This is a genomic window from Streptomyces sp. CT34, assembly GCF_000805335.1.
In the GTDB taxonomy this organism is placed as follows: Bacteria; Actinomycetota; Actinomycetes; order Streptomycetales; family Streptomycetaceae; genus Streptomyces.
Window position 1 is genome coordinate 7064739 of record NZ_KN708638.1, and the last position, 55252, is coordinate 7119990.

Annotated in this window: 39 protein-coding genes and 6 pseudogenes; 22 read left to right on the forward strand and 23 right to left on the reverse strand. The window is 70.5% G+C overall.

Going from position 1 to position 55252, the window contains the following annotated elements; all coding sequences use genetic code 11:
* Nucleotides 1-428 precede the first annotated feature (428 nt).
* Nucleotides 429-1367 carry a helix-turn-helix domain-containing protein gene (locus tag RZ84_RS30875; protein ID WP_078894383.1) on the reverse strand — a complete coding sequence of 313 codons (939 nt, stop codon included), beginning with the start codon at nucleotides 1365-1367 and terminating at the stop codon, nucleotides 429-431.
* 252 nt (nucleotides 1368-1619) lie between these two features.
* Here RZ84_RS30875 and RZ84_RS30880 point away from each other — a divergent pair, with 252 nt between their 5' ends.
* From RZ84_RS30880 to RZ84_RS41975, 13 genes and pseudogenes are all read left to right on the forward strand, one after another.
* Nucleotides 1620-3110: an MFS transporter gene (locus RZ84_RS30880; RefSeq protein ID WP_078894385.1), complete on the forward strand. Its 1491-nt coding sequence runs from the start codon at nucleotides 1620-1622 to the stop codon at nucleotides 3108-3110.
* A 900-nt stretch (nucleotides 3111-4010) separates the two neighbouring features.
* The gene (locus tag RZ84_RS30885) at nucleotides 4011-4460 is read left to right on the forward strand and encodes a TRADD-N-associated membrane domain-containing protein (RefSeq protein ID WP_157878963.1); all 450 of its coding nucleotides are present in this window, start codon (nucleotides 4011-4013) and stop codon (nucleotides 4458-4460) included.
* A 363-nt stretch (nucleotides 4461-4823) separates the two neighbouring features.
* Nucleotides 4824-11996: a non-ribosomal peptide synthetase gene (locus tag RZ84_RS30890; protein WP_043267629.1), complete on the forward strand. Its 7173-nt coding sequence runs from the start codon at nucleotides 4824-4826 to the stop codon at nucleotides 11994-11996.
* Nucleotides 11993-17506, forward strand: a complete 5514-nt coding sequence (locus RZ84_RS30895; protein WP_052230269.1) for a non-ribosomal peptide synthetase — start codon at nucleotides 11993-11995, stop codon at nucleotides 17504-17506. Before RZ84_RS30890 ends, RZ84_RS30895 begins: the two co-directional genes overlap by 4 nt.
* The gene (locus tag RZ84_RS35325; RefSeq protein ID WP_052230270.1) at nucleotides 17503-18600 is read left to right on the forward strand and encodes a saccharopine dehydrogenase NADP-binding domain-containing protein; all 1098 of its coding nucleotides are present in this window, start codon (nucleotides 17503-17505) and stop codon (nucleotides 18598-18600) included. The genes RZ84_RS30895 and RZ84_RS35325 overlap by 4 nt, the downstream gene beginning before the upstream one ends.
* Nucleotides 18597-19637, forward strand: coding sequence for a Gfo/Idh/MocA family oxidoreductase (locus RZ84_RS39325; protein ID WP_052230271.1), 1041 nt, complete (start codon nucleotides 18597-18599; stop codon nucleotides 19635-19637). The genes RZ84_RS35325 and RZ84_RS39325 overlap by 4 nt, the downstream gene beginning before the upstream one ends.
* Complete coding sequence (locus RZ84_RS37380; protein ID WP_052230272.1) at nucleotides 19634-20443, forward strand: thioesterase II family protein; 810 nt, start codon at nucleotides 19634-19636, stop codon at nucleotides 20441-20443. The genes RZ84_RS39325 and RZ84_RS37380 overlap by 4 nt, the downstream gene beginning before the upstream one ends.
* Nucleotides 20440-22227 carry an ABC transporter ATP-binding protein gene (locus tag RZ84_RS30915; protein ID WP_052230273.1) on the forward strand — a complete coding sequence of 596 codons (1788 nt, stop codon included), beginning with the start codon at nucleotides 20440-20442 and terminating at the stop codon, nucleotides 22225-22227. Before RZ84_RS37380 ends, RZ84_RS30915 begins: the two co-directional genes overlap by 4 nt.
* The gene (locus RZ84_RS30920; RefSeq protein WP_052230274.1) at nucleotides 22224-23999 is read left to right on the forward strand and encodes an ABC transporter ATP-binding protein; all 1776 of its coding nucleotides are present in this window, start codon (nucleotides 22224-22226) and stop codon (nucleotides 23997-23999) included. The genes RZ84_RS30915 and RZ84_RS30920 overlap by 4 nt, the downstream gene beginning before the upstream one ends.
* Complete coding sequence (locus RZ84_RS30925; RefSeq protein ID WP_043267631.1) at nucleotides 23996-24574, forward strand: MptD family putative ECF transporter S component; 579 nt, start codon at nucleotides 23996-23998, stop codon at nucleotides 24572-24574. Before RZ84_RS30920 ends, RZ84_RS30925 begins: the two co-directional genes overlap by 4 nt.
* On the forward strand, nucleotides 24567-25262 hold the full coding sequence (locus tag RZ84_RS30930; protein WP_043267633.1) for an energy-coupling factor transporter transmembrane component T: 696 nt from the start codon (nucleotides 24567-24569) through the stop codon (nucleotides 25260-25262). Before RZ84_RS30925 ends, RZ84_RS30930 begins: the two co-directional genes overlap by 8 nt.
* Before the next feature lie 24 nt (nucleotides 25263-25286).
* Nucleotides 25287-26717: an ABC transporter ATP-binding protein gene (locus RZ84_RS30935; protein ID WP_107068195.1), complete on the forward strand. Its 1431-nt coding sequence runs from the start codon at nucleotides 25287-25289 to the stop codon at nucleotides 26715-26717.
* Between the two features lie 218 nt (nucleotides 26718-26935).
* Nucleotides 26936-27033, forward strand: a pseudogene (locus RZ84_RS41975) (hypothetical protein); the annotation flags it as partial.
* Between the two features lie 54 nt (nucleotides 27034-27087).
* On the opposite strand, the gene RZ84_RS41980 reads toward RZ84_RS41975, so the two are convergent.
* Nucleotides 27088-27246 (reverse strand): hypothetical protein, encoded by a 159-nt coding sequence (locus RZ84_RS41980; protein ID WP_157878964.1) that lies wholly within the window; start codon nucleotides 27244-27246, stop codon nucleotides 27088-27090.
* Nucleotides 27247-27405: 159 nt separating this feature from the next.
* On the opposite strand from RZ84_RS41980, the gene RZ84_RS30940 reads away from it, so the two are divergent.
* From RZ84_RS30940 to RZ84_RS30960, 5 genes are all read left to right on the forward strand, one after another.
* Entirely contained in the window at nucleotides 27406-29304 is a 1899-nt protein-coding gene (locus RZ84_RS30940; RefSeq protein WP_157878965.1) for a hypothetical protein, read from the forward strand.
* The gene (locus RZ84_RS30945; RefSeq protein ID WP_052230275.1) at nucleotides 29297-31288 is read left to right on the forward strand and encodes a TOMM precursor leader peptide-binding protein; all 1992 of its coding nucleotides are present in this window, start codon (nucleotides 29297-29299) and stop codon (nucleotides 31286-31288) included. The genes RZ84_RS30940 and RZ84_RS30945 overlap by 8 nt, the downstream gene beginning before the upstream one ends.
* A gap of 13 nt (nucleotides 31289-31301) precedes the next feature.
* Entirely contained in the window at nucleotides 31302-32813 is a 1512-nt protein-coding gene (locus RZ84_RS30950) for a SagB family peptide dehydrogenase (RefSeq protein ID WP_043267637.1), read from the forward strand.
* A 161-nt stretch (nucleotides 32814-32974) separates the two neighbouring features.
* Nucleotides 32975-33202 (forward strand): hypothetical protein, encoded by a 228-nt coding sequence (locus tag RZ84_RS39335; protein ID WP_157878966.1) that lies wholly within the window; start codon nucleotides 32975-32977, stop codon nucleotides 33200-33202.
* A 290-nt stretch (nucleotides 33203-33492) separates the two neighbouring features.
* The gene (locus RZ84_RS30960) at nucleotides 33493-33702 is read left to right on the forward strand and encodes a hypothetical protein (RefSeq protein ID WP_043267641.1); all 210 of its coding nucleotides are present in this window, start codon (nucleotides 33493-33495) and stop codon (nucleotides 33700-33702) included.
* A 331-nt stretch (nucleotides 33703-34033) separates the two neighbouring features.
* Here the strand turns inward: RZ84_RS30960 and RZ84_RS30965 are convergent, their stop codons facing one another.
* The 4 genes from RZ84_RS30965 to RZ84_RS30980 form a co-directional block, all read right to left on the reverse strand.
* On the reverse strand, nucleotides 34034-35731 hold the full coding sequence (locus RZ84_RS30965; RefSeq protein WP_043267643.1) for an FG-GAP-like repeat-containing protein: 1698 nt from the start codon (nucleotides 35729-35731) through the stop codon (nucleotides 34034-34036).
* 66 nt (nucleotides 35732-35797) lie between these two features.
* Nucleotides 35798-36520, reverse strand: a complete 723-nt coding sequence (locus tag RZ84_RS30970) for a hypothetical protein (RefSeq protein WP_043267645.1) — start codon at nucleotides 36518-36520, stop codon at nucleotides 35798-35800.
* A 338-nt stretch (nucleotides 36521-36858) separates the two neighbouring features.
* On the reverse strand, nucleotides 36859-37368 hold the full coding sequence (locus RZ84_RS30975) for a hypothetical protein (RefSeq protein ID WP_043267647.1): 510 nt from the start codon (nucleotides 37366-37368) through the stop codon (nucleotides 36859-36861).
* Between the two features lie 41 nt (nucleotides 37369-37409).
* Nucleotides 37410-38507 carry a hypothetical protein gene (locus tag RZ84_RS30980; protein WP_043267648.1) on the reverse strand — a complete coding sequence of 366 codons (1098 nt, stop codon included), beginning with the start codon at nucleotides 38505-38507 and terminating at the stop codon, nucleotides 37410-37412.
* An 857-nt stretch (nucleotides 38508-39364) separates the two neighbouring features.
* On the opposite strand from RZ84_RS30980, the gene RZ84_RS30985 reads away from it, so the two are divergent.
* The gene (locus tag RZ84_RS30985; protein WP_043267650.1) at nucleotides 39365-39658 is read left to right on the forward strand and encodes a hypothetical protein; all 294 of its coding nucleotides are present in this window, start codon (nucleotides 39365-39367) and stop codon (nucleotides 39656-39658) included.
* 104 nt (nucleotides 39659-39762) lie between these two features.
* Here the strand turns inward: RZ84_RS30985 and RZ84_RS30990 are convergent, their stop codons facing one another.
* The 4 genes and pseudogenes from RZ84_RS30990 to RZ84_RS39340 form a co-directional block, all read right to left on the reverse strand.
* Complete coding sequence (locus RZ84_RS30990) at nucleotides 39763-40680, reverse strand: methionyl-tRNA formyltransferase (RefSeq protein ID WP_052230276.1); 918 nt, start codon at nucleotides 40678-40680, stop codon at nucleotides 39763-39765.
* On the reverse strand, nucleotides 40677-41378 hold the full coding sequence (locus RZ84_RS30995) for a HalD/BesD family halogenase (RefSeq protein WP_052230593.1): 702 nt from the start codon (nucleotides 41376-41378) through the stop codon (nucleotides 40677-40679). Before RZ84_RS30995 ends, RZ84_RS30990 begins: the two co-directional genes overlap by 4 nt.
* A 156-nt stretch (nucleotides 41379-41534) precedes the next feature.
* A pseudogene (locus RZ84_RS31000) lies at nucleotides 41535-41771 on the reverse strand (aspartate 1-decarboxylase); the annotation flags it as partial.
* A gap of 303 nt (nucleotides 41772-42074) precedes the next feature.
* Nucleotides 42075-42518 carry a hypothetical protein gene (locus RZ84_RS39340; RefSeq protein WP_043267652.1) on the reverse strand — a complete coding sequence of 148 codons (444 nt, stop codon included), beginning with the start codon at nucleotides 42516-42518 and terminating at the stop codon, nucleotides 42075-42077.
* Nucleotides 42519-42819: 301 nt separating this feature from the next.
* Here RZ84_RS39340 and RZ84_RS31010 point away from each other — a divergent pair, with 301 nt between their 5' ends.
* Nucleotides 42820-43074: a hypothetical protein gene (locus RZ84_RS31010; protein ID WP_107068197.1), complete on the forward strand. Its 255-nt coding sequence runs from the start codon at nucleotides 42820-42822 to the stop codon at nucleotides 43072-43074.
* A 639-nt stretch (nucleotides 43075-43713) separates the two neighbouring features.
* Here RZ84_RS31010 and RZ84_RS31015 read toward each other — a convergent pair.
* From RZ84_RS31015 to RZ84_RS42415, 5 genes and pseudogenes are all read right to left on the reverse strand, one after another.
* Nucleotides 43714-44166, reverse strand: a complete 453-nt coding sequence (locus RZ84_RS31015) for a hypothetical protein (RefSeq protein WP_043267654.1) — start codon at nucleotides 44164-44166, stop codon at nucleotides 43714-43716.
* Between the two features lie 952 nt (nucleotides 44167-45118).
* Nucleotides 45119-45915, reverse strand: a protein-coding gene (locus RZ84_RS31025) for an IS5 family transposase (protein ID WP_198540173.1) whose coding sequence is annotated in 2 segments (ribosomal slippage) — nucleotides 45119-45582 and nucleotides 45582-45915 — 798 coding nt in all. Because the reading frame shifts where the segments join, the coding sequence is not laid out codon by codon here.
* Between the two features lie 139 nt (nucleotides 45916-46054).
* Complete coding sequence (locus RZ84_RS31035) at nucleotides 46055-47080, reverse strand: cytochrome P450 (protein ID WP_241777946.1); 1026 nt, start codon at nucleotides 47078-47080, stop codon at nucleotides 46055-46057.
* A gap of 749 nt (nucleotides 47081-47829) precedes the next feature.
* Nucleotides 47830-48522, reverse strand: a pseudogene (locus RZ84_RS37400) (transposase family protein); the annotation flags it as partial.
* Nucleotides 48414-48830, reverse strand: a pseudogene (locus RZ84_RS42415) (transposase family protein); the annotation flags it as partial. The pseudogenes RZ84_RS37400 and RZ84_RS42415, both read right to left, overlap by 109 nt.
* 167 nt (nucleotides 48831-48997) lie before the next feature.
* Here RZ84_RS42415 and RZ84_RS31040 point away from each other — a divergent pair.
* Entirely contained in the window at nucleotides 48998-49459 is a 462-nt protein-coding gene (locus RZ84_RS31040) for a hypothetical protein (RefSeq protein ID WP_052230277.1), read from the forward strand.
* Here the strand turns inward: RZ84_RS31040 and RZ84_RS31045 are convergent.
* From RZ84_RS31045 to RZ84_RS42420, 4 genes are all read right to left on the reverse strand, one after another.
* Complete coding sequence (locus tag RZ84_RS31045) at nucleotides 49449-49856, reverse strand: VOC family protein (protein ID WP_043267660.1); 408 nt, start codon at nucleotides 49854-49856, stop codon at nucleotides 49449-49451. The genes RZ84_RS31040 and RZ84_RS31045 overlap by 11 nt on opposite strands.
* A gap of 98 nt (nucleotides 49857-49954) precedes the next feature.
* A complete protein-coding gene (locus RZ84_RS35330) occupies nucleotides 49955-50917 on the reverse strand; it encodes a helix-turn-helix domain-containing protein (RefSeq protein WP_052230278.1) in 963 nt (320 codons plus the stop codon).
* The gene (locus RZ84_RS39995; RefSeq protein WP_052230279.1) at nucleotides 50901-52166 is read right to left on the reverse strand and encodes a cation:proton antiporter domain-containing protein; all 1266 of its coding nucleotides are present in this window, start codon (nucleotides 52164-52166) and stop codon (nucleotides 50901-50903) included. The genes RZ84_RS35330 and RZ84_RS39995 overlap by 17 nt, the downstream gene beginning before the upstream one ends.
* Nucleotides 52167-52372: 206 nt before the next feature.
* On the reverse strand, nucleotides 52373-52501 hold the full coding sequence (locus tag RZ84_RS42420) for a hypothetical protein (RefSeq protein WP_277816892.1): 129 nt from the start codon (nucleotides 52499-52501) through the stop codon (nucleotides 52373-52375).
* Between the two features lie 33 nt (nucleotides 52502-52534).
* Between RZ84_RS42420 and RZ84_RS37410 the strand changes: the two are divergent.
* Nucleotides 52535-52741, forward strand: a pseudogene (locus RZ84_RS37410) (ABC transporter ATP-binding protein); the annotation flags it as partial.
* 157 nt (nucleotides 52742-52898) lie between these two features.
* Here the strand turns inward: RZ84_RS37410 and RZ84_RS41995 are convergent.
* The 4 genes and pseudogenes from RZ84_RS41995 to RZ84_RS42000 all read right to left on the reverse strand — a co-directional run.
* Complete coding sequence (locus RZ84_RS41995; RefSeq protein WP_241777947.1) at nucleotides 52899-53114, reverse strand: ABC-ATPase domain-containing protein; 216 nt, start codon at nucleotides 53112-53114, stop codon at nucleotides 52899-52901.
* Nucleotides 53115-53528: 414 nt separating this feature from the next.
* On the reverse strand, nucleotides 53529-53912 hold the full coding sequence (locus RZ84_RS31075; protein WP_241777948.1) for a hypothetical protein: 384 nt from the start codon (nucleotides 53910-53912) through the stop codon (nucleotides 53529-53531).
* A gap of 25 nt (nucleotides 53913-53937) precedes the next feature.
* Entirely contained in the window at nucleotides 53938-54714 is a 777-nt protein-coding gene (locus RZ84_RS31080) for a GNAT family N-acetyltransferase (protein ID WP_043267668.1), read from the reverse strand.
* 204 nt (nucleotides 54715-54918) lie between these two features.
* Nucleotides 54919-55252, reverse strand: a pseudogene (locus tag RZ84_RS42000) (short-chain dehydrogenase); the annotation flags it as partial.

Consider the following 55252-nt stretch of genomic DNA (forward strand, 5'->3'; position numbering starts at 1 on the left):
CTCCCGCGCCCGCACGGCAGCCGGATCCTTCACCGCGGCCGTACTCCTCGCCTGCCCGTCCTGACGCTCGGCGGACCCGCGGCGATCGCCGCGCAGCTGAACCACTGCCCCGATGGCACCCCGGCCGCACAGGTCACCACCATGCTGATGGGGATCTCTGAAATCCCCAGGGCTGCTCGCGTTCCTTACTTGGTTGCCCGCTCAACAAAGGAGGGCGGATTCGCCTTTCAACTGGGAGTCCGGGCTCTGCCTTGTGCCCCGGGATCCTATTTCGTTCGGCAACCGCGAATTGGCTACGTCTGATGTGGCCGGACGAGGTGAAGCAGAGCGTGCCCGCCACGATCGCCCCGCTCATGCAGGAGTCACTGTCACTGCGTGGTCGCTGGGGCTGAGGCGGCCAAGGTGCGAGGACGGCGGCAGCGCGGGTATCAGCTTGCGGGGGCTGGGGACGGCGGCCGGGTGGGGCGGGGCTCGGGGGCCGGATCCGGGTGGCTCACGGGCGTCGGCTCCAGTCGGGTATCGGCGGACTCCAGCCGGAGCATGGCTTGCTCGTCCAGGGTGCCGGGGGCTGCCTGGTAGACGACCATCCGCTGGTCGCCTGTCCGGGCCAGTCGCATGACCTCGTAGGTCAGGGTCATCGGTCCGACCTTCGGATGCCGGAAGAACTTCTGTCCGCCGCCTCGCTCGCAGACGTCGTACCGCTCCCAGAGTCGTGCGAACTGCGGTGACTTCAGCACCAGTTCGCCGACGAGCGTGGTCAACTCAGGGTCGTCCGGGTCGGCGCCGGCGACCGCCCGCAGATGCGCAACCGAGAGCGCGACCGTGTCCTCCCACGGCTCGTAGAGCGTCCGTCCGACCGGGTGGAGAAAGAGATAGCGGGTCACGTTGCGCTGGTGCTCCGGCCAGTCCCACAGTCCGGGCAGCAGCCGTCGGCCTGGTGGGTTCGCGGCAAGTACGCGGTTGTATCGGCTCACCACATAAGCGGGCAGCGGGCGTACCGACTCCAACATCCGTAGTATCGAGTCGCGGACGGTGTGGTCCGAGCAGGCCGGCAGCTCGGAGACCCGGCCGGAGGCCAACTCCGCGAGTTCGTGAAGGCGTTCGTAAGCGTCGCCGCGTAGTCGCAGGGCTCGGCCGAGGGCGTCCACAACAGCGGGCGAGGGGTTGGTCTCCCGGCCGCGCTCCAGGCGGATGTAGTAGTCCACACTCACCCCGGCCAGCGCGGCCAGCTCCTCCCGGCGCAGTCCGGGAGTGCGGCGCAGGCCCGCGCCGGCCGGGAGGCCGACGTCCTCCGGGCGCACCTGTGCCCTGCGGGCTTTCAAATACCTGCCGAGTTCGGTGCCCCGCACGTCCGTTGCTGCTGCCATTCGGCCCATTGTGGCAGGCAGGCGGGGGCCGTGGGGGGCCGTGTCAGGGCCTGGAACGCCGCACCCCGGGTACAGCGCGGTCTGCCGGGCGATCACGGGCGGGTGGAGAGTTGATCCCGGAGCGGGCGGCCCGGCCGCCGGGGCCCAGGGGGTGCAAGACACCGGACCGCGGCCCCGACGGCCTGCGGCCGCCCGTCCGACCGCCCCCCTGATGGACACCGTCAACCAGTCTGCCTCGTCCAGGAGATCACTATGCCGGGCACCCCTTCCCCCTCACCACCCACCGCCCCCGCCCACGCCCACGAGCACGGGCACGGCCCCGAGTTGTCGGCTCCCCGGCTGCGGCGACGCCAACCGGACCGAGCCCGATCAACCGCGCCGCCCGCCAGCGCCGCTGCTCCGCCGCGGCGGGCAGGCGTCGCGCTGGTCGCTTCGCTCCTCGGGTTCACAGTGATCACCATCGACGTGTCGGCCGTGAACATCGCACTGCCCGCGATCCGGGACTCCCTCAACGGCGGGATGGCCGGGCAGCAGTGGGTGGTGGACGCGTACACCCTCATGTTCGCGGCCTTGATGCTCTCCGCCGGCGCCATCGCCGACCGCGCAGGCGCCCGCCGCGCCTACGCCTGGGGCGTGGCCCTGTTCACCCTCACCTCCCTCGGCTGCGCACTCGCGCCCGGTATCGGTGTGCTGGTCGCCGCGCGCCTGGCGCAGGGCGGCGCAGCCGCGGTCGTGATGCCGGCCTCGCTGGCTCTGATCCGGCACGCATATGAGGACACCCAGGAGCGCGCCCGCGCCATCGCGCTGTGGACGGTCGGCGGCTCGGTGGCGATGGCCGCGGGACCGGTGCTGGGCGGGCTCCTGACCGAGTCGGCCGGCTGGCGGGCGGTCTTCCTGCTCAACCTCCCGGTCGGCGCGGTGATTCTCGGCCTGCTGGTGCGCGTGCCGCGATCCCCGAGCCGCCCCGCCGCGCTGGACAGCGGCGGCCAGCTCACCGCCGTACTGGCCCTGGCCGGGCTGACTTTCGCGGTGATCGAAAGCGGCCACCTGGGCTGGACCAGTCTCCCCGTGCTGATCGCCGCGGTGCTCGCCGTCGCCTCCGGGCTCGCCTTCCGCGTGGTGGAGTCCCGACATCGCCAACCCATTGTCCCCCTGGCCATGCTGAGGGAACGCCAGGTGTCCGTCCCACTTGCGGTCGGCTTCGCCGTCAACGCCGCCTTCTACGGCGGGATCTTCCTCCTCGGGCTGTACTACCAGCAGCTGCGCGGGATGTCGGGGATAGCGGCCGGGCTGATGTTCGTCCCGATGTCGGCGGTAGTGACGGCGACCAACCTTCTCTCGCCGCGCCTGTCGGAGCGGATCGGGCGACGGCCAGTGATCGTCGCAGGTCAACTGGTCTTCACGGCGGCCATGCTGGCCATGCTGCCGCTGACCGCACGCACCCCGGTGTGGCTGGTGCTGCTCCTGCTGCTGCCACTGAGCATCGGCGGGGCACTCGCGGTACCCGCGCTGACCGCGCTGCTGATCGACGCCGTTCCGGGGGAGCGCGCGGGGACCGCGTCAGGGCTGCTCAACTCCCTGCGCCAGACCGGCGGTGCGCTCGCCGTCGCCCTCTTCGGCAGCCTGCTCTCCGGCCCCGGCGGCGGCTTCTCCCTCCCAGGAATGCGCCTCTGCCTCCTCGCCGTCGCAACCCTCCTCCTCGCCACCGCCACCCTCTCCCGCCTTCTCCTGCCCCACGACTGAACCCCGTCAGCCCGCCTCACCCGCCCGCGTACAGCCGCTCCAGGTCCACGCGTGACGATCTCTTCGCGCCGCCCCGCCTCACGCGGCAGGCGGGGGCGGGCGCAAGCTCAACACCACCTCGGGCAAGAACAAGACAAGCGCCCCGGGTGCCACCGTCAGCCACACAGTTGCCAAGGACAGCGCCGCCGACGGCACGCGTGAACGTCACGCACAGCTACCTTCGACTGGTGTCCCAAGATACGAGTCCAGCCCGCACAACGGGTGGGGAGTCAGGGTGAGCAGGTCTGGTGACCCCCTGAGCACCGGGTGGGGAAAATCAAAATCAAAGAGCGCCAACAGCTGCGCTGACCCCGCCACAACTGGGTCGCTCCCCGCTATGACCTGCCTGGTGACGGGGGCGTCTGAGGCGGTGCCGTGGTCCGTCCACCAGCCGAAGTGGAGACCGCACACGTGCCGGATCTGTGGGGGCAGGCTGTTCACCCGGGAGCGAAGCGGCGGTCCTATGACAGCCGCAGTCTGGGCCAGGATCGTGGGTAAGTCGTGGGGCTCGGTCACGCGCTCCTCTTCCAGGGGAAATTGGCGCCTCCTCTTGAGAGTGAGGTGTCTCCGCCATCACTGGCAGGGCGCGCAGCCCGGAGCGCGAAGCGCCTACGCTTCCCGTCAGCGCCCGCACCGCACCGTGATGCGCTTTGCCCGTGCCGACCGGACCCGCTGCATAGATCAAGACCGGGATCAGCACTACGACGAGTGAACGATCAGGCGGGAGTTCGTCTCATCACGCCGTCCCTTGGGCCGGACAAAGGCCACGGTCAATAGGAATGGGACAGGCGAAATGCGCGCCTACAGCTTCATACGCAGCAGCTGAGTCAGCTGAAGACCGTGACGCCTCCGGCTACGCTCTTGGAGCTGAACCAGGCGCAGATCGACGAGTATCACGGCATTGCCACCGATCAGGCGGATCGTTCGTTCCGGTCCTCTCAGCGGGCCATGGCGCTGGGGCTCCTGATCATCGTTGGTTGCTTCGCGGCCGGCTTGTACTTCACCGGAGGGGCGACGAAGGTGTTCGTGGCGGCGATCGCGGGGGTCGCTGCGGCGTTGGCCGCCTTCTTGAACCGTACGTATCTGCATGTGTACGGGCAGACCCTCAGCCAGCTCAACCGGTACTTCGAGCGGCCGGTCCTGACCGGCTGCTACCTGACTGCCGAGCGGCTTTCTCAAGGGCTGAAGGATGATCCGGAGAGCGACATGCGCCGTCGCATCATCGATCAGGTTCTGGAGGCCGGTGCTCGGATGAACAGCGGGCACGGGCCCGCCGAACCCGTGGCGCGTCCGCAGGATCCGGAGACGTAGAAGGAGTTCATGGTGAACAGGCGAGTCGGTCTCGCCTGTGCGCCGGTGGCAGTAGAGGGCAGGCGGCATCTCCCGCAGCGCCGGCAACCGGGCTGCGTGGTCGGCGGGCAGCAGGCGGCTCGTCGAGGAACGCGGCACCGCCGGAGCTTGAGCCGGCGGTAGGTGAACGTCTTCATCCCCAACGGATGGGGCCCGCAGGTGAATCCCCGGCTCCGGTGTCGGTGCGGGCCCATGTCCGCCCACTGCTCACCACATCGGTGAAGGCCAGTTCGTTGTGAGGCTGCCCGACCGAGTTGCGGTTGCTAGATGAATATGATTATCGTTTGCATCACGGTGGGCTGCGGCGAGGATTGGGTGACGGTCATGAGGCAACAACTACCGGCGACGGCGATCCAGGCCGCGTACTTCGCCGGGCGTGATCCAAAACTGCCGCTGGGTGGGGTCGACTGTGTCGCGTACCTGGAATTCAGCGGCAGGGGCATCGACATCGACCGCCTCGGCGACGCCGTCGCCGCGCTCGCGGCCAACCCGTATCTGCGGTTGCGCTTCGTCGACGCGCACACCCTGGAGGAGGCAGAGCTGCTGCCGCCGCGGCTGGGTCGGCACGATCTGCGAGGGCTGGCCCCGGAACGGGCGGCTTCGGCGTTGGCTCGGACCCGGCGCCGGATGCTGTCGGCTCCGCTGGACCTGACCGGCGGCCGGACCTGGTCGGTCGAGGCCAGTGTGCTGCCCGACGGGACGGTCACGGTGCATATGGCGATCTCCCTGGCGATCGCCGATGTCGCCGCGATCGGCGCGCTGGCATCGCAGTTGGCCGCGGCGCTCGATGAGGGAGTCCTCCCGGCGCGCCGGGAGCTGGGTGCCGTACAGGAGCGGTTGCGGCGCGCTGAGCGGGCGCGGCCGGCGGTGGCTCAGGAGGTCGTCGATGCCAGGGTGGCCGAACTGCTCGCGCCGCCTCAGCTGCCGCGACGCGCCAACGGGGCCGGTTCCCGCGACGGCGGGGAGACGGACCTGGCCGCGCAGCCGGCGCACCCGCTCGTGGAGCGGTTCACCACCGGGTTCGGCAATGCCGAGTGGAACCGGTTGGAGGAGCGGGCGCGGGAACTGGGGTGCACGACGGCGGCGTTGGTGCTCGCACTGTACGAACGGGCGCTGCGCCGGTTCTCCTCCAGCGCGGAATTTCTCGTCACGGTGACCGGTGTCGACACCACCGACACCGAGGACGAGATCGTGGACCGCACGGTCACTTACGCGCATCGTGCCTGCCCCGACGCCATGGACACGTTCGCCGAGACCGTCCGCGAGGTCGGCGACGAACTCAGGTACCGGATCTCGCGCGGCGTCGAGGCGACGACCGAACTGCGTGACGCACTCAAGAACGGGAGCGGGCACCCCGGCCTGTCGCCGTACGTGTTCACCTTCGCGGCCAAGCGGCCGGTGTTCGGTGACGATGCCGTGGCGGCACTGGGTGAGCCCGAGTTCTACTCGACGACTCCACAGGTGATCATCGACTGCCGGGTCTTCCGGCTGACGAGCGCGGGCGTGGAGATCGCGTTCGATGTGCGTCGCGATGCGCTGCCCGAGGGGATGGCGCGCGAGATGTACGACCTGTTCGTGCAGTCGCTCCGCGAGGTCATCGAACACGGCGCGCCACAGCTGGAGTTGTGTCGCTCCGTGAGGGGCGAGCGCCTGGCGGCCAACTCGACCGCGCCCGCGCGCGAGAGAGGTCTGCTGTACGAGGACTTCCGCCGGCAGGCCAGGGAACGCCCGCAGGCGGAGGCGGTGCGCTGGGATCCGCGCCAGTACGGCGCGAGTGGCGACCCCGTCGGTGTCGAGGAGTCCGGCCGGCTGTCGTATGCGGAACTGGAGGACCGGGCGCTGCGACTGGCCGCTGCGGTCAGCGCGCGGGCCGCGCCCGGCAGCGTCGTCGCGATCCGGCTGCCGAAGGGGCCGTCGCAGATCGTCGCGGTGCTCGGGGTGCTGTTCGCGGGCTGTACCTACCTGCCCATCGGGGTCGATGTGCCCGATGCGCGCGCGGAGGCGATAGCCGAGGCGGCAGGAGCGGAATGGGTGCTCACCGCGGACGATCTCGCCGCCGCACCTCAGCCCCTTCCCGAGCCACGGGCGGCCGGGGCCGACGGGCTCGCGTACATCATCTACACCTCCGGCTCGACCGGAGCGCCCAAGGGCGTTGCGGTCACCCACGGTTCGGCGCTCAACACGGTGACCGACGTCAACACCAGGAACGCGGTCGGCCGCCACGACCGGGTGCTGGCGGTGTCCGCCCTGGACTTCGATCTGAGCGTGTACGACATCTTCGGGCCGCTGTCCTGCGGCGCGTCCATCGTCACCATCCCCGAGGACGCCCGCCGGGACGCCTTCGTGTGGGGCGAGTTGGTCCGCCGCTTCGATGTGACGGTGTGGAACACCGTTCCCGCCCTGGTCGAGATGCTGCTCGCGGCCAATGACGACGTGGCCACCCTGCGCACGGTGATGTGCTCGGGGGACTGGATCGACCCGAGCCTGTTCCGCGGGCTGCGCAGCGCCGCGCCGCAGGCGGTGCTGGTGGCGATGGGCGGGGCCACCGAGGCGTCCATCTGGTCCAACGAGTACGTGATCCGCTCGGAGGACGACATCGACCCGGCGTGGCAGTCGATCCCCTACGGCGTGCCGCTGTCCGGGCAGAAATACCGGGTCGTCGACGAAGCGGGCCGAGACCGTCCCAACGGCATCGCCGGTGAGCTGTGGATCGGCGGGGCAGGGGTGGCCGCCGGGTACCACCGCGCGCCGGCCCTCACCGCCGAGCGGTTCGTCACCGATGGACGAGGAGAGCGGTGGTATCGCACGGGTGACCTCGGGGTGTGGCGGGAAGGGCCGCTGCTGTTCCTGCTCGGCCGACTCGACACGCAGGTCAAGATCCAGGGCCACCGCGTCGAATGCGGCGAGATCGAGCATGCGGTCCGGGGAGTCGAGGGCATTGCGGCGGCCGTGGTGACGCCGATCCGCGGCCGCACGGCGCTCGGCGCGCTGATCGTCCCGGACGAATCCACTGAATCCGGTGGATCGGCCGGATCCGCGTCTGGCTCAGCCGATGCGGAGATGTTGCGAGAACGGCTCACCCGTCTCCTGCCGCACTACATGGTGCCGTCGGTGGTCGTGCGGGCGGCGGAGCTGCGGTTCACCTCGAACGGGAAGGTGGACCGGAAGTGGGCCGCCGCGCAGCTGGAGGCGGACGGGGCAGGGCCGTCCCCGTGCCACGGCGTTGCGGGCCGGGACGGCAGGGGGGACGGAGAGAAGCACAGCCAGGTCGCCGCGGAGTGGCGGCGCGTGCTCGGCGTGCAGCACCTGGCCCGCGAGGACAACTTCTTCGTCCTGGGCGGCGACAGTCTCGCCGCGACCAGGGTCTGCGCCGGGCTGCGGGAGAGGGGCATCGAGGCCGGCGTGGACCAGCTGTTCGCCAACCCGACGCTGGCGGCGTTCGCATCGGTCTGTGTCCAGGCGCCGACGCTGCCGGAAAAGCCGGGCCCGCGCCTGCGGGACGCGGCCGGCGACGATGCCGCGCGGGAGTTTCCCCTGACTCCGTTGCAGCGTGCGTATGCACTCGGCGCGGACGGGATCTCCGGGGTCGTCCGTACGGCGCCGCGGTACTCGGTCGTGATCTGCTCCGCCGAGCCGATCGACTTCGATGTCTGGGCGAAGGCGATGAGCAGCGTGTGCGCGCGCCTCGAAGGGCTGCGGTGCGTACGTCACGGGATCGCGGCGCAGCGCGTACTGCCCGGTGGCGAACCCCCCGGCCTCATCTGGCTCGACGATCCCGGCAGCGGTGATGCCGCCCGGGCGTCGCAACGCCTGCGCTCGGGGCTGGCCGAACTGGACGAGGACACCGATCCGTCGACTTCGTCGACCGTGTTGACCGCGGTGGCGGTACGGGGCCACGAGCGGGAGATCGGCCTGAGCCTGAACTACCTCGGACTGGACGCGCGCAGCCTGATGTCCGTGCTGAACACGCTCCTCGCCGAGGCATGCGGGAGCGAGCCGCCCGAACCGGTCGACCCTTCCCTGGCGGTGTTCGCCCGGTACGCGGCGGATACCGCTGCCGAGGAAGCACGCTCGGCGCCCGGGGACGCGGTGCCCGGTCTACGGCCACCGGAGCTGCCGGTACGGCACATTCCGCGTGCGCGGGCCGCCATCCACTCTCGCGGCCTGCACCTCGACGCCGACGGCTCCGGCACGTTGCGCCGCATTGCCAGGGACCGGCAGGTCACCGTGACCTCGCTGCTCCTCGCCGAGTTCGGCTGGGCCCTCGCCGAGACCGCCGGCACCGAGACCGTGGACATCAGCGTGCCGATGTCCCGTCGGCCGGTGACCACGCCCATGGAGGTACTGGGCAATTTCACCGAACTCGCGCTCTGCCGCTGCGGTCCGGGGATCAGCGCCGAGCAGGTCCACCGCGCGCTGGGGCAAGCCGTCGCCGGGCATGCGCCCGGCGAGCGGGACATCGCGCGGGCGGGCCGTGCCGCCTTCCCGGTCGTCTTCACCAGCACCCTCGGTCTGCCGTCGGCGCAGCGCCTGTTCGGCGGCGACGCCGATGGGGTCAAGGACGCCGGTGAGGTCAAGGCGGTCTGGTCGCACACCAGGACCCCCGGCGTACTCGTCGACTGCCAGGTGGTGCCACGCGGCGAGGGGATCGAGCTACGGTGGGACCACCCGACCGGGGTCTTCGAACCGGGCTTCCTGGAGCGGGCGTTCGCCGCCTTCACCGGCCGGATCCGGCGCCTCACCGGGAGCGCAACTCCAACGGCAGCACCGAGCGCGCCGGACCACGGCGAGCTGGCGGCAACACTGCGGCGCTGTGTGCAGCGCGTGGACCCACAGCGGATCAGGCCCGCGCTGGCGCCCGTGTTCGCCCGTTGGCGCGCCGAGCTCACCGGCATGGACACAGCGCGCGAACCCCACGCTGCCGACGCCGAGTTCCTGGCACAGTGCCTCACCGGCGAAGTGCGGGTCACGCGGCTGCTGGAGCACGAACGGCTCGCGCCAGAGGTGCTGTTGAGCCATTCCGTCAAGTCCAGCGGCCTGTTGGCGCGGGTGTGCGGCGAGCTGCGCCGCGCCGCGGAGGCCGCGGGCCGCAGGCTGCGGGTTGTCGAACTCGGCGCAGGCACCGGGCCGTTGCACGGCAATCTCGCCGGACAGCTGGCGGACACGGACATCGAGTGGGTCCCGGTCGAATGCTCCCCGCTGCTGCGCGATCTCGGTGAGGACCGGGGGCTGGAATCCCTCTCCGCGCCGCCGGAGACACCGGTGGACGTCGTTGTTGCGCTCGGTGCCCTGCACCGGGACACCCGCCTGGCCGGCATGCTCACGCAGATCCCCGTCACACCCGGGGCCGGGCTGCTGCTGGCCGAGGTGACCGAGCCCGGCCCGGCCTCCCTGGTGACCGCACTGCTGGACCCACGCATCGCCGACCCGGCGACCACACCGCTGTGGCCGGTACCCACCTGGTGGAACTGGCTGGTGGAACGGGGCTGGCGACCCGTCTCGGTCAGCGCTCCCACCCCGCAACTCGCACTCCTGCAAGCCCAGTACGAGGACCAGGACCATGACGGCTTCGTGCACTACGAGGACCATGAGGCCGTGGAAGCGGTGGCCGTGATCCCTTCCGCCCGCACGGCCGCGCCGGTGGACCAGACCCTGTCTCCACCGGAGAAAGCCCCCGGCGCCGGCATCGAGGAACTTCTCACCGGCCTGTGGCGCCGCCATCTGCCGGAAGACGTGCCCTCGGTCGGGCGCAACGACGACTTCTTCACGCTGGGCGGCAACTCGCTCGCGGCCACCCGGGTCCTGGCCGAGCTGCACGGCCACGGCTTCACCGGCGTACGGCTGGCCGACCTCTTCAACACCCCGAAGCTCGGTGAACTTGCATGGTACATAGGGCAGTTGGAGCGCCAAGGGCAACCCTTCACACCGGCGCGCGCCGCGGCCACGGACACCCGTGCCTTCCCCCTGACCAAGGTGCAGCAGGCGTACCTGACGGGCCGCGGTGAGGAGCAGCTGCTCGGGGGCGTCGCCTCGCACTGCTACTTCGAGTTCGAGGCGCCACGGCTCGACGCCGAGCGCTTCACCGCCGCCGTCGAGGCCGTGGTGCTCCGCCATCCGGCCCTGCGCACCACGGTCGTTGACGACGGTGGCGTGCCGACCGGGCTCGTCAGCGAGGAGCCGGTGCACCCGCCCGTCGAATTCGACGACGGCGATCCGAGGGGGAGCACCGCGGCGGAGGTCCCCGACCCCTCCCGACGCGGCCCGCTCACGGTGCGCATCGGACGGCCGGGCCCGGATGCGTCCGGGACCACGCTCACGGTCGCGATCGGGATGGACAACCTGATGCTCGACGGCGCCTCGATGTGGCGGGTGCTGCGGGAGGTCGGCGCACTCTACGCGGGAGCCACGGTGGCCGAACGCGACCCACTGCCCGTCTCCTTCGCCGAGTACGTGGCCGCACGCCCGTGGCTGCACGCCGACGCGCCCACCGAGCAGGACGCCGCGTACTGGGCCGCCAACCCCGTGCCGGAGGCGCCCGCACTCGTCAGTGCGGCGCAGATCGTGGCGCTGGCCGAGCGGCCGGTCTTCGGCCGGGTGGGCACCGGCCTGGACCGCACGGAGTGGGACGCGGTCCGCGCCGCGGCCGGGGAGGCGGGCCTCACACCCGCCGCATTGATCTTCGCCGCGTACGCCGCCGAACTCGCGGCGGACAGCGGTCAGGACCGGTTCGCGGTCAATGTCACCACCTTCGACCGCGATCTGACCGTGCCGGGCATCGACGCGGTGGTCGGCGACTTCACCTCGCTGACGCTGGTCGCAGTGCACCTCGCCGAGGGCGGCGACGACCTCGTCTCCATCGGGCGCAGCGCCCAGCTGCAACTCGCCGCGGCGCGGGACCACGGCAGCATCACCGCCATCGACCTCCAGCGCGGCGCCGTGCAGGAGACCGGCGATCCGGTGCGCGGCATGTATCCCGTGGTGTTCACCTGCGGGCTCGGGATGCAGGACCCGGCGTTGCGCTCCGACGACTTCGGCTTCGGGCGGCTGGTGTCGGCCTGCTCGCAGACCCCGCAGACGGTGCTGGACCTCCAGGTCCACGACGACTGCCGGGGACTGCACATCACGGCCGACCACGTCACCCAGCTCATCGGCGCCCCACGGGCACAGGCCGTGGTGGACGGGGTCGCCCGCAGGCTGCGCGCATACGCCGGGCCCGCGCGGGCGGACGACGGCCTGCCCGGCGTCATCCGGCAGGCGTGGGAGCGCGCGCTGGACAAGGAACTTCCCCCGAGCGGGGCCAACTTCTTCCGCTCCGGCGGCGATTCGCTCCGCGCGACCCGCTGCATCCGCCTCCTCCAGGAGCAGTTGGACCCGCGGATCACGCTGCGAACCCTCCTGGCCCACCCGGACCTTGAGGCATTCACCGCTGCGGTGGCGGAACTGACAGCCCCTACCGAAGACCAAGAAGACGACGACTACGAGGCAGGTGAGCTATGACATCCGCCCGGCAACTGGTCGACACGATCGAGATGAGGGGCGTCGATCTGTGGCTGGAAGACGGAAAGCTCCGCTTCAAGGCACCGAACGGCGTCTTCGGCCCCGAGCTGCGCGAGCAGGTCGCCGCGCGGCGCGACGAGGTCATCGCGCTACTGTCCGACCGCGAGGCCCCGGTGTGGGAGCCGGACGACGCGGACCGGCCCTTCCCCCTCACCGACGTCCAGGCGGCCTACCTCGTCGGCCGTACGGACGCCTACGAGGACGGCGGTGTCGGCTGCCACGGCTACGCCGAGTTCACCGTCCCCGAGGACCTGAGCGGACCGGCCGAGCGACTGCGGACCGCATGGCAGCGGGTCGTGGACTGCCACGAGATGCTGCGGGTGACGGTCTCCCCGGACGGATGGCAGCGAATCGAGCCCGACATGGACGTACCGCTCGTCGTCCATGACCGCCCGACCTCCGAGGCGTTCGAGGAGACCCGCCGAGGCGTGCGGTCGCGGCTGCAGCACCGCAATTACCAGCTCGGCGCCGGCCCGATGATCGATGCGGTGGTGACCCGCGGCCCGGACGAGACGGTGCTGCACCTGTCGGTGGATCTGATCCTGACCGACTTCCGCGGACTCGAAGTGATCCTGCAGGACTTCGAGACAGCCCTCGCCGATCCCGCGACGCCCCTGCCGAAGCCGTCCCTCACCTTCCGCGACTACATCCTGACGATGCGCAGGCGGGCCGGTACGCCGCAGGCCCGCGCCGCCCGGGAGCGGGACGAGAAGCACTGGCGGGAGCGCGCCGAACTGCTCGCGCGTGCCATGCAGTTCCCGCTCGCCACGCGGGAACCCGGCACACTCCAAGAACCCCGGAACCGCGGGGAGACCGGGCCGGTCAGCTATGCGCGGCGCAGCCACATCATCGGGCCGCAGCGGTGGGCCGCCCTGACCGCCGCGGCACAGCAGCACGGCGTCACACCGTCCGCGCTGCTGCTCGCGGTGCTCGGGCGGGTGGCCCGGCGCTACACCGACGCCGACTGTTCCCTGGTGACCGTGACGGTCCTGGACCGCAGCCCGGTCACCGAAGACGTGGACCGGATCGTCGGCGACTTCACCTCGACCGCGCCGGCCGAGGCCCCGGGCGAGCCCGGCGTGCCCTTTGCCGACCTGGCGCGCCGGGCACAGGACTCGCTCTTCGAGGCCATGGACCACGGCGCGGTCAGCGGCGTCGAAGTGGGCCGGATGCTCGCGCGCCGCAGCGGTGGGGACAGCCGCACCCCGCAGGTGGTGCTCACCTCGACCGTGGGAGCAGGCACGGGAGTTGGCCGCCGGCTGCGGCCCGTGGTGGAGGCCGGGCTCAGCCAGACCCCGCAGGTCCTGCTCGACGTGCAGGCCGCCCCGCACGGCGGCGGGGCCTCGCTGGTGTGGGACAGCAGGGACGGCGGGATCGACGAGAACGTGCTGGACGCCGCGTTCGGGGACTTCGTACGCGCCGTCGAACTGCTCGCGGCGGACGAGGCTGCCTGGGACAGCGATGTCCTCGACCGCCGCGCGCTGCCATCGGTACCGCGCGTGGCACGGCGTCGTACCAGGGGTGCGCTGCACACCCGCATACTGGAGCACGCCCGTACCGACCCCGACGCGGTCGCGGTCGTACACGAGGGCACCACGGTGAGCAGGGGCGAACTCGCCGAGCGGGCAGCCGCGGTGACCCGGACGCTCGCCGACGCCGGGGTACAGCCGGGCAGTCCGGTGGTGGTGGCGCTGCCACCCGGGCCGGACCAGATCGCGGCGGAGATCGGAGTGCTCGCGGCGGGCTGCCACTTCGTGCCCGTGGACACACAGTGGCCCGCTGCGCGGCGGGAGCACATCCTCGCGACGCTCAGCGAAGACGGTGCCGGCAGTGGCACCGGCACGGATGTGTTCGTGATCGACTCGGACACCGTCCTTGCGCCCGCCGGGGAGGTGAGCACCGGCGCGGTGGACCCGGACGGACTCGCCTACGTCATCTTCACCTCGGGCTCCACCGGGGCGCCGAAGGGCGTCGCGCTCACCCACGCCCAGGTCACGACCACCCTCGACGCGATGGAGGATCTGCTCCACCTGACCGCCGACGATGCGGTGCTGGCCGTCTCGCGGCACTCCTTCGACCTGTCGGTGTTCAACGTCTTCGGCCTGCTCGCCGCGGGCGGGCGCGTGGTGCTGCCGTCCTCGGGCGTCACCGCCGACCCGCAGACCTGGGCCCGGGCCGTCGCGGAGCACGGGGTCACGGTGTGGAACTCGGTGCCCGAACAGCTCCAGCTGATGCTGGACCACCTCGACGACGAGGGCGCCCCGGCGCGGCAGCTTTCGAGCCTGCGCGCGGTGCTGGTCTCCGGAGACTGGGTCCCGGTCCGGCAGCCCGAGCACCTGTGGCGCTACGCGTCCGAGGCCCGCTTCCTCGCGCTCGGCGGCGCGACCGAGGCCGCGATCTGGTCGAACCTGCACGAGGTGACCGGGCCGCTGCCGCCGGACGCGCGGTCCGTTCCGTACGGCATGGCCCTGCCCGGTCAGGGGGTCTGGGTGCTGAACGCGGACGGAGAGCCCGCCGTCACCGGGCAGACCGGGGAGATCCACATCGGCGGCGACGGTGTCGGCGCGGGGTATGTCGGTACCGACTCCGCCGCCTTCTACCGCCACCCGGACAACGGCGAACGCTGTTACCGCACCGGCGACCGCGGCAGGATGCTGCCGAACGGCGAGATCGAGTTCCTCGGACGCCTCGACGGCCAGGTGAAGATCCGGGGGCACCGCATCGAGCTGGCCGAGGTCGAATCCGCCCTGGGCTCGGTGGAAGGGATAGCGGCCGCCGTCGCGGCGACCACCGACACCGGGCGGGGCAAGGCGCTCGTCGCCGCCGTGGTCCCGCAGCGCGGGCCGGACCAGCGCGCCGGCGGAGTGCGGGCCGCGGAACAGGTCGAGCGGGCCGTCGCCGCGGAACATGCCGCGTTCACCGCGCACTTGGACGCCGACGCCTTCACCACCCTCCTCGACCGGATGAACGCGGTGGCCCTCGACGCAATGGGCAGCAAGGTCGCCGAGGAGTACGCGCGGGGCACCACCGGGGTCGAGGACCTTGCCGCCGCGCTCGGCGGCAGCGAGCACCGGCCACTGGTACGGCGCTGGATCCGCACGCTGCGCGACGAGGGCAGGCTCACGGTGTCGCAGCACGGCACCGTCACGGCCCCGCCGGAGCCGCATGAGGACGCGGCGCTGCTACGGCGCTGGTCCGAGGTGCGCGCGCTCGGCCGCGCGCTCGACTACGGCGATGAGCAGCTTGCCTACGTGGAGCGCTGCCTGGCCGGGCTGTCCGGCCTGCTGTCCGGCGAGGTCGATCCTTTGGCGCTGCTTTTCCCCGAGGGCGGCATGCACGTCGCCCGGGCCGCCTATGGCGAGAACCTCACCGGCCGGTACCTCAACGGCCTGGTCTGCGCGGGTATCAGGGAGCGGGCCGCACAGCGCAACGCCGCCGGACTGCCGCTGCGGGTCCTGGAGATCGGTGCCGGGGTCGGCGGCACCACCGCCCCGGTGCTGGCCGCCCTCGAAGGGTGCCGTACCGAATACACGTTCACGGACGTCTCGCGGTTCTTCCTGGACGAAGCGGCCCAGCGCCGGCCCCAGGTGAACGTCGCACTGTTCGACCTCAACGAGGACCCGCAGCGGCAGGGCATGGCACCGGGCTCCTTCGATGTCGTCCTGTGCGCCAATGTGCTGCACAACGCCCGGGACATTCCCGCCGCCCTGGACCGCCTGCATGGGCTGCTCGCCCCCGGCGGCACCCTGGCAGCCATCGACTCCACGCGGATCAGTGCACCGCTGCTGGTGTCGATGGAGTTCAAGGAGGGGCTGACCGGCTTCACCGACCAACGGGCGGGAACCGACGATGCGTTCTACTCCCTGGAGCAGTGGAAGGACGCGCTGCAGGCGTCGAAGTTCGAGCGGTTCGTGGACTTCCCCGCCGAGGACAGCGTGCTGCGCCCGGCGGCGCAGTCGGTGTTCTTCGCCAGTGCGCGGCTCGACGAGGCGGCCACCACACCCGCGCGAGTGCTGGAGGGCGCCGCCCAGCGCCTGCCCCGCTACATGCTGCCGTCCCGTGTGGTGGTGCTGCCCTCGCTCCCGCTGACCGCGAACGGCAAGGTCGACCGGGCGGCCGTCGCGCAGCTCGCCGCCGGGCCCACCGCCGCCGGCCCGCAGCACGCGGCCGGCGCGGGCGCAACGGGACCGGCACGGCTCGACGCCGAGCACCGCCCGGTGGCCGGGATCTGGCGCGAAGTGCTGGGCCTGGCCCCGGACCATCCGGTCACGGCCGACGACAACTTCTTCGAGCTGGGCGGCGATTCCCTGCTGATCGCCCGCTGTGTGGGCAGGCTGCGGCGGGAGATACCCGGGGCCGCCGGAATACCCTGGGACCGGCTGCTGCGGGAGATCGTCGCCGACCCCACGGTGTCCGGGTGCGTACGGGCGCTCTCCGACGGCGGCACGGCGGCACCCGCCGAAGGGACGGCGACCGCACAAGGGGCCGCAGCGGCGCAACGGCCGCTGGTCCGGCTGCTCGACGGCCGCGGAAGCCGGTGGCGGCGCGATGCCGTGGTGTTCGTCCACGACGGCTCCGGCGGGCTCGGCCCGTACCGCGACCTCATCGCACGGCTGGCGGCGGAGACCGAGCGGCCGGCCGTGTTCGGCGTGCGGCGCACCCCCGGCGACGGCCTGACCGGCACCCCGCCGGAGGAGCTGTTCGACGCCCTCGCCGAACGCTATGTGCGTGCGCTCGCCGACGACGGACTCGGCCTCGACCCGACCCACGGCCGTATCCATCTGGTCGGCTACTGCATGGGCGGCCTGACCGCGGCGTGCATGGCCGAACGGCTCGCCGAGCGCGGCACCCCGGCCGGATCGCTGACGGTGGTCAGCTCGTACCGCATCCCCTTCCTCATCGAGGACGGACCGATGCTCGACTACTCCTTCGCCAGGCTGATGTACCGCGACCCGGCCGACGCCGGTCTCGACTTCGACGAGCACGAACTCGGCGCCCTGCTGAACGAGGCGCGCGCCCGCCACGGCGACCGGGTACCCGAGGGATCCGTGACCCAACTGGCCTGTCGATACCCACAGTTGGCCCAGGCGGTCGCGGCGGCGCCCGGCAGCGTACGGGACCGGATGGCCCGGCTCGCCGCCTCCGACCCCGCGGGTGCCTGGACACCGGAGACGCTGCTGGAGCTCCGCGAGGCGTATGTGGCGAGCCTGAAGGCGGTCGCCTCCTTCCGGCACCCCGGCTACTTCGGAGACATCACCTTCCTGCGGCAGCGCGGTGATCTGCACTTCCTGCCCTCCTTGAAGGAGGACATGACGGCCTTCTGGAGCGAGTACTGCCTCGGTGAGCTCTCGGTGACCGAGGTGGACGGGACGCACTTCGACTGCCTCGCCGGTGATGCGGCGGCCGCGGTGACGGACGTCCTCAAGAAGGTGTGGGGAGGAGGCGCGTGACGTACCTGGTGCTCGGTGCCTCCGGCGCCGTGGGACGGTCCTGTGTGCGCACCCTGATCGACCGGACGGACGCCAAGGTGGTCGCCGCGGCGCGTGATCTCCCGCGCTTGGCAGGGGTGTTGCGGGAAGAGGTGAGCAAGGACGGGGCGCGGCAGACGGAAACGGTCCGGCTGGACCTCGACGACCATGAATCGGTGGAGTCCGTCCTGGCCGGGGCGGATGTCGTCGTCAACTGTGCCGGACCCTCGTACCGTTACTCCGCGCTGACCGCAACGGCCGCACTGCGGTACGGGGCCCACTACGTCGATGCCGGTGGCGACCGGTCCGTCATCGACGCGACGGCGGCAGCGGCCGCAGCGCACGGCCGGCTCGCCGTGTTCGGCGCGGGGGTGCAGCCGGGGCTGGCCGGCGTGGCCGTACGCGCGGTCGCCGCCCGGCTGGCGGACCCCGCGACGACGCGGATCGACGCCCACTGCGGTGGGGTGCAACCGCTCAGCCGCGCCGGGCTGGAGGAGTACCTGCACGCGGTACGGGCCCGCACCGGTCACCCGGGGAAGATCTACCAGCGGGGCGCCCTGCGCACGCTGCCTCCGGACCCGGACAACGGCACCGCGCACGCACATGTGAGCCTGGACGAGGAGTGCCGGGACGCGGCCGAGGAGCTGGGCCTCGCCGCCCTGCGGTGGTGGAACGTCACCGGCTCGGCGCAGATCGAACAGGCCCTGGCCAAGGCGCTCGGCCGGCAGCGCAGTTGCGCCGAAACGCTCCGGACCATCGACGCCGCGGTCTCCGGGGCCCGGCCGCACTTCCGGATCAGCCTGCACGGCACCTCCGACCGCGCCACCGTGCACACCGTCCTGCACTGCGCCGACAGTTACGCCCTCACCGGGGCCGTGGCCGCGCTGGCCGCCCTCGAAGACCCGCGTGGCAGGACCGGTGCGGTCTGGATGTCGCAGTACGTCGATGCGCGGCACTTCTGGGACCGCATGGCCACGGACGTACCCGGGGCGTCGCTCGTCCTGGACACCGCCGACACCCCGCACGGCGCCAACATGCCCACGTCGTACCGGGAGTTCGAGGAGGGCGAGCTGTGAGCGGGGACAGGCCGCGCGCGGTGGTGGTCGGCACCACCTTCGGCGCGCACTATGCGCGGGCGCTGGCCGGACCGTACTCGCCCGTGGAACTCGTCGGCGTGGCCGGCACCGGCGGGCAGGCCGGGCGCCACCTGGCGGCGGAACTCGGGGTGCGCTACCTGGCCGGGACGGACGAGATCGAGACCTCGGGGGCCGGCCTCGCCGTGGTCGCGGTCCGCTCCGCGATCGTCGGCGGCCAGGGCGACGAGATCTGCCGTGACCTCCTGGGGCGCGGGATCCCGGTGTTGCAGGAGCTTCCGGTGCACTCCGCGGACGTGGTGCGGTCGGCCCGGGTTGCGCAGCGGTCGGGGGCGGCGTTCGCGGTGACCGGCTTCTACGAGCACCTGGCGCCGGTCCGCCGGTTCATCGCCGCGGCGCGGGCGCTGGATGCCGTCTCCCCGGTCACCGGCGTCGAACTCCGTACCAGCATCCAGGTCCTGCATGCGAGCCTGGGCGTGCTCTCCCGGATCCTCACCGCACCGCCGGGCCCGGACATCGCGGTGCATCCGGCGGCGGCGACGGCCAAGTCCCTGGTCAGTACGGACTGGGGAGGGGTCGCGGTGGATGTGCTGGTACGCAACGGCTACGACGCACGCACCCCGGACGACGACTGCCAGCCCCTCATGGGCTTCGTCCTCGGCACCCCGGACGGCGAACTCTCGCTGGCGCATGTGCACGGCCCGACCCGGTGGGAGCCCCGGCTGCACGAGGAGGCCCCGGGGCGGCTCCGGCACCCGCAACAGCGCCTGTCGCACCTCTTCGGCCCGGACCACTGGACCGGGGACACCGTCTTCACCGGCCTGTGGGCCGAGGGGATCGCCCGGGCGGTCGGCGGCTTCGCCGAGGCGGTGAGCGCCGGGCGCCGGCCCCTCGGGCAGCGGGACATCGCCACGCTGCGCCACTGGGAGGCGATATCGGCGCGGCTCGGCCGACCGGCCGACGTGCCCTCCGTACCCCCGAAACTCATCAACGTCCACGATCTGGAGGTCTGTTCGTGAATGCGGTGGCACCGCTGAGCGATGCCGAGGCACGCAAGGGCGGCGTACCCGTCGTCGTCTTCCCGCACGCCGGGGGCAGTCCGCGGTTCTTTCTGCACTGGACGGGGGTGATCCCCAAGGCCCGGCTGTACGGCGTCACATATCCCGGACGGGATACCCGCCTGCAGGAGCGGCACGAAGACCTCCCGCACGGCGACAGCCTGGTCGGCCTGGCGCGATCGGCCGCGGACGACATCACGGCGGCCGGTCTGGCCGGTCCGGACGGTCCCGGCGGGGCGGGGCCCGTGCTCGTCGGGCATTCCATGGGCGCACTGGTGGCCTACGAGACCGCCGCGGCGCTGGCGGCCCGCGGTGTCCACGGTGTACGCGTGGTGGCGTCGGGGCAGAACCCTCCGACCCACCGCGTGGGCACCGCACTCCATCGGGACACCGACGAGCACCTGATCGCCGACATCGTCCGGCAGAACCCGGCCAGCGCCGACCTCTGGCAGGTGCCCGAACTCCGCGCCATGTTCCTGCCGGTGGTGCGGGAGGACTACCGACTGCTGGAGACGTACGAGTGCACCGGCGCCGTGGTCCCGGACATCCGCGTGGTCTTCGGCGACCGTGACGGCGAGGTCGATCCGGTACGCATCGGCGAGTGGAACGACTTCTCCGCCGTGCAGCGTGCCCCCGTCCGGTGCGCGGGCGGGCACTTCTACCTGCGGGCGCCGGACACCCGGCTCGCGGAACTGGTCAGGGCCGTCTGCGCCGAACCCGGGTCCGGTGCCCCGACCGGTGCCGCTCACGGGGGTGTCCGGCGATGACCGACGACCAGGACACCAGGCGACCGCGCGGGGTGGAGCGGATCACTTCGGGACCGTTGTTCCGGGTCCTGCGGCCGGTGCTCGGCCCGACCGCGGTCGCGGTCACCGTGCAGGCCGTCGGCTCGCTGTGCTCGGTGATCCCGTTCTGTGCACTCCTGGAACTCGCCGACCGACTGACGCAACATCAGGATGTCGGCGGGGCGCTGATCTGGTTCGTCGCCGGGCTCGGCATCCAGTCGGCATGCGGCTTTCTCGCCCTGCTGATCACGCACTTCGCCGATGTCGGACTCCAGGCGACGTTGCGCCGTACGCTCAGCACCAAGCTGGGGCGGCTGCCGCTGGGCTGGTTCGGGGAGCACTCCTCGGGCCGGGTGCGGCAGATCGTGCAGAACGACGTCGACTCGCTGCACCAGCTCGTCGCGCACACCCTCGTCGAGTCCGTCGCCGGTGTGCTCACCCCGGCTGTCGGGCTGGTCTTCTGCTTCGCCGTCGACTGGCGCCTCGGGCTGGCGGTGACCGCCCCGATGGTCCTGTACTTCACCGTGTTCTCGGCACTGTCCAGGACCGGCAACCGGGACATCATGGCGCGCGTCTCCGACGAACTCGGCGCCGTCAGCGCGGCGATCACGGACTACTTCCGCGGGGTCGTCGTGCTGAAGGTGTTCGGCAGGGCCGGTGAGAAGTACGGGCGCTTCACCGCCGTATCCGAGCGGTTCCGCGCGGAGTTCACCGGCCTGGTCCGGCCCGCGATGCGCGCCCAGGCCGTCGCGAGCGTCTTCCTGACCGCGTCGGTGATGGCCTGCTCGGTGTTCGCGGTGGGCGTCTGGAGCGTGCAGCAGCACTGGACGCGGGCCGCCTCGGTGCTCGTGGTGTCGACCGTGGCCATGATGCTCCCGGCGGCCATCCTCACCATCGCGACGAGCGCCCAGGCCCGCGCCGAAGCGGTCGAGGCCGCAGGACGCATCGTCCGCCTCCTCGACGAGCCGGAGCTGCCGGTCACGGACCGGGAGGCGGAGCTGGACGGTGCAGCCGTCGAGGTGCGCGACGTCAGCTTCGGCTACCGCCAGGACCGGCCCGTACTGCGGGACATCACGCTCACCTTCCCGGCCCGCACCACGACCGCCCTGGTCGGTCCCTCCGGTGCGGGGAAGTCGACGCTGACGGCGCTGCTGGCGCGCTTCCACGACGTGGACCGGGGAGAGATCCGCCTCGGCGGTGTCGATGTCCGCGACATCCCGCCCGGGCAGCTGTACCGCACCGTCGGGGTGCTGCTCCAAGAACCGCAGCTGCCCGCGGTATCGGTCGCCGAGAACATCGCCCTCGGCCGTCCGGACGCCACCCGCGCAGAGATCGAACGCGCCGCCCGCGAGGCGCTGATCCACGACCGGATCGCGGCGCTGCCGAAGGGATACGACGCGGTGGTCGGCACGGACGCCCGGCTGTCCGGCGGGGAGGCGCAGCGCATCGCCATCGCCCGCCTGCTGCTGGCGGACGCCCCGGTGCTGGTGCTCGACGAGGCGATGTCCGCGATCGACCCGGATGCGGCGGCGCTGCTGCACGCGGCCCTCCGGCGGTTGGCCGAAGGCCGCACCGTCATCATGATCGCGCATCGGCTCGGCAGCACGACGGGGGCGGACAACACCGTGGTGCTGGAGGACGGACGCGTCGTGGAGCAGGGCACCCACGCCCAACTGCTGGAGCACAAAGGCGTCTACGCCCGCATGTGGAACGACTGGAACGACAGGAACGACTGGAACGACGACGTCTGTGGGGTGGCCCGGTGATCTCCGCGCTCATAGCCATCGGCGGCACCGCGACCCGCCGTGAGTTCCGCGGCTTCCTGGCGCTCGCGACGCTGGTCGGAGTCCTCCAGGGACTCGCACTGGCGACGCTGGTGCCGGTACTGCTCTCGCTCCACCACCACGACACCGGCGCGGCGTGGGGCTGGCTGGCCGTGCTCGGCCTGGTCGCGGTGGCCGGCGGCACGCTGCTGACGCGGGTGACGATGTGGGGATTCCACGTCGCGATGAACGTCATCGTCGCCATGCACCGCCGCCTCGGCCAACGGCTCGTCGAGCTGCCGATCGGCTGGTTCACTCCCGCCACCACGGGGCGCACCTCGCATGTTGCGGTGCGCGGCACGATGTTCGTCGCGCAGACGGCGATGGACATCCTGGTGCCGCTGACGCTCCATGTGGTCACGCCGCTCACCGTCGCGGTCACGACCTGCTTCTACGACTGGCGGATGGGGCTGGCGCTGCTGGCCGCCGCCCCCGTCATCTGGCTGTCCGCGACCCTCGCCGGCCGCCGCAACGGAGCCGCCGAACGGCGCATCCACGACGCCGCTTCCGCCACCAACTCCCGACTGCTCGAATTCGCCGACAAGCAGCTGACGTTGCGCTCCGCGGGTATCGAGGGAACCGCGTACACACCACTCGACGACGCGATCGACGAGCAGCGCAGGGCCGGACGGCGGGCCCTGTGGTCCTCGGTGCTCGGCCTGGTCCTGCAGGGCTTCGTCGTCCAGGCGGCGTTCGGCGCCGCCGTGACGCTGGGCGTCTACCTCGCGGTGCGCGGCACCGCCGACCCGGTCCATGTGGTCGCGCTGATCGGGCTGTGCGCACAGTTCAGCGGCCCGCTGAAGATCCTGGCCGAACTCGGTACGGCGCTGCGCCGTTCGGCCGTGGAGGTCGGCGCCGTACGCGACCTGGTCGAGCTCGAAGGGCTCCCGGAACCGGCGACGCCGAGCCCGCCGCCGTCGCGACACGACATCGTCTTCGACAACATCACTTTCGGGTACGGAGAAGACCTCGAAAGAGGCGGCGAACCCGTCCTCAACGGGCTGTCGTTGACCGTCCCGCACCACTCGATGGTGGCGCTGGTCGGCCCGTCCGGCAGCGGGAAGACCACCCTGACGCGACTGATCGCGCGCTTCTGGGACGTCCAGGACGGAGCGGTCAGCATCGGCGGCACCGACGTCCGCGAGCTGGCCACCGACGACCTCATGGCCCAGCTGTCCCTGGTGTTCCAGGACGTCTACCTCTTCGACGACACCCTGGAAGCCAACATCCGTCTGGGCAACCCCGACGCCACCGAGGAACAGGTGCGCCACGCCGCGGAGTTTGCGGCGGTCACCGAGATCGCCGAACGCCTTCCCGACGGCTGGCAGAGCACCGTCGGCGAGGGGGGCCGGGCGCTGTCCGGCGGCGAGCGCCAGCGGGTTTCCATCGCCCGGGCCCTGGTGAAGAACGCACCAGTCGTGCTGTTCGACGAGGCCACCGCCGCGCTCGACCCGACCACCGAGGCCGTGGTGACCGAATCCATCCGGCTGCTCGCCGGGCGCGCCACGGTCCTGGTGATCGCGCACAGCCTGGCCACGGTGGCGCAGGCCGACTCGATCGCGTTCCTGGACGGCGGCGTGGTGGTCGAACACGGCACGCACGACGACCTCATCGCGCGGAACGGCAGGTACGCGCAGTTCTGGCGCTCCCGCGAGAGCGGACCTCACCGGCCGGACAAGGCCGGAGCAGCAAGTAACAAAGGAGAACAACCGTGAACTTCCGCGCCAGAGACCTGGTGTCGCTCGGCGTCTTCACCGCCGTGTACCTGGTCCTCTACTTCGCCATCAACATGCTGGCCTCCCTCACCCCCTTGCTCCAGCCCCTCACCTCGTTCGTCACCATCGTCATCTGCGGCATCGTCTTCATGCTGTTCCGGGCCCGGGTACGTTCGACCGGAATGGTGGCGTTGATGGCGCTGCTGCTCGGCACCCTCACACTGCTGCTCGGCCACCATCCGATCACTCTGGCGACCGCTCTCGTCGCCGGTGTCGCCGCGGAGATCGCGATCGCCGCCAAGCGCGCGGCACCGGCCGCCTCCGACGTACTCGGATATGCGTTCTTCAGCCTGTGGTCGGCCGGCGCCGTCCTCCCGCTGTTGTTCCTGCGCGCGGACACCATCGCCCAGGTGCGTACGCAGATGGGCAGTGCCTACGCCGACTCCTTCGCCGGGCTGATGACGCCGGGCGTGGTGCTCGCGATGGTGGCGAGCTACTTCGTCGCGGGCCTGCTCGGCGGGCTGCTCGGTCGCAGGATGCTCACCAAGCACTTCGTGAAGGCCGGCCTTGCATAGTCCGGTCTCGCACGGCCAGGGCCGGTTCGACGTACGGACCAGACTGCTCGCCGTCATCGTCGTCGACCTGCTGCTCCTGTCGTCGGGCACCCGGTTCGTCCAGGTTCCGGCCCTCCTGGCGCTGGCGGCACTGCTGGTGCTGGAGCGCGCGGTGCGCGGCGCCGCATGGATCGTCGGGGCATGGGCCGCCGTCATGGCGCTGAGCCGATGGGTGCTGCCACAGGTGCCGGGCGGCGCGGTGATCATGACGGCGCTGCTGTACACGATCCCGTACGTGATCGCGGCCGGATACGGCTACTACTTCGTCCGCTCGACCACTCCGAGCGAGCTGACCGGCGGGCTGAACCGGATGCGCGTACCCCGCTTCGTGATCATCCCGCTCGCGGTCATGCTGCGGTTCAGCGCGACCGTACGCGAGGACGCCGCGGCGATCATCGATGCGATGCGGCTGCGCGGGCTGGTCGGCCCCGCGGCGGTGATCCGCCACCCCCTGCGGACCGTGGAGTACCTGGTCGTCCCGCTGCTGGCGGCATCGGTGCGCTCCGGCGAGGATCTGGCCGCCGCGGCGATGTGCCGCGGGCTCGGCGCCCAGGTCCGGCCGACGACCACTGCTCGGCTGGGATTCGGGTACCGCGATGCGCTCCTCGCGCTCGTCGTGCTGGCACTGGCCGCGACCGCGGCTCTCTGAAGGCGACAAGGTAGGGCAAAGCGCATGGACGAAGGCACGAAGGAAGACATGAAGGAAGGCACGAAGGAAGCAGGGCTCATGGACGGCGGGCAGGCGATCGCGCTCGACGAGGTCACCGTGCGCTACGCGGCGCGCGACGAACCATCGTTGCGTGGCTTCTCGTTCGAGGTGTCGGAGGGAGAGTGCGTACTGCTCACCGGCGGCAGCGGGTGCGGCAAGTCGACCGTGATGCGGCTGCTCAACGGCCTCATCCCACACGTCCATGACGCCGAAGTGTCGGGCGGCGTCCGGGTGCTGGGACACAGTCCCGCGGATCGGCCCCTGTGGGAGACGGGCCGCATGGTGTCGACCGTGTTCCAGAACCCACGAACCCAGTTCTTCTGTACCGAACCGCTTTCCGAGATGGCATTCGGCGGTGAGAACGCGGGCGAGGCACCGGCCGGCCTCCGCGCCCGGGTGGCGCGGGTCGCAGACCGGGAAGGCGTCGCACACCTCGCCCACCACAGCATGTTCACTCTGTCCGGTGGAGAGAAACAGCGCGTGGCGCTGGCGTCGGCGGTCTGCGACCAGCCACGGATCTATCTCCTCGACGAGCCGACGGCCAATCTGGACGATGAGGCGGTGCAAGTGCTGCGGTCCACCCTGACGCGGCTGCGTGCATCGGGCGCGACGATCGTGATCGCCGAACACCGGCTGCACTACCTGCGGGGACTGGTCGACCGCGTCGTACGGATGGACGCCGGCCGGACCGCGCAGACCTGTTCCGCAGCGGACTTCTGGAACATCCCGGGCCAGACGCGCCGCGGACTGGGACTGCGCAGCCTGCATCCCCCAGCGGCGGCAAAGACCCCCAGGACCGCGGCCGATGAGCACACCGGGCTGGCGTGCGACCACCCGCGATTCGGCACACTCCTCTTCCCACGCGGCAAGGTGACCGCACTGGTCGGACGGAACGGCGTCGGGAAGACGCACACCGCGCGCATCCTCACCGGACTCGAAAAGACGCCGGCCCATGTCACCCTCGACGGCCGGCCCCTGACACGACGGCAGCGGACCCGCCGCGCCTTCCTGGCCGCGCAGGACGTCAACCGACAGCTGTTCGGACCGTCCGTGCGCGAGGAACTGACCCTGGGACGGCAGGACATCGCGCCATCCGCCGTCGACGACGCGCTGCGCCGCTTGGAGATCGGCCATCTCGCGGACCGGCACCCGCTGTCCCTCTCCGGCGGCCAGCAGCAACGGGTGGCCATCGCCTCCGCGCTCGTCGAGGGCCGTGAGGTCTACATCTTCGACGAACCGTCCTCCGGGCTCGACTACCGGGCCATGCAATCGGTCTCCGGGGCGCTGACAGAACTCGCCGCCATGGGCAAGATCCTGATCCTGATCACCCATGACCAGGAACTCGCCGACGAATGCGCCCACGCCGTGGTGTCCCTGCCCGCCCCCGCTACCTGAAGAATCAAAGGCAATGCCGTAACTCTGTCGGCGGTCTTTCGAGGGGTGCTGGCCGCACTGAACTTGCTGATACTGGTGGGGTATTGACGGTAGTCCGTGGTGTGTGAGGTATGCGGACGGGGGCGGGTTGACCCCGGTGGCACGCCGACGCCGCGAGGCGGTTCGGATGCAGGCCGCGGAACCATTCGCCCTGGGCGTCAAGCCGCCGTACCTCGCTCATCGACCCCACCGGCGCCACCACCCACTACGGCTACGACGAGACCGGCAACCCGGCCTCCGACACCGACCCCTTCGGCCACGCCACCCGGATCGGCCGCAACCCGGCCGGTCTGCCCGTCGCGGTCACCGACCGGGCCGGAGCCACCAGCCGCTACGACCGGCCCGATTGCGGCGGCGGCAACATGGGGCCGATGCCGATGCCGATGCCGATGCCGATGCCGATGCCGATGCCGATGACGATGCCGATGCCGACGGCGTCGACGCCGCGGTGTGGGTTGCGGAGGGCTCCACGGCCGGCCCGACCGCACATCAACCCCCGTCTGCCCCCGTCTACCGACGTCTACCGACGAGTCTCAACGAACCCCCGGTAGCCCGTTCGTGTGCACTTCGCCGGCGCCACTAGCGTCCGATTCCCCCCGTCTGGCCTACTTCTTTGTAGCACTGGGCAGTTGCGAGTGGAGATCTGCTAATGCGTCCACGGTTGCGCGATGATGTGCGGTATGTGCAGAGCCCGGACGGCGTCTTCCTCCAGGGTGACGGCGGGCGCTGCATCATCAAAGGCCAGAACGCCTACGAATGGCTATCCAGACTGGCTCCGTACCTGACGGGCGAGCACGAGCTGGAGGACCTTGTCGGCGGGCTACAGCCGGACAAGCGCGGGGTGGTCGAGGAACTGGTGCGCACGCTCTCGGAGCACCGACTGCTGGTCGATGCCCGGCAGGACGAGCCGCACTCCCTGAACGCCGAGGAGCAGCAGACCTATGCCGCCGAGATCGCGTTCATCCGGTACGCGACCGACTCGGCCGAGCGGCGCTTCCAACGCCTGCGTGAGGCCCGGATCGTGCTGCGCGGCTCCGGTGCCGTGTTGAGCGCACTACTGGAGGCCGGGCTCCGCTCCGGATGGCGTGAGGTCCAAGTGCTCGCTCCCGAGGGCGAGTTAGCGGACCTGCGGCAGACTGCCGAGCGGGCGCGCCGGGACGGTGCGCAGGAGGTGCGCTGCGGGGTGCCGGGCGAGCCCGGGCAAACCGCCGATGTGGCACTGCACATCGGGTTCTCGCCTGCCGATCTGATGGCGGCGTCAGAAGACTGCGGCACGGCCACGGGCCAGGTGCTGCTCGGGAGTTCGGAGGTCTGGCTGACTCCTGTGGGCCGCCCGGAGGTGGTCGAGGCCAGGTCCTGCTGGCAGCGCCTGACCGCTCAGCGCTTCGTGGATCCTGAGCCCGCCGCGGATGTCGACTGGCTGACCGGCCCGACACCGGCCATCGTTGCGGCCCATGTGGTGCTGTCCTGTTTCTCGTACCTGACCGGGCTGGACGCTCTACCCCGACCCGAGGAGAGCCCGCGGCCTCCTGCGCTCACCCGGATCGACCTGCGCACGCTCGCCACCCGCACGCACCCTGTCCGCCCCCTCAGGCCCAGACCGGCCGACGATCCGCAGCGGCTCCCCCAGCTGGCCGCCGGTGCCGTCCTCGCCCGTGATCAACTCCTGGAGCAGGCCGGCTCGTTCATCGATGCGTGGACCGGCGTACTGGGCAGCATCGACGAACAGGAGCTGACCCAGGTGCCGCTGTCGGTCTGCCGGGCGACGCTGTCCGACCCGCTGGGCCTGCTGCCTGCCTGGTCCCCGGCGCCGAGCGTCATGGGGTGGGGGCGGGACCGCTCCACCGCGTGGCTTCGCTCGTTGCTGGCCGCGCTGACCACGTACGGAACGCTGACCGTTGCCGAGGGCAGCGCCTGGGGGCTCGACCTGCTCTCCGGTCAGCCGCGAGCCGTGCCCGCGCCGCGCGCCGACACCCGGGTGCCGTACCGGGCCGCCGTCGGGGCAGCTGCCGGGCTGTCCTGGAGCGACGCGGTTGCCGCGGGGCTGCGCGCCCACTGCGAATCGCTGCTCGCCGAACGGGCGGGCGCCGAGCCGCTCGATGCGGGCGCCCTGGTGCGCGAGGTCGACGATGAACCGGCCCGGCAGTTGCTGCGGTTGCTGGAGGCGGCTGGGCAGTCGGTGGAGATCACGGACCTCGGTGGCGTCCTGGGCATCCCCGGGTACGGGTGCCGGTCCGGCGGCCGTGCCATGGTGACGACCTGCGCCGCGAGTGCCGCCGAGGCGGTACGCGACGGCTTGGAACGGACCCTGCTCGCCTGGCAAACCCGTACCGAGGGCCAAGGGCTCGGTGAACCGTTGGTGTGCCGCTGGCCGGTCGGGCTCACCGATCCGCAGCCCGGCTCTCCCCTCGATGATCCCCGCTGCCGCACACTGGCCGAGGCGTTGCGACGGACCGGGCGCACGCCGGTCGCCGTGCCACTGGGCGGGGATGGGCAGGTGGCCGAACTCCTGCCGTATGTCGTTCAGGTGGTCCTCTGCGATGACTGAACTGCTGGAGCGCCGGGCCTCGTTGACAACCGTTGCCGCACCGTCCATCGGCCTGGTCGGATCGGGGCTGCTGCACGCCGCCCTCGCCGCCGCCCTCGGCGAGCGCTGCCGGCTCGTCGAGCCGGACGCTTCGGCCGGTTGCGCGGCCGTCGCGGTGCTCGGCGACGCCGACGACACCTCCGCCTACCCTGCCGTGCGGCGAGCCGGGGCCGAGCACGCGACTGCCTGGCTTCCGGTGCGGGTCGATGGGCCGTGGGTGTTGATCGGCCCGGCCGTGCGGCCCGGCGCTCCGGGCTGCCCGACCTGCGCCGAGCGCCGCCGCAGCGCCAACCGGCCCGACGGGAAGGCCCGGGAGCTGTTGCGCACCGAGCACAGCGCAACGCTCGCCGGCCGCCCGAGCGCCCTTGTGACGCCGCTGATCGCGCACACTGTCGCCACCGTGGTGGCCGACGAACTCGACCGGCTGCTGCACGATCCGTCCACCGCGCGCACCAACGGCGCCTTGCTGCGGCTCTGCCTGACCAGCTCTGCGGTCAGCCGGCACCCCTTGCTGCCCGACCCGCTGTGCCCGGACTGCGGCCACCTGCCCCCGGATACGGCCGATGCCGCAGTGATCCGCGCGCACCGCCTGCCCAAGCTCCGCCCGAACACCTTCCGCACCGGCCAACTCATCGACCGCGAGGAGGAGTTGAGGCGGCTCTACGTGGACGCCGAGACCGGGGTCATCGCGTCGATCGACAGCAGCTCGGCACACGGCAGCCCCACTGCGGTGGCCCGGCTGAGCCCGGCCCGTGCCGCCCACGACAGCAACCACGGCTACGGCCGCACGCGCGACTTCCGCTCCGCTCGGCTGACGGCGCTGACCGAGGCCCTGGAGCGCATGACCGGACCGCATCCGCGCGGTCGGCGCATCACCGTCCGGGCCGCGTACGCCGACATCGCGGATCAGGCCCTCGACCCGCGCACGCTCGGCCTGTACCCGGATGACTGGTACGACCAGCCCGGCTTCCGCTTCGCCCGGTTCGACGCGGGCTGCGAGACATCCTGGGTCTGGGGGTACTCCTTCAGCCGCGCCGTGCCCATGCTCGTTCCCGCCACCTACGCCTACTACGGCCACCGGCCCAAGACCGACCCCGGATCCACCTACGAGTGCTCCAACGGCTGTGCACTGGGCTCCAGTTTGCAGGAGGCGATTCTGTACGGCCTGCTGGAGATCGCCGAGCGAGACGCATTCCTGATGACGTGGTACGCCCGGCTTCCCGCCCCCCGGCTCGATCTGGCCTCGGCACACGATCCGCGCATCCCGCTCGCGGTCGAGCTGCTGCGCCAGCAGCACGGTTACCAGGCGCTCGCCTTCGCGACGACCGTGGAACAGCGTGTCCCCGCGTTCTGGCTGATGGCGGTCGACCCCGACAGCGGGCCGGATCGTCCCCGGCTCTACTGCGCGGCCGCCGCCCACCTCCAACCCGAACGTGCCCTGCTCGGCGCCCTGCACGAGCTCGTTTCGGGCGTGGCCTCGCTGACGGGACGCTATGACGCCCGGCGCGCCGAGGACCTGCTCCGCACGCCCGACCTGGTCCGGGAGATGGACGACCACGCGCTGCTGTACGGCCTTCCGGCCGCACAGCCACGCCTGGCCTTCCTCCCCACCGACGGTCCGGCACGCCCACTGTCCGACTTCGCCGGCCTTTGGTCCTGGCCGCAGTACCACGACCTCTCGGACGACCTCGGCGAGCTGGTCAGCCGCTACCTCGCCTGCGGGCTGGACGTCATCGCCGTCGACACCACCTCGCCCGAGCAGCGGGTGGGCGGCTTCGCCTCCGCCAAGGTGATCGTGCCAGGCACCCTGTCGATGACCTTCGGCCACCGCTACCGGCGCAGCCACGGGCTGCCGCGGCTGTCCACCGTGCCCCGCCTGCTCGGGTACCGGGACACCGACCTTCCGCCCGAGGACATCAACCCGTTCCCGCACCCGTTCCCGTGACCTGGAAGTTTCCATGACCGAGACCACCGCGGTCGGGGATGCCACCCACCGCTATCTGCAAGCCCTGCGGGATCGCCCATCCAGGCCGATCGACTGGTCCGCTGCGCCGCCGACCTACCAGCGCTACCCGACGGAGGGCCGGATCGTCCTGCCCTGGCGGTCGTCCGAACCGACCGGCCGGCTGCTGCGGGACCTGCTGGGCCTCACCCGCGCCTACTGGGTCCACCCCACAGACCAGGCCGGGCAGCCGACCGTTGGGCCACCCGAGGTCCGCCTCGGGCGGCCGGCCCCCTCCGGCGGCGCTCTCTACCCGATCGAGGCATACCTCGCGACCGCCGGTCCCACCGCCGGCCTGTATCACTACGACGCCGCCCATCACTGTCTTGACCAGGTCCGCCCCGGCGACCACCGTGCCGCGCTCACCGGACTGCTGGCCCAACGGCCGGTGCGGTTACCGGAACTCCTGCTGGTGCTGTCGGCCGTCTTCTGGCGCAACGGCTTCAAGTACGGCGACTTCGCCTACCGCCTGCACTGCCAGGAGACCGGGGTCCTGACCGCCCAGGCCCTGGCCCTGGCCGAGGCACTCGACCGCGCGTTGACCGTCCACCTCCGATTCGCCCAGCGGAAGACCGAAGGCTTGCTCGGCCTGGACGGCGTCGGCGAAGGCGCGCTCGCGATCCTCGCCCTCGCGCCACCCCACAACCGGCATGACACACCCTCGGAACTCCCCTCCTATACCGACCTGCTGGCCCGCCCCGCCGCCCAAGCGGTGCCGCAACCGACACCGGTCAGCAAGCTGCTCCCGCACCTGACCGCTCTGCACCGAGCCGCCGGCAAGCCGACGGGCACGCCGGCCACCGTTCGCTCACCCGCCCGGCCGCCGCAGGTCAGGCAACCCCCGGTGTCGCTACCGAAGCCACAACCCCGCCAACTCTCCGAAGGGGTAGCACATCGCGCCTCGCCACCCAACGGCTTCCTCCCGGCGCACACACACCTCGTCACCCTCGCCACCGTGCTGGCCGCCGCGACTGCCGGCTATCCCGGCGACCTCCCGGGCACCCACCGCACGCCGGCCACCGTCACCCCTTACCTCCTCATCCGACGGGTGGCCGGTATCCCACCAGGCGCCTACTGGTACGACGCCGGCACACACGCACTGTTCCGCACCGGCGACGCCGACGCCCCGGGCCTGGTGGCACGCGGACCGCTCCAGCCGAACACCCGACCCGCACTCGGCGAGTGCGCGGCGGTGCTGATCCCGGCGGGAGACCCGCTCGCAGGCGTCGACGCCTTCGGGGACCGCTGGTACCGGGTGCAGCAGATCGAAGCCGGGCTCCTCATGCACCGTGCCACGCTCGCCGCAACGGCCCACGGCCTCACCGCGCGCATCCACTCCGATGGGACCAACGACACCACCGACGCCGCCCTCGGCCTCGCCGGAACGCGGCAACGCAGCCTCTCCTTCCTCACATTGGGCAAACCCAGGCCCGGTTGCCTGCGCGACGCAGGCTCAGCCACGGCCTGACACCAGCTAGCCAAACCATCAGCACCCGCACGCATCCCGACCACGCGAACCACCGGGGGCAGCCACCAGTTCAAGCACATCCCGCAGACGAACCAGCCGACTCCCTGAATGGAGCCCACCCGACCGGGCGGGCTCAGACAACCCAGAAAGGAAACAGCACCATGAGTAACGCAGCAATCGCCCTCGACCTCAACGACCTGGCTGTGGAAAGCTTCCAGGTGATCCCGACCGACTCGCCCAACACGGGCGGACACGGCCTCACCGAACTCAACAAGGCGTTCCACTGCACCGAGTGCGCCTGCAACTGCCACTGCAACTGCAGCTGTAACTGCCACTGCAACTGCGCCTGTTCCTGCGGCGTCGCGCCGGACTCCACCGACAAGGCGTAGTCACCGTGCACAGCCGGGACGCGGCACCGCCGCGTCCCGGCCGAGCGGCTGTCAACCCAGAGCGACGGTAGCGGGGTTGGTGCAAGCCGAGAGGACGCTGCCGCCGAAGGCGGGCGCGCGGAGGTGCTCGACGAGTCCGGCCGCCATCGCCTCGCCGCCGTGTCCCCTCAGCACGGTTGGTTGGTCGCGCAGCGTTGCCTGCCCGGCCATGCCTGATGAGGGCACGGGAGCGCCAACGCCGCCCCGTCCAGGTCGACTTACCTTGCATCGCGAAACACCCCTATAGCGTCGTGCACCACACCGCCGAGACCACGCCCTTCTGGCGGGAGAGCATCGACTGGACCCGGGCGGCGCTGGACGGCCACGGCAGCGAGCAGATCGACAGCCCGGAACGCAGGCGCCTGCGCATCTCGCTCGCCATGCAGCACGAGCTGGAGGCCGAATGGAAGTCGGGAGGAATGCGCCAGGCATTTCTCCGCTTCGAGAAGCGGGGAGCGTAACGCTCACCACCGCGGTGCGGCGGGCCAAAACGGCAACGCGGCGCGGCGGGCCAAGACGGCAACCAACCGGACACATCACGCCCGACCATGGGTCGGGCGCGTCGTCCGAAGTCGACGGCGGGGAAGCGCTTTTGAAGCGCTACGGGTAGTCGGGGCCACGTAGCGGCGCGGGCGCGCCCGGCCCTTGGAAAGCGGGCTGAGCGCGGCCGCACCGGGCGAGCGGAACAGGACTCGTGAACACGTCAGGCGGCCTCGGCCTCCGCGTGGATGGGCGACGCTCACCCCGCCGAGGACGAGTCGCCGTGGTGCGGCTGTGGAGGTCCTTCGAGGGTTATCGGGTCCTGAAGCGGCGGAAGAGGTTCCGGGCCACGTACACGCCCGGACCGCCGAAGCCGACGATGTCGACGCGTCCGTCACCGGTGATGTCGGCGAGGAAGCGGGGGTGGCGGTCGACCCGCCAGCCGCCTGCGTCCTCGTTGTACCCGAAGCCGCGGCACACCAACTGGGCCTGTTCGAACCGGCCGTCGCCGCGGCTGTGCGACACCCAGACCCCCTCGTCGCCGAAGCCGACGATGTCCGGGTTGCCGCCGCCGGTGACGTCGGCGAGGAGGCGGAGATGCTTCCCGCCTGTCCACCCCTGGGCGTGCCCGAAGTCGTTCAGGACGAGCTTCGAGGGCTCGAACGTGCCGTCGCCGCGCCCGCGTGAGACGACGACGCCCTGCGGGCCGAACCCGACGATGTCCAGTGCTCCGTCACCGGTGGTCCTGAGCAGGAACCGGGGGTGCTCCTCGACCGAGCTCCACCCCTGGTCGACCCCGAAGTCATCGAGGCTGTGCAGAGGGGCGGCGAACTTTCCTTCCTCGTCTTGGAGTGATACCCAGACGCCGTTGTCGTGGCAGCCGATGATGTCGAGCCTGCCGTTGCCGTTGGTGTCGGCGAGGTAGCGGGGGGGCTTGTCGGCAAGCCACCCGCCGGCCTGCTTGCCGTGTCCGAACGCCTTGAGGACCGGCTCGCGGCCCGCGGGCGTGAACTTCCCGCCCTCGTCCTGAGTGGACACCCGGACACCGTCGGCGGCCAGGACGACGACGTCGGGCTTGCCGTCGCCCGTCATGTCCGCGAGGGTCCACAGGTCCGCGGGGCTCGGGGAGGACGGTTGGTACAGGACGCGCTCGTCGCCGAACGTGCCGTCGCCTCTGCCGGCCGACGTCACGGCCCCCTTCGCGGGTTTGATTCCTACGATGTCCTTTCGCCCTGTTCCCGTGGTGTCGGCGAGGAACCGGTCACCGGGCCCGGCCCACCATCCCGGTTGCCCGCTGCGGAATGGGGTATCCCCTGCTCCGGCGGAGCCGAGAGATTGGGGAAGGTTGGCCCCCTCCCTCTTCCACCCGCCGGCGCCCTGGTCGCTGCCGAACTGCCCAAGGACCAGCAGCATGTCGCTGAAGGAGGGCGTCGCGTCGGGTGTCGGCCGCAGCGCGGCCGAGCGGACCAGCCGCCAGGACCGGCGGCCGTTCCAGTGGTCCAGTGCTGCCCAGCGGAGCACGGGGTCGCTGGTGCGCTCGGGCTCGGCCGTGACGAACCGCCACCGCTGGCTCTCCGCGCTGTCGTCGTGCTCGCGCAGGACGACCCGGATGTCGTCCGCGCCGGGGTCGGCGAGGTCGAGAACGGCGCCATTGGTCGTGTCCTTGATGACGTAGAGGCCCGCTCCGCCCTCGACGGGGACGATGCGCCACTGCTGGCTCTTCTTGCCGGCGGAGGCGTTCAACTGGCGGACGCCTTGGTCCGCGGTGGTGGTGTTGTCGAGCACCTTGCCGTAGGCGTTGCGGATCACATATGCCTGGTCGCTTTGTGCTTGCCCGCCTTGCGCGGACTGCACGGGGGTGAGCTGCCACTGCTCCGGGCTCGGGCCGCCATCGGGGACGTCGCGGACGACGAGCGCCCCGTCCGCGTTCCGCGCGGCTTTGGCGTCGAGGGTCTTCCCCGTGGCGGCGTTGACGATCTCCAGCTTCAGTTCTTCCGTGGGCACAGACATCGTGGTGCCTCTTCCAGGCGTGCGGGCGTTGGCTGTGGGCGGGTGTGGCGCGGTGCTGGCCACGGATCACGTGAAGACGTGGTGGTACGGGACGCTCCACTCATTGGGCAGCCGTGGGTAGAACGTGTTGATGACCGTCCCGGTGAAGTCCCCGCCCCAGTTGTAGGTGAGCCGCACCTCGTTGCTGCCGCCCTCCTCCACCTTGTAGGCCTTGAACCCGAGGATGGCGTCGGGGTGGGTGATCGGCACGAAGGTGATCCCGCCCCACGGCGTCACCGTGACGACCCAGAGCTGGGTGTCCTCGGGCGCGCCGTTCTTCCCGCGCCACTTCTCGCCCACCTTGTCGGGGAGGCCGACCTGGACGGTGTCGGCGGGGTTGCTCTTGGGGGCGTCCTGGTGGACGGTGATGCGCCTGCGCTTCGGCTTCGGCGCACCGTCGTCGCCGCGGCCGGCGTCGGCTTCGCCTGCGGGCTTGGGCGACACCTGGCCCGCGGCGCTCTCGATGAAGTACAGCGGTCGCTGCCCGAAGAAGCCCGCGGGGGTGATGTACCAGAGGTGGCCCTGCGCTTCCTTGGTGTCCGGGTCGAGCGCGGTGGCCAGCTTGACCCCCTTGTCGTGGACGTCCGCCTTCAGGTCGGCGGGCTGCAGGAAGCCGCCGTTGAAGGCGTGGACGAGCATGACCGGTCGATTCTCGACCAGCGCTGCCACGATGGCGTTGTCGTAGCTGTTCACCGCTACCGGGCCGCCGACCACCAAATTCGCCATCGTCGTGCGTTCTTGGGTGTACATCGCGGAAACCTCACCTGTTCTGGATGTGGAGAACGAACCATCGGGCGCTCAATGCCGCGGCCTGTTCGCGCGGAATTACCGCAGGCTCAACCGCCCTCGATCGAGAAATACTCGGGAAACGAATGGACGACCGAAGCGCATACCGTCATCCACGGCAATATTCGAGGCCACAGCGGTCGCAGGAAGGACTATCGAAAAGTCATCGACCGAGCGATCGGAAGTGCCCCAAGCTACTGCCAAATCCGCCGAGTTGAGTGGCCACCGAACCTCAGCCACTCGATGGAACGTGATGAGGGGGCCTCGCCCCTACCTCTGGGAACCCTAAACCTCTGGGAACCCTAATCTTTGGGGAAACGGGACGGCTTCTCGGCGGTCGTCTTGGACGCCTGTGGTGTCTCGGCCTTGGGGGATTCGGAAACCTCGGGGGGATTGGCGTAATCGCTCTTCTTCGGCTTGGACTTCAGGTCCTCGTCTTTCTGAAGGTCGCTGTGCTCCGTGACCGTCGGACTCGATGCCTGCATGCGGGCGTCCGCGGCCGTGGACACCGAGCTGGGATCGTTGGCGTACTGGGCCTGCGCACTGGCCGCCGCCTGGGTGGTCTGGATGAAGGAGCCGAGGAAGCCCAGGACGACCCGCGCTTCGGGCGATGTCTCCTGTACGACCTTCGCGCGGGAATTGGCCCCGTGGATCGAGCTGTTGAACAGGCTCGCGCTCGTGTCGTCGTACGTGTCGTCGTCGGCGTCCTCGAAGTCGACGCCCGCCCCCGGCTGCGGTTTGACGCCGTCGCCGGTCACTGAGAAGAGCCCCGCGCCTTTACTTGCGAAGCCGAAGATGTTGTCGAACACCATGGTCGTCACCCCTGGTCGTCGTGGCGGCACCGCCCGCCCGGTCAAGGCTGCTTGTGCAGCGTTCGTTCGTTGTCGATCAGGCTCTCGCCGTCGAACATCGTGTGGTGGACCTCCAGGGCGGAGACGACCTCGGCCAGCCCCTTCATGCGGAAGCCACCGCCCGCCAGGTCGAGGTCGGCGATGTCCCGGGCGACCACGTGGTCGAGGCCGGGGTAGTCCCCGGGCTGCGGGGGAGACAGGACCGCCACCGGCACGTCGTACTTCACCGCGACCAACCCGGAGAAGGTCACCGGGATCTCGTAGGAGTACTGCTTGCGGGTACGCCGCTGGGTGACCATGGTCTCCACGCGCGAGCCCGGCGGGACCTCGCCGGAGATCTGTGATTTCGAGTTCCAGCTGGTGGTCAGGGAGCCGCCGACGGAGGCTGTGATGCCCAGCATCAACTGGGCGTTGAGCGTCGCGGTGCCGGTGGCGGTGCCCGTGGTCGTGAACTGCACCGAGTCCGTCACCGAGGTCGTTGCGGTGTTCGTCGCCGCGTTCCTCATGGCCATCTCGGTGGCGTTTGCGTTGTCCACCCCGGTGTTTTGCGGGCTGTTCTTGTTGGTCACCGTGTTCGTGTTCCTGTTCGCCACCTCGTTCTGGAGCTGCGACTGAAGCTGCTTCTGGAGGTCCATCCGGAGGGTGTTCTGCAGCTGCAGCTGGAGCTGCGCGCTGACGCTGCCGCCGAAGGTGAGCTGGGCCTGCCCCTGGAGCGACCACGTGACCCCGTTCGACACGGTGAAATCGACCGAGTCGGTAAAGGTCATCTTGGAGTTCTGGCTGCGGTTGACGTACGCGCGCGAGGAGAACGTGTCGGGCGGGGGCTGGCTGATGTTGCCCCGCTCCTCGATCAGCGGCTCCCCGAGGTTCATGTAGGCGAGCCAGCCCCGTTCGTACGCGGAGCCGGGAAAAGCACCGAAGCGCGACTTGTTCACGGAGAACCCGACGGGCTTGTGGCGCACACCGTAGTCGTCGACATAGACCAGGTTGGGGTGGTCCAGGATCGACTGCCAGGTCTGCTCGATGTTGAGTTCCCGCAGGTTCTTCTTCGTCAGCGGCTGACGCTTGGACAGTTCCAGGTTGTACGCGTTGGAAGGCATTCACCGTCCTGACTGATGTGGTCGAACCGCGCTCGGTGACATGACAACAGGCACCTGCGCGCGTTCCGACGATCGAAGTTGTTACGGGCTCCACTGCCTGGGAAGGCGTTTCCGTGGATCCCTCGTGCGTCACACGGGGAGCAGCTGCCACTGCCCGTCCCGAGGGTCGCCCTCCGCCCCGTACCGCTCAAATCGCCGTGCGGGCAGGGGAGTCGACCCTCAGGAGCAGCCCACTGTTCCGGTCCGCGATCTCGTACGGGACAGCGAGAGACTGGCGGATCTCGGCCCGTCCTTGGTGGACTCACGCACGACCGCCGTCCGCAACCTGCTTTGGACGTTGGCCCAGGAGACGACCGTGCCCGATGCGGGCAGCCCGACCGGCCTCGCCGACACGACCTTCCGAACCCGCTGGTCCATGCGGTCGGCGACGTAGCGGGTGTCGACGCGGTCCACAGCGAGCCCGTACGAGTGGCTCGGCTGGGCCGAAGCGGCCGGGCCGTCGTCACCACCGCAGCCCGCGGTGCCCGTACCGGCGACCGTGCTTGACCCGGTCCCCGCGACCGTTCTGATCGGACTGGTCGGAGGAGCGGAGTGCTCGTCACCTGCGGTTGCCGCGTGGGCAGTGCTCATCGCCGTCCCTTCAGCATTCATCCGACCGCCGACTACAAACAGCATTGGAGAGACTCCAGAAAGTCACAAGGGTGTCTGGGTCGGCAAGGACACTTCCTGGCCATCGTCGTGGAGCACGGTGACGAGACACCGAACCGCATTGGCGCGGACGAGCCGCTGCGCGAGGCGCCGCCCGGCACGTACCTCTACGAGTGCGAAACGTCGGGCGCGCAGTGCGAGTCGGCCCGATGAACCACGAGGCCTCCAGGTGCGTCGACTTCGGCCGCTGGGCGGCCGGCACCTGGACGACGAAGACCCCCGGCATCCGGTTCGCGATCGGCCACATCTACAGCCGCAACGATTGGCCGTATGACATCGGTGGGCCCGCCCTCACCTTCGGTCGCCGCACCTGGGCCGTGTTCGCTCTGTGCTGCGCCGAGTACAAGGCCCGGAAGGTGGACCCGTGGGCGAAGGAGAACCAGGCGCATCAGCCGCTGGTGCCGTCGCGCCGCGGTCTGGCGCGGTTGGCGTGGTGGCGGTGAGGCGCCTGTTCGGAGCTGACCGGGGTCTTCCGCTCCAGCGTTGTGGTGGAGCGGCGCTGATCGACGCCCAGCAGGATCGGCGGGCGGCGGCCCCATCCCTGTTGTCAGGACAGCCGCGTACCCGGGCTGAGGAGGCTCGTCGCCGGATGACGGCGTCCGTTTTCGGGTTGGACTTCCAGCAGGATGATCCCGTCGGAGCCCGTTGCCCAACTCGGTCCGCAGACGACGGCGACGCCGCCGTCGGTGTGCCGGACCACGTGCCCGGGGGTGCCGCGATAGGCGCGGGAGGGGCGTGTGGCGCGTTTGACGAAGAGCTTGGTGCCGGCGTGTCTGCACCAGGCGTTGACGAAGGGGTCGCTGTGTGCGCGGACGATGTCGAGGAGGCGTTCGGTCGGCTGGGACCAGTCGATGCGGGTGTCCGCTTCGGTGATGCGGTGGTAGAACGAAGCTCCCTCGGTGGACTGCGGCTGCGGTTCGACGCCGGCCGCGGCGCGGTCCAGTGCGGTGAGTACGGCTCCGGGGTAGGCGTCGAGCAGTCGGCGGTAGACGGTGGTGGCGGTGTCCTCGGCACCGATGGGCACCTTGACTTGCCAGAGGATCGGCCCGGTGTCCAGTTCGGCCGCCATCACATGTACCGTCAGCCCGATCTCGCTCTCTCCGTTGCGGATCGCCCAGTTCACCGAGCCGAAACCGGCGTAGGAGGGCAACAGGGCGTCATGGACGTTGAGCGATAGCAGCGTGGGGATCGCCAGCGTGGACTCGGGCACCACGGTTCGCCAGTTGGCCGAGAGCAGGACTTCGGGTCGCGCGTCGCGCAGTGTGGCCACGACATGGGGATCGTCTGCGTGGCGCGCTTCGACGAGCGGTAGGGCGAGCTCGGCGGCCCGACGCACGACGTGGGTCTCCTGGAGGCCGCCGAAGCGCGCGGGGTGTGTGACGACCACACTCACCTCGTGCTTACCGGCGATTCCGGCAAGCACGGTGTCGCCGATCTCTCCGTATCCGAGGAACGCGATCTTCATGGGGCATTCCCTCCGGGAGGCTGGTTCTCGGGTGTGTAGAGCCTGGCGGCGGAGTCGGTTCTGGCCTGCTGCCGGGCGGGGGTGGTGTAGGCGAAGTTGAGGACCGTGCGGCGCAACCCCGGACGGTTCAGCGGTGTGACTCGGTGGGCGGTGGTGTCGCTGCGCAGCAGATACGCATCACCGGGGCAGTGGTGCGCGCAGCGCACCGCGCGGGTCCCCCAGGCATGCAGGTCGGTCGTGTGACGGACGTACTCCAGCAGTCCATCGCCCTCGCGATCGAGCGGGGCCTCGACGAACAGCACCAGCGCGAGCGGATAGTCGTCGGTGTGCGCGCCATGGGTGTCGCCCTCGCGGTGGAGAATGTTGAGCACGTAGCGCTCAACCGGATCACGCACGGGGACGGTCGGCAGCTGTGCGATGCGGCCGATCAGTCCGATCAACTCGGCATCGCCGTAGAGCCGGGGGATCAGTGCGGACTCTGCGGCGATGATCTGTCCGCCGAGGATGGTCATGCGGCGGGGGGAGTCGGCCATGCTCTCCATGGCGAAGTCCCGGCGGATGGCGAGCTTCTCCAGCCGCCGTGTCTCGTCGTGCAGGGCCCGGAGGAGATCCGGCCGTATGAGCCCGGGCAGAGGCAGGTAGCCGTCGGCCGCGAAGCGGCCGCGCAGGGCCGGTGTGTAGGTGGGTAGGCACAGCATCGGGCACGGCATACCCTGCTCGGCGAGGCGCCAAGCCGGTCAATGCCACGGCGACGGAAGCCCCGAGGCTCACGCGGGGGTCGGCGCGCTGCCGCGGTGGCGGACCACAGCATCAACAGCTGGCACGGATGGTCCACCACTCGATGCCCGTTCTTCTCAGGCCGTCGTGGCCCTCGGGCTGCGTGACATGTCACCGCCGGGCACCGGCTCGGAGGCGTCGGCACCGAGGGCCACAATCCGGTTGTCCGTACCGACATGTACGACCTTCGGCCGCAGCGTACGGGCCTCCGCGTCGTCCACCTGCGCGTAGCTGATCAGGATGACCAGATCACCGGGATGAACCAGGTGCGCGGCGGCTCCGTTGATACCGACGACGTCCGAGTCCCGCTCGCCACGGGGCCGACCGTGCCCACCCGGCACCCGAGCGTAGGAGTCGGCCCCGGATGCTGCGCCACGGGGGAAGGGCAGCGGCCGGGGCCGGTGCGGTGAACTCCAGCGTCCACGGCGAGGTGGTCAGCAACCGGTGCGAGACCCCGGTCCGCAGCCGTGCGCACGCCGAGGAGATCGCCGCGGAGAACGACGATGAGCTCTTCCGCGAGGGCGAGGAGTGGGACAGCGTCCCGGAAGGAGGCTGGAGACTGGGCTGGAGCCCTCCAGGCGATGAGCCCCTCGCGCAGGGCCACGAGGGGCGGGGGATCAGCGGGAGCTACGCGATTCGCGGCGGCGTGGCCGCAGCCGGCGGTAGCGCGTGTGCCTGCTGTTCGAGGCCGGGCGGTCCGCAGAGGCGGGAGCGTGCGGGGACTTCCCGACTGCCCCGCCGTGCAGCATCAGCAGCGTGCCGGTGGCGAAGACCACCAGGAACAGCGTGATCGATCCGATGGCCATCAGCACGGCAGGGGCGTGCAGGAACTCGTTGGCCAGGGCGAGGACCACGGCCGGCACGCTGCTTCCCGCGGACAGCAGCAGCATGGCGATGCCGATCGCGGACGGCGACATGGATTGGGCCTCGTCGGTGGAGACTTCCATTTTGGCGGGGCCGAGTTCCCACTTGAAGGTCAGTCCGGTGCTTTCCTTGAGCACGGCCGCGTCCGCGCGGTTGCTGGGTTCTTCCACGCTGAGGTCGAGATCCCTGGTGGCCATCTCTGGTCCTTCTCCCCTCAGCTGTCCTCCGTCTCCTAAACCGCTCACACCCCGACGCTAGCGATCAGCTGCGATGTGCATCAACTTTACTTTTCCTTCCCTTACGTGACTGTTACTCAGTTCCGACGCGGTGGTGACGGCATCGGGCGGTGTTCATCCGCGAAGCATGTCTTGTGCATGCATGATGCGCGTAGTGTCCATACGATTGCTTGACAGCGTATGTACGATCGGGCATCTTGGATGCTGTAGGGGTCTGGTCAGGTCAGGCCGCGGACGGATCGGACGAAGGGGAAGCCGTCACATGTCCACCTCGCACAAGGGAGCCGCTGCCCAGGAGTGGCAGAGCGCCGGCCCGACGCGTATCACCGTCAACCTCGCCCCCAAGGCGGCCATGGCACTGGACCAGGCCGTCAAGCTCACCGGCGACACCAAGACCGACACCATCAACCGGGCTCTACAGATCTACGCCTATCTGGAGAAGGTCACGCAAGACGGCGGCACCCTCTACACCAGGTCACCCGACAGCGACGAACTCGAACGCCTCTACTTCGTCTGACCAATGGAGCAGTAGCCCCACGAGGGCCTGTCCATCATCAGACAGTGCCTGAAGCGGCCGTTGACGGCCTGTTCCCTCTGACCGGGAGTTGCCCCACGGGCGCCAGCGCACTGCCACCACGCCACCCCATCCCGCTTCCGACCGGCCCGACGGCCATCGTCGCCGCCGCCGACCCACAGCGCCGGCACGGGCAGTCGTCCCGTGTCCTCGTCCTCAATCCCTGAGGCGGGCGGCACAGTCGGGCCCGTTTCGCCGGGCCGGCTGCTGATCGGCGACATTCGCCGTGTGTGACGCAGGCGAAGCGAGCCCCGGACCGACCGGTCCGGGGCTCGCTTGTATCTGCCGTATCTGCGAGGACAGGCTTTCATCCGTCGGGGTGGACTGTTTTCCGCGAGTGAGAGTGGGAGCATGTCCGCGCCTGGCAGGCTGCGGACGCGGCTCGCGCCGAAGCCGCGTCCGCGCGGCACGAGGGCGACGGCCCAGCCGTGCCGGTGGCCCCGATTGTGCTGCCCGTGCCCCGCCCGGCCGCCGTCACCCCGGCTCGGAGCCGGCCGCGTTTCCCGGATGGGCACCCCCGACTCCGGTTCCGCCGACGGCCGTTCACCAAGCGGTACGCACCGGCTGCGAGGTGATGGTGAGTCAGCGCACGTGGACCGTACGGACCTCCGTGGTCCGCTCCCCGGTCGGGTGACCGCCGCGCGGGCCGTCGACACCGTAGAGAACACCGCGGAACTGGAGCACGCCGCGATGGGTGGCCTTGACCTTCACATCGACCTTGGCCACCCCACCGCCGTCGAACTCCACGATGCGGCCACACTTCACGGCGTGCCAGGCGCCGTGCGTCCCCACGCGGTCCTGCACGCACAACTTCCCGTATCGCAGCCCGTCGCTGTCGCCCTGCCCCTTGACGTGCACGCTCTGCCCGACCTTCACGGTGCCCGGTACCGCGCTGAGCGTGGCGCTCCCCTTGGCGAACGCCGGCGTGACCGCCAGCACGGCCGCGGCCACGCCCATGGCACCCACCGCGGCGATCCGCGCACCCTGCCGCCCGACTCTCCGGTTCGCGGCTCGCCCTGTTACGCGATGCGTCATCGCTGTCCTCCCGTTTGGTTGTCAACTGGTCGTCATCTGGTGGCACACCTCTCGGGACCGGGCGCGCACCGTCGTCCGTTTCGCTACCAACCTGATCCGAGGCGCTGCCGGACGGCTAATGACGCACTAACACACCGCTAATGCTGCGACCGCCCCATCATGGCCAATGCGATCAATTGCTCCAAAATCCAGATAAACCAGCCCGCAGTCCTCGTGGATATCTCGACTACCAGACGCACACGAGGTCGAACAGCAGTCGATTTGCCTCCGCGCCGGCATCCGAGTCTTGCACCAGCCGCTACCCTGCGGGCCAACTCGGCGCTCAGCGGCCAACTCAACCGCTCACGGGCCAACTCGAAAACGCGGTCGCAGTCGGGCCGAAGGCGAGGGCCGTCAGGGCCTCGTCCGGGATGTCAATGATCGGTGCTGTGTCACACGACCCGTCGGGCACGCCCTACCGTCAGGGCATCCGACCCGCGGGTTCCCGCCGAAATGCCTTCAGTTTTCGCGAACTCGCGGGGATCAACGGGGCCCCGGCAGTGCTCGCCGAGAATCCAGCGGAGAAGCAGCTCCTGGCCTGGCCCGTCGCTGTGGAGCCGGTGCATGCCGGTCGAGGTTCTGCGCGGCTACGGGATGTCCCGGGCGCAGACGCGTACGGACCAGCTGTGCCAGGCGGCGAAGTACCTGGGGTTGCGGCCAGTGAAGTCGCTGGAGCTGAAGGGCTGGACGGGTTCCTGCTGGCCCCCGCAATGGAGCACGACTCGCCGTTGCTGTTGTTCCGCCTGGGCCGTGTGCACCTGCGCTCGGCGAGGGTGATCCGGCCCGGTGTGGTCACGCCGCTGGAGAAGGTCGGCACCGCCCGTCTGGCCGACGAGCGGGAGACCCACGCCGTTCACTCATCTGCTGGCGCCGCCTGCAAACCGCATTGCGTTAGGAGCTCTTAGAAGTCGTCTCATTTGGTGAATCTGCGGTAGCAGATGAGGCTGCAGGCGATGGCGGTGAAGGCGAGAAAGTGTTCGGCTTTGCGCTCGTAGCGGCGGTGCAGGCGGCGGCAGCCGGCGAGCCATGACATCGTGCGCTCGATCGTCCAGCGGTGCCGACCCAGTCGGGTGGAGGACTCGATGCCCTTGCGGGCGATTCGGTGCCGGATACCTCGCCCGCGGAGCCATCGACGCAGGTCGTCGTAGTCGTATCCCTTGTCCGCGTGCAGCTTGGCGGGCCGTCGTCGGCGCGGTCCGCGGCGGGAGCGGATCGGCGGGATGCCCCGGACGAGCGGCTTGAGTGCCTGGCTGTCGTGCAGGTTCGCTCCGGAGATACCGATGGACAGGGGTAAACCGGTCCGTTCGGTGATCAAGTGGATCTTCGATCCCTTCTTGCCCCGGTCGACAGGATTCGGACCTGTCAGCTCCCCCCTTTCAGGGCCCGCATGTTCACCGAGTCGATGGCGCAGCGCGACCAGTCCAGGTCCCCGCGCGAACCCAGTTCGTCCAGGATGACGCGGTGGAGCTTGGCCCAGACCCGGGCGGCGGTCCACTCAGTGAAGCGCCGGTGCGCGGTCGGCCCCGACGGGCCGAAGACCGGCGGTAACTGCCGCCACGTGCAGCCCGTCGTGGCCACAAAGACGATCGCCGCGAGGACTTCACGGTCTCCGTATCGGCGCCGGCCCCCGCCCTGCGGCCGTGACGGAGTAGGCGGCACCACCCGCTGGAACAGGTCGTACAGCTCGTCCGGCACCAGGCGTTCCACGATCAGCACGAGCCCAGACTACCGACGAGGCCAAATGAGACGACGTCTTAGCACCGTGAGGTCTCTCATGTCCCAGTCTCCAGGTGCCCACGATCGAGGGGAAGCTTCCAGAGGCGGCCTGTCACTGAAAGCGGTACTGCCCTTAGCTGCGCAAGGTGGCACGCAGGCGCAAGCCGACAGTTGCGAGACCTCCGAAGGTCGTGACCTGATAGCCGGGTTGAGGTCCGGGCGGCTCGCTCAAGTGATAGCAGCGGGCGGTCTGCGCGGTCAGGAGCGTCAGCATCGCCATGGCCAGAGCGGCTCCCTCGCAGCCATGCGGCCCGGTACCGAAGGAGAGGAAGACCCCGGGTTTCGCCGGCGAGCCCGAATCATCGAGCCAGCGTTCGGGCCGGAACCGGTCCGGCTCGGAGTGTTCCCGTGCGTCGCGGTGGGCGGTGTAGGGGCAGACGAGAACGGTGGACCCGGCGTCGATGGAGTAGTCGGCCAGCTGGGTCTGTCGCGTGGCGCGCCGGACCAGTAGCCAGCTCGGAGGGTGCAGTCGGAGCACCTCGCGTACCAGTGCCTGGGTGTATTGCAGACTGTCGAGGTGGGTGCTGGTCGTCGCCGCCGGGTCCGTGGGAAGCAAGGCGGCTTCAGCCGCCACGCGGCCCGCTGCCTGGGGGTACCAGGCCAGGTGGAGCAGGATCCAACTGGCTGCCCGGGAAGGCGTCTCGAAGGTGGCGACGGTGATTCCAGGGAGTGTGTCGAGGATGGCCTCTTCCGTCAGTAGGCCGTAGCGGGAGGAGGGCTGGAGCATCTGTCCCAGCATGTCGTCACCGAGCCGGCCCGATGAACGGCGCCGGCGGACGATGGGCCGCAACGCGTTGGTGAAGGCGACTTGCTGCCGTGTGCGAAACCGCCGTGCCGGTGTGGGGACCCAGCGCGGCCATACCCAGCGCGAGGGGCGTTCGAGCACCTCCCGGGCCAGGAAGAGCTGTGAGGCAAAGGGCAGCAGGGTCGGAGCGTCTTCGGAGAAGACGTAGTGCACGCCGATCTCTGCCAGGGCGTTTCGGACCAGCGGCAGAACCTCGACGTCCTGGCCTGTGGGCCACTGGTCGGGAAATCGAGCGGCCCCGGGCGCAATCTCACCGATCCGGGCTGCAACCGCCTGCGGGCGTAGACCGCGCATGCGGGCGGCGTGGGCGTGCGCACGCTCCTCAGGCGTCGGTGCTCCGCTCGACCGCTTCAACGGCGGGAAGAGAGGCGGGGACGCCTGGCGGAATTCCTGCGCGCGGCGCAGAACTGCTTCACACGGCCCAGCCGTAGCGGCTATGTAGACACCGGGCTCCAGCTGCCAGACGTCCCCACACTCGTCAGCGCCACGGCGCGCCAGTGCCAGCCGGTCGCGGCTCCAGGCCGCGAAGCTGCCTTCGGGCAACCGCGGCGGCTCATTCCTCCGGCCCATGAGATCGTCCCCGACTCTCGTACCTGCCCAGGCCGATATCGTCGGCAGCGTGTCTGGGAGTAGTCGGCGGGAGCCCGAGGGTGCCCGCCGACAGTGCGGTCAGCCCCTGTCGTCGGCGTACGCGTCCCATCCGGCCCCGTACGCACCGTAGTGGCGGGTGAAGGACAGCTTGCGGAGCAGCTTGACGATCATGATGCACTCCTCTCGCCTGTCTGAGCCTTCCCGGCCGAAAGTTCAGCAAGGAAGTTCTCGACAGCGCTAAATGCCACGTATCCCATTTTGCCACATACGTCCACTTATGCCGCAAGCCGATGGGAGCGGTCGTGGATAACCGCCCGACTCGGTGTGGTGGTTACCGGACGTGCGCGGAGGGAGCGGCGGGTGGCCGAAACGGTCGGCGTACGCGTCTGTCCGGCGCCGTACCAGGTGATGAAGGCGCCGATGAACACCACTTCGGCGACCATGCACAGCATTGTTTTGAGTTGGGCGAAGGCGCGTTCGCCGGGGGCTCGGAGGCGGGCCTGGTCGCGGTTGAACTGCTTGTCATGGTCGGGTTGTTCGTGGTGGCGCTTTCAGGGTGTGCGGACGGTGGCGCCAGCGCCTTGGGATGAGGATCTGTCGGGTCACGCAGGCCTGGACGATGCCGTGTGCACGGGCTGCGGTCAGGCCGTGGGTGCGGCCGGGTGTGGCCGGGAGAACCACAGTGGGGTTCCGTCCGGTGTGGCGATGACCTGTACGTTCATGCCGTGCTGCCTGTGCTTCTGTGAGTAGTAGGGCTCATCCGCGGCGATCCGATAGGTGGGGATGGGGTGCCGTCAACGATGACGAAGTCGCCTTCACCCAGGCCGACCAGAGCTTCGTGGAGGCCCGGTGCCAGGAGGCGAGAAGGCCGAGGGTTTCGTCGACGCACCGCCAGGCTGTCGCCTCGACACTCCGAATCCTGCTCCGACCTGCGCGAGCGTCTCGTTCTTTCGTAGATGTGCGAGCACGAGCAGGGTCTGCTTGAAGCAACCCAGCCTCCGCCGGCGTGTGTTGATCTCGCGTCGGCGAGCGTAGATCAGCCAGGAGACGTGCTCGACGAGCTCGTGCGGAACGTCGAGCGTGGAAGAATACCCAACCAACAGGGCCCCTCGGACGCTGCGTGATGAGTGATGCCAGCACGCCAACGACGAGCGGCCCTGCCTCGTCGCCCCACCCCGCTGACCAGGCATTTCACCCTTCCAGAGGCAGGATGGAAGAGGTTCACCGAGCTTCTTCGGCGTTGTCTCTCCAGCGTGAGGACTGCCTGGATCATTGACGTGAGGCGGTTGGGGCTGATGCGGGGCTTGCGGAAGATCCGCCATCGCTTGAGTCGTGCAAAGGCGCGCTCGACTGGGCTCCGCAGCCGGGAGCGCGCGCGGTTGACGGCCTTCTGCTGGATGGTGAGTTCGCGTCCGCAGTGCCGTTTGAAGGGGGGCAGAAGGTAGTGCCGCCGACTCCTTCGTAGGCCTTGTCTGCCAGGACTGGGATCTTCAAGCGCTCACAGAAGGTGAGCGGTTTTGTGAACCCAGCACCACTGCGTGCGGGTCGCGGGGAACACCTCGGCCAGGCCTCACCAGGGCCACGCTCTTCGCCAACCGCTCCCGCCCCGAGACGCGGGACGTGGTGGGCTTCCTCGCCGGCATGGTCCTGCCGCGCAGCCGGCAGCCCGCACGCGGCAGCTTCGCCGGCCTCGTGCGGATCACCCACACCACCGTCCGGGGCGCTTTCGGACACGCGGAGGTGCCCCGCCAGCTGCTGTCGCTGCCGGAGCTCACGCGGGAGCCGGGGCGGCGTCCGGACGACATGGTCTTCCAGCTGGTGGCCGAGGCACCCCGGTTGCTGCCCGCGCGGGGCCTGAGCTTCGACCTGCTGGTCCCGGAGGGACTGGGCACACGCTTCGCCTGCGACCTCACGCTGGTCCCCGTACGGGGAGGCTATGACGCCCTGCTGTACCACGACCGGGTGCACCTCGCCGACGCCCCGGCCGCGGTACTGGCCGGCTCCTACGCCGAGCTCGCCGCGCGTGCGGCGGCCCGGCCGGACGCGGACGTCACCGAGCTGGCGACGGGGCTCAACTGGTGAGGTGCGAGGCGAAGAACCAGAGGTTGCCCTCCAGGTCCCGCGCTCCGTACTCGCGCAGTCCGTAGGGCATGTCCTGCGGCTCGTACTCGATCACCGCACCGGCGTCCTTGGCGTGCCGGTAGTGCGCGTCCACGTCCTCGACGGTCATCATCACCCCGGCGTGTACGGCAGGCAGCTCGGAAGCGGGTTGGAGCTTCGTCTCGGCCCGTGCCTGACCGATGATCACGGTGTGCGGGCCGATCCCGGCCTGTGCGTTGACCACCTGCCCGTCGACCTCGTTCACCATCCGCTTCTCCAGTCCGAACGCCTCCAGCAGGAAGGCGAACCCCTTGGCCGGCTCCTTGTAGAACAGGTACGGGCTGATGCTGGGGGCGCTCGGGGCGGGTTGCTGTTTCATCAGGACTCCTCGGGTGGGGAACGATCGGTTGCGTACGCGAGCCACGCTAGGGGCCGGTCAGGGGCGCGTCTTGTACGGATTTCACCTCGAACGGCTACTCAGTCGGCGCGCAACCCGCCGCCGTCCGGCAGCCAGGACCGGGAGAACGCCGACGGGGAGCGCCCGGCGTAGCGGGCGAATTCGCGGCTCAGATGGCACTGATCGGTGTACCCGCAGCTGTGTGCGATGTCGGTGAGGCGCGTTCCGGTGTCGATCAGCCGTACGGCGCTGCGGAAGCGCATCACCTGCGAGAGGGTTTTCGGGGCGAGCCCGATCTCGTCGCGGAACCGGTCGATCAGATGCTTGTGGCTGTAGCCGGTGGCCGCCGCGAGGTCCCGCACCGCTACCTGCCCGGCGCTGCGCCGTATCTGTCGCCAGGCCCGCTCGGTGGGTGAGGGGGTGAGCCCGTCCGCGCAGGCGGTGAGCCGCTGGGCGAGCAGCGTGTCCAGGGTGGCGAACCGCTCCTCCCAGCCGGCCTTGCCTGCCAGCTGCGCCAGCCGTTCCAGCAGGAGCGCGTCCAGCAGTTCGGCGCCGCCGACGGCCTGGTTGGCCATCAGATGCATCGGTAGGCCGAGCAGGACCCGCGCGCCGACAGGGGTGAAGCGTACGAGAATTCCACTGGAGACCGGGGCCGTCTCCGTGCAGCGGTAGCGGTCCTGGGCGCCGATGACGAAGATCTGCTGCCGCAGTCCACCCTCCGGCCCACCGCCTTCGTCTGCCTGCTGACCGCGCAGTACGCGGACGGAGAGCTCGAAGCCCACGACCAGTGTGATCAGGTCGGAGGGGAGTTCGCGCCGTAGCCGGAAGCTGCGGCCGCTCTCGTCATAGCCGAGGTACCCGGCCACGAAGCGACGCAACGACGGCAAAGGGCGGCGCCACACGGTCTCCCAGCAGCCCAGCTCCGACTCGTGCCGCACCTGGCGCAGCCGCGCACCGGGGGAGGGCGGAGTCGGCAGCGCGTGCCCGGCCAGCGGCCGTGCCGCCATGGGCCGTTCACCGCCCAGGTCACCGCTCGGCGACATGCGGCTCCACAAGGGACTTGGGTGCCTGGCCCGCCCACGCCTCGGTGAGGAGTTCGGCGACCTCGTCGCGGTCGGCGTGCTCCAAGTGCACCTTGAGGAATTCGCTCTGACCCCACGTCAGGATCTCGAAGGTCTCCGGCGACGCTTCGACGCAGGCGTGTACCTCGTCCGCCGGGGCTTTGATGACGGCGATCCCGGCATCCGGCCAGAGCGTGGTGAAGATCCGGCCGCGGATCCGGAAGGACGGCCGCCCACGATGGTCCTGGTCCTCGGCCTCGGGGAGCGAGAGAGCCAGCTCTCGCACCTGATCCGTACTCACCATGGACGATCGCATCCTCTCCGACGACACAGGGCCCTGCTCCGGCAGGCTACCCCCGGGCGCGGTTGGGGGAGCGTCTCGACGAATGTGCCGGCGCGGGTGCCCAGGGCGACTGCGCGTACCGGCAGCGGCCCCGCCATGAGCGAGGTGACCAGCGCGACCAGCACCACCACCGTGTACGCGCCGGGCGACAGCAGGCCCGCCCGCAGGCCGGTCGCGGCGACCACGATGCCCACGATCCCGCGGGTGTTCAGATAGGCCGCCAGCGCCAGCCGCTCCCACCGGGCGGTACGCGTCGGCAGCGCCCCCAGATACACCCCCGCGAACTTCCCGCAGATCGCCACTACCCAGGAGGCCCCGCGCGCTCAACAGCACCATCGGACGCGCCAGCGCGGACAGGTCCATGCGCAGTCCGGCGAGTGCGAAGAACAGGGGTGCTGGCACGGCCGTGACGAAGGTGCGCAGCGGCGCCAGCCGTGCGGTGACCCCCGGTGCGGCGGCCAGCACCGTCCCGCAGAGGAACGCGCCGAGCATCGCCTCAAACCCCGCCGCCTGCGAACCCGCGGCGCAGACCAGCAGCGCCACCACCGTCACCTGGATCAGCCGCCCGGTGTCCGGGCGGCGCAGCCGCAGCCGTAGTACCGCATACCTCGTCCCGCCCACCGCGGCGACGGCGAGCAGGGCCGCAGCCGGGAGCAGCCAGACGGCGTGCACCAGGGCGGACCCGGTGGTCAGAGCGGTGACGGCCCCCAGCAGCAGCCAGCCGCGCACATCGTCGAACACCGCCGCCGAGAGGGGGAGTTGACCGATCGGACGGGCGGACAGCCGCAGATCCGTGAGGAACTTCGCCAGCACCGGCAGCGAACTCAGCCCCAGCGCCTCCCCGAGGAAGAGCGCGAATGCGGTCCGCCCCGTGGAGTGCGGGACCAACTCCTCCGGGAGCAGGAGGCCGGCCCCGGCGCCCAGCGCGGGCCCAGCGCCACCCCGGCCAGCAGCTCACCGGCGACCGCGGGCATACCCGGTCTGGCAGCGGCGCGGCCGAGCAAACCGGCCAGTGCGACCACCGTGGCCAGTTGCAGCAACATCACCGTGACCTGCTGTGGGGGGGGGGAGCGTGGCTGCCCCTGTCAGGCCGCTCACCGGGCGGACCGGAGCGGCACCGTCACGGCTGTGAGCACCAGGACTCCCTCGACCACGAAGGAGCCGCGCAGCACGGCTCCGGGCACCTGCACCCGGAAGCGCCCGTCGTCGGGCGTGAAGGTCACCCACGCGTCGTGGAAACCCAGCCGCTGCCCGGTGACCTGGCCCGCACCACGACCGTCCTGGTGGTGGCGCACCGCCTTTCCACCGTCGTCAGTGCAGACCGCATCGTGGTGATGGAGGCCGGGCGCGTCCGAGCCGTGGGCACACATGCGCACCTGGTCCAGGGCGACGCCCTCTACGCCGAGCTGGCGGCAACGCAACTCGTGAATGGTAACGACTCCCAACAAAATGAGGCTTCTTGATTACGAGAGTGACGGTGTGTCAGTTCTCACTGGCGCTGGCCGAAGTGGGTGCGAGCTACTGAGGTTTTCGGTTCGGGGTGATGTCATGACGGGGTCGGGATCAGCCCGGTCTCGGCGGTGAATGCGTCGAGCAGTCCGGGGTGGCACTGCATCGGTTTCAGGCGTGTACGGGCCAGTGCGGCGAGGCGTCCCGTAGCGCGGCGGAGGCCCCGACGGTGTTGACGACCTCCTGCGGCGCCACCGTGTCCAGCGCCTCGTGACAGAGCGTACGTCGCACGATGTCCGGGAGCACCTGGCACAGGAGGCGTGCCGCCTCGGGAGCGTCGATGCGCCGACCGCTGCCGGGCAGCGAGACACCCGACCGCAATGTCACCGCGCCGGGCCCAGGCCGCTGTTGACGCCCACGCGGCTCGTCCGGCGCCGGACGGAGGCGCGCCGATCCGACATGAGCTGCGGTCCAGGACCTCCTGGCCTCCGGCATCCACGTTCAATGCCTCGGACCGGGCGGCCATGGAAGCCTGGCGCGCCAGGAAACTCGCCAGTGCCCGGCGCCGGCCTCCGTGGACACGCCGAACACCGTGCCGTCCGGCGACGAAGGTGACTGTGACGAGGCCGGCACTGAGGTACGAGCCGGGAGTGTGCCGGCGAGCGTCACGAAGACCAGGACGAGGATGACGGTGGCGTCCGGTGACAGCAGTCCGGCGGCCAGGGTCGCGGAGTCCTGGCTGGGAGCTCAGGGGGGAGAAGTGCACAGCGGTCGTGGACCGGAGCGGAGGTGGGTGCGGACTCAGGGCTTGGTGGCCGAGGTGAGCAGCATCAGATGGCAGGGGTGCTCCTCGCCGTTGCGGAGGAAGGTGAGCCGTACGCGGATTTCACCTGCCTTGGGCGCGAGGGCGGGTTGTGCGGAGATGCTGCCTGGGGTGTGGGTGCCGTCGCCGGCGGCTCCGTAGGCTCCGCCCCGGTCGAAGTATGCGTTGCCGTTGTCGTCCATTGCCTCGAGGGAGAGCAGCACGGGGGTGGCGTCGCCGGCGTTCGGGAGGGGCGGGGCGATGGTGTAGTGGAGGGTGAAGGAGTCGTCTTGCCGCTTCAGGTCGTGGACGGAGAGTTCGTGGCCGCCGTTGAGGATCTTCGCCGACGCGAGGGGGGCGCGGGGGATGCGGCGTGTTGTCAAGAGGACTCCTAGATGTCGGTGGTGTTCAGGCAGCGAGCCCCGCGGTGCGGCGGGCGGGCGGCCCGGTGCGGTAGTGGACGTACTCGTGCTCCAGGCGGAAGCCGGCGGTCCAGGCCAGGAGCCGGCTGGGGCGGTTGTCTCGCGAGCAGGTCCAGCTGGGGGTGTGGCCGCGGGCGGCGATGTCCTGGCACAGGGCGGTGACACAAGCCAGTGCGAGGCGCTGGCGCCGGTGCTCGGGAACGGTGAGGCAGGCAACGTCCTCATACGCGCTGCCGCGGAAGTACGTGCAGGCCAGGGCGAGCACACGGTGCTTGTCAAAGGCTGCCCAGCCGTACCCGGAGGCGGCGAGGCCCGCCGGTCCGCCCCAACTGGCATGAATCCAGGCCGAATCGGTCCCCAGCGCGGCAACCGCTGGGGCATCCGAGGGCGTCAGCCGACGCACCGTCACCCCATGGGGCGGGCGCGGCGGCAAGATGGGGACTCGGTGGACGTACCCCATGCGCTCCCACGGCACGAGGCCCTCGAACGCGCAGCCCAGCAGGGGGAGGAAGCGGTCCGGTGCCTGGACATAGTGAGCGGAGAAAGGGGCGAGCACGAGCGGGGCCAGGGCGGTTGGTTCGCCGCGGAGCAGCAGGTGGTCGGCGCAGGCCACCGCGACGGCACGGGGGGCGACGGGACGGTCGGCCCACCAGTGACCGGCCCCCGAGGTCAGTGCATGTTCGGCCAGCGCAGTCGCCCCAGGGGGCCCGGCGGTGAACCAGGGCGACACGGCGCCGGCTTGTCGGTGGGAGAGCTTGATCACGGTGGCTCCTTGTGAGCGCGGGGCGAAGGGCGGGGCGACCGGGCGCCGCCCCGCTCGGTGGTTCAGCCCTGGTTGGCCTTGCTGCCGTGGTTGGCCTTCTTCTTGCGACGGGCCTTCTTCTTGCGGGCGCGCTTGGACATAGACGTGCGGGCCTTTCGTGTTGCGGGAGACCGCGCCTGATGGTGCGTCAGTCGGTGGTGTGCCTCAGGCGTGCTGGCCGACGAGCTGGTCGGCGAGTTTGCTGAGGCGCTTGACGGTGCGGTTCTCGGTGGCGGTGGGTGCCGGGTCGACGCGCTGGTCGCGGTCGTAGTAGGCGCCGTTGACGATCTCGGTGGCCGGGTCGCACAGCCGGACCACGTGGGCCGCGCCCTGCGCCGCGGTGTCGCCCTGGATGCCGTAGAGGGACAGCAGGTCCGTCTCGCAGACGCCCGGGTGGACGGAGACCGCGGTGACCCGGGGGTCGGCGGCGAAGACGGTGAGCGCGAGCTGTGACTGGGCGTAGGCGGCGAGCCGGGAGTAGCGGCGGGGGGGGGGGGGG

What these genes read in the sequence shown, in the direction of transcription:
- RZ84_RS30990 (WP_052230276.1), bottom strand. Translation starts at nt 40,680, where the DNA reads ATGAAGATCGCGTTCCTCGGATACGGAGAGATCGGCGACACCGTGCTT.
- RZ84_RS31015 (WP_043267654.1), bottom strand. Translation starts at nt 44,166, where the DNA reads ATGACGCATCGCGTAACAGGGCGAGCCGCGAACCGGAGAGTCGGGCGG.
- RZ84_RS30950 (WP_043267637.1), top strand. Translation starts at nt 31,302, where the DNA reads ATGACCGAGACCACCGCGGTCGGGGATGCCACCCACCGCTATCTGCAA.
- RZ84_RS31010 (WP_107068197.1), top strand. Translation starts at nt 42,820, where the DNA reads ATGTCCACCTCGCACAAGGGAGCCGCTGCCCAGGAGTGGCAGAGCGCC.
- RZ84_RS39340 (WP_043267652.1), bottom strand. Translation starts at nt 42,518, where the DNA reads ATGGCCACCAGGGATCTCGACCTCAGCGTGGAAGAACCCAGCAACCGC.
- RZ84_RS30945 (WP_052230275.1), top strand. Translation starts at nt 29,297, where the DNA reads ATGACTGAACTGCTGGAGCGCCGGGCCTCGTTGACAACCGTTGCCGCA.
- RZ84_RS30980 (WP_043267648.1), bottom strand. Translation starts at nt 38,507, where the DNA reads ATGCCTTCCAACGCGTACAACCTGGAACTGTCCAAGCGTCAGCCGCTG.
- RZ84_RS30975 (WP_043267647.1), bottom strand. Translation starts at nt 37,368, where the DNA reads ATGGTGTTCGACAACATCTTCGGCTTCGCAAGTAAAGGCGCGGGGCTC.
- RZ84_RS30970 (WP_043267645.1), bottom strand. Translation starts at nt 36,520, where the DNA reads ATGTACACCCAAGAACGCACGACGATGGCGAATTTGGTGGTCGGCGGC.
- RZ84_RS30965 (WP_043267643.1), bottom strand. Translation starts at nt 35,731, where the DNA reads ATGTCTGTGCCCACGGAAGAACTGAAGCTGGAGATCGTCAACGCCGCC.
- RZ84_RS30880 (WP_078894385.1), top strand. Translation starts at nt 1,620, where the DNA reads ATGCCGGGCACCCCTTCCCCCTCACCACCCACCGCCCCCGCCCACGCC.
- RZ84_RS30890 (WP_043267629.1), top strand. Translation starts at nt 4,824, where the DNA reads ATGAGGCAACAACTACCGGCGACGGCGATCCAGGCCGCGTACTTCGCC.
- RZ84_RS39335 (WP_157878966.1), top strand. Translation starts at nt 32,975, where the DNA reads ATGAGTAACGCAGCAATCGCCCTCGACCTCAACGACCTGGCTGTGGAA.
- RZ84_RS35330 (WP_052230278.1), bottom strand. Translation starts at nt 50,917, where the DNA reads ATGTCGCCGAGCGGTGACCTGGGCGGTGAACGGCCCATGGCGGCACGG.
- RZ84_RS31045 (WP_043267660.1), bottom strand. Translation starts at nt 49,856, where the DNA reads ATGAAACAGCAACCCGCCCCGAGCGCCCCCAGCATCAGCCCGTACCTG.
- RZ84_RS30875 (WP_078894383.1), bottom strand. Translation starts at nt 1,367, where the DNA reads ATGGCAGCAGCAACGGACGTGCGGGGCACCGAACTCGGCAGGTATTTG.
- RZ84_RS30915 (WP_052230273.1), top strand. Translation starts at nt 20,440, where the DNA reads ATGACCGACGACCAGGACACCAGGCGACCGCGCGGGGTGGAGCGGATC.
- RZ84_RS30940 (WP_157878965.1), top strand. Translation starts at nt 27,406, where the DNA reads ATGCGTCCACGGTTGCGCGATGATGTGCGGTATGTGCAGAGCCCGGAC.
- RZ84_RS30895 (WP_052230269.1), top strand. Translation starts at nt 11,993, where the DNA reads ATGACATCCGCCCGGCAACTGGTCGACACGATCGAGATGAGGGGCGTC.
- RZ84_RS41980 (WP_157878964.1), bottom strand. Translation starts at nt 27,246, where the DNA reads ATGTGCGGTCGGGCCGGCCGTGGAGCCCTCCGCAACCCACACCGCGGC.
- RZ84_RS30985 (WP_043267650.1), top strand. Translation starts at nt 39,365, where the DNA reads ATGAACCACGAGGCCTCCAGGTGCGTCGACTTCGGCCGCTGGGCGGCC.
- RZ84_RS30995 (WP_052230593.1), bottom strand. Translation starts at nt 41,378, where the DNA reads ATGCTGTGCCTACCCACCTACACACCGGCCCTGCGCGGCCGCTTCGCG.
- RZ84_RS30935 (WP_107068195.1), top strand. Translation starts at nt 25,287, where the DNA reads ATGGACGAAGGCACGAAGGAAGACATGAAGGAAGGCACGAAGGAAGCA.
- RZ84_RS31035 (WP_241777946.1), bottom strand. Translation starts at nt 47,080, where the DNA reads ATGCGCGGTCTACGCCCGCAGGCGGTTGCAGCCCGGATCGGTGAGATT.